At 73.2% G+C, this 55,047-nt stretch carries 54 protein-coding genes and 2 pseudogenes (1 of these 56 only partly in view); 25 read left to right on the forward strand and 31 right to left on the reverse strand.

Features of this window, described 5'->3' with window-relative positions; translation table 11 throughout:
* Together ABTX62_RS16915 and ABTX62_RS16920 are read right to left on the reverse strand one after the other, a co-directional pair.
* Window positions 1–581, reverse strand: a 581-nt coding sequence (locus ABTX62_RS16915) for a maltotransferase domain-containing protein (RefSeq protein WP_352116882.1), incomplete at its 3' end; no start/stop codon positions are given.
* A gap of 72 nt (window positions 582–653) precedes the next feature.
* Entirely contained in the window at window positions 654–1,022 is a 369-nt protein-coding gene (locus tag ABTX62_RS16920; RefSeq protein WP_352116883.1) for a DUF5133 domain-containing protein, read from the reverse strand.
* 363 nt (window positions 1,023–1,385) lie between these two features.
* Between ABTX62_RS16920 and ABTX62_RS16925 the strand changes: the two genes are divergently transcribed.
* Entirely contained in the window at window positions 1,386–1,898 is a 513-nt protein-coding gene (locus ABTX62_RS16925; protein WP_352116884.1) for a pep a2, read from the forward strand.
* Window positions 1,895–4,048, forward strand: coding sequence for a glycogen debranching protein GlgX (glgX, locus tag ABTX62_RS16930; protein WP_352116885.1), 2,154 nt, complete (start codon window positions 1,895–1,897; stop codon window positions 4,046–4,048). Before ABTX62_RS16925 ends, glgX begins: the two co-directional genes overlap by 4 nt.
* A 28-nt stretch (window positions 4,049–4,076) precedes the next feature.
* Here glgX and ABTX62_RS16935 read toward each other — a convergent pair whose 3' ends face one another.
* On the reverse strand, window positions 4,077–4,880 hold the full coding sequence (locus tag ABTX62_RS16935) for a VOC family protein (protein WP_352116886.1): 804 nt from the start codon (window positions 4,878–4,880) through the stop codon (window positions 4,077–4,079).
* A 247-nt stretch (window positions 4,881–5,127) separates the two neighbouring features.
* On the opposite strand from ABTX62_RS16935, the gene ABTX62_RS16940 reads away from it, so the two are divergent.
* Window positions 5,128–5,448 (forward strand): ANTAR domain-containing protein, encoded by a 321-nt coding sequence (locus ABTX62_RS16940; protein WP_352116887.1) that lies wholly within the window; start codon window positions 5,128–5,130, stop codon window positions 5,446–5,448.
* Between the two features lie 26 nt (window positions 5,449–5,474).
* Here ABTX62_RS16940 and ABTX62_RS16945 read toward each other — a convergent pair whose 3' ends face one another.
* Window positions 5,475–6,266, reverse strand: coding sequence for an RNA polymerase sigma factor SigF (locus ABTX62_RS16945; protein WP_352116888.1), 792 nt, complete (start codon window positions 6,264–6,266; stop codon window positions 5,475–5,477).
* A gap of 557 nt (window positions 6,267–6,823) precedes the next feature.
* Between ABTX62_RS16945 and ABTX62_RS16950 the strand changes: the two genes are divergently transcribed.
* Window positions 6,824–7,345 carry a hypothetical protein gene (locus ABTX62_RS16950; RefSeq protein WP_352116889.1) on the forward strand — a complete coding sequence of 174 codons (522 nt, stop codon included), beginning with the start codon at window positions 6,824–6,826 and terminating at the stop codon, window positions 7,343–7,345.
* A gap of 25 nt (window positions 7,346–7,370) precedes the next feature.
* On the opposite strand, the gene hemC is transcribed toward ABTX62_RS16950, so the two are convergent.
* The 3 genes from hemC to ligD form a co-directional block, all read right to left on the reverse strand.
* Window positions 7,371–8,306, reverse strand: a complete 936-nt coding sequence (hemC, locus tag ABTX62_RS16955; protein ID WP_352116890.1) for a hydroxymethylbilane synthase — start codon at window positions 8,304–8,306, stop codon at window positions 7,371–7,373.
* Between the two features lie 148 nt (window positions 8,307–8,454).
* Entirely contained in the window at window positions 8,455–9,228 is a 774-nt protein-coding gene (locus ABTX62_RS16960) for an NPP1 family protein (RefSeq protein WP_352116891.1), read from the reverse strand.
* 141 nt (window positions 9,229–9,369) lie between these two features.
* Window positions 9,370–10,350 carry a non-homologous end-joining DNA ligase gene (gene ligD, locus ABTX62_RS16965; RefSeq protein WP_352117000.1) on the reverse strand — a complete coding sequence of 327 codons (981 nt, stop codon included), beginning with the start codon at window positions 10,348–10,350 and terminating at the stop codon, window positions 9,370–9,372.
* 115 nt (window positions 10,351–10,465) lie between these two features.
* Here ligD and ABTX62_RS16970 point away from each other — a divergent pair.
* Window positions 10,466–10,757 (forward strand): annotated as a pseudogene (locus ABTX62_RS16970) (MarR family transcriptional regulator); the annotation flags it as partial.
* Between the two features lie 388 nt (window positions 10,758–11,145).
* Here the strand turns inward: ABTX62_RS16970 and ABTX62_RS16975 are convergent.
* Entirely contained in the window at window positions 11,146–11,277 is a 132-nt protein-coding gene (locus ABTX62_RS16975) for a hypothetical protein (RefSeq protein WP_352117008.1), read from the reverse strand.
* Window positions 11,278–11,542: 265 nt separating this feature from the next.
* Between ABTX62_RS16975 and ABTX62_RS16980 the strand changes: the two genes are divergently transcribed.
* The 3 genes from ABTX62_RS16980 (at window position 11,543) to ABTX62_RS16990 (ending at window position 14,791) form a co-directional block, all read left to right on the forward strand.
* Window positions 11,543–11,923, forward strand: coding sequence for a DoxX-related protein (locus ABTX62_RS16980; protein WP_352116892.1), 381 nt, complete (start codon window positions 11,543–11,545; stop codon window positions 11,921–11,923).
* Window positions 11,920–12,387, forward strand: coding sequence for a peroxiredoxin (locus tag ABTX62_RS16985; RefSeq protein ID WP_352116893.1), 468 nt, complete (start codon window positions 11,920–11,922; stop codon window positions 12,385–12,387). Before ABTX62_RS16980 ends, ABTX62_RS16985 begins: the two co-directional genes overlap by 4 nt.
* 61 nt (window positions 12,388–12,448) lie before the next feature.
* A complete protein-coding gene (locus ABTX62_RS16990; RefSeq protein WP_352116894.1) occupies window positions 12,449–14,791 on the forward strand; it encodes an ATP-binding SpoIIE family protein phosphatase in 2,343 nt (780 codons plus the stop codon).
* Between the two features lie 251 nt (window positions 14,792–15,042).
* Here the strand turns inward: ABTX62_RS16990 and ABTX62_RS16995 are convergent, their stop codons facing one another.
* Entirely contained in the window at window positions 15,043–15,873 is an 831-nt protein-coding gene (locus ABTX62_RS16995) for an aldo/keto reductase (RefSeq protein WP_352116895.1), read from the reverse strand.
* Window positions 15,874–16,266: 393 nt separating this feature from the next.
* Between ABTX62_RS16995 and ABTX62_RS17000 the strand changes: the two genes are divergently transcribed.
* The gene (locus tag ABTX62_RS17000) at window positions 16,267–17,241 is read left to right on the forward strand and encodes a TauD/TfdA dioxygenase family protein (RefSeq protein ID WP_352116896.1); all 975 of its coding nucleotides are present in this window, start codon (window positions 16,267–16,269) and stop codon (window positions 17,239–17,241) included.
* Between the two features lie 69 nt (window positions 17,242–17,310).
* Here the strand turns inward: ABTX62_RS17000 and ABTX62_RS17005 are convergent, their stop codons facing one another.
* The 5 genes from ABTX62_RS17005 to ABTX62_RS17025 all read right to left on the reverse strand — a co-directional run bounded on the left by ABTX62_RS17005 (window position 17,311) and on the right by ABTX62_RS17025 (window position 21,845).
* Window positions 17,311–17,466, reverse strand: coding sequence for a hypothetical protein (locus ABTX62_RS17005; protein ID WP_352116897.1), 156 nt, complete (start codon window positions 17,464–17,466; stop codon window positions 17,311–17,313).
* Between the two features lie 346 nt (window positions 17,467–17,812).
* Entirely contained in the window at window positions 17,813–19,318 is a 1,506-nt protein-coding gene (locus tag ABTX62_RS17010) for a metallophosphoesterase family protein (protein ID WP_352116898.1), read from the reverse strand.
* A 47-nt stretch (window positions 19,319–19,365) separates the two neighbouring features.
* Window positions 19,366–20,196 carry an MHYT domain-containing protein gene (locus ABTX62_RS17015; RefSeq protein WP_352116899.1) on the reverse strand — a complete coding sequence of 277 codons (831 nt, stop codon included), beginning with the start codon at window positions 20,194–20,196 and terminating at the stop codon, window positions 19,366–19,368.
* 120 nt (window positions 20,197–20,316) lie between these two features.
* Entirely contained in the window at window positions 20,317–21,072 is a 756-nt protein-coding gene (locus tag ABTX62_RS17020) for a dienelactone hydrolase family protein (protein ID WP_352116900.1), read from the reverse strand.
* A gap of 152 nt (window positions 21,073–21,224) precedes the next feature.
* Window positions 21,225–21,845 carry an L-threonylcarbamoyladenylate synthase gene (locus ABTX62_RS17025; RefSeq protein ID WP_283973810.1) on the reverse strand — a complete coding sequence of 207 codons (621 nt, stop codon included), beginning with the start codon at window positions 21,843–21,845 and terminating at the stop codon, window positions 21,225–21,227.
* A gap of 166 nt (window positions 21,846–22,011) precedes the next feature.
* Between ABTX62_RS17025 and ABTX62_RS17030 the strand changes: the two genes are divergently transcribed.
* Window positions 22,012–23,505, forward strand: a complete 1,494-nt coding sequence (locus ABTX62_RS17030; protein WP_352116901.1) for a helix-turn-helix domain-containing protein — start codon at window positions 22,012–22,014, stop codon at window positions 23,503–23,505.
* Between the two features lie 234 nt (window positions 23,506–23,739).
* Here the strand turns inward: ABTX62_RS17030 and ABTX62_RS17035 are convergent, their stop codons facing one another.
* Genes ABTX62_RS17035 through ABTX62_RS17060 form a run of 6 tightly spaced genes read right to left on the reverse strand, consistent with a single transcriptional unit; the run spans window position 23,740 to window position 29,319 of the window.
* Window positions 23,740–24,966: a cytochrome P450 family protein gene (locus ABTX62_RS17035; RefSeq protein WP_352116902.1), complete on the reverse strand. Its 1,227-nt coding sequence runs from the start codon at window positions 24,964–24,966 to the stop codon at window positions 23,740–23,742.
* Complete coding sequence (locus tag ABTX62_RS17040) at window positions 24,963–26,201, reverse strand: cytochrome P450 family protein (RefSeq protein WP_352116903.1); 1,239 nt, start codon at window positions 26,199–26,201, stop codon at window positions 24,963–24,965. The genes ABTX62_RS17035 and ABTX62_RS17040 overlap by 4 nt, the downstream gene beginning before the upstream one ends.
* Window positions 26,198–26,824 (reverse strand): GTP-binding protein, encoded by a 627-nt coding sequence (locus ABTX62_RS17045; protein WP_352116904.1) that lies wholly within the window; start codon window positions 26,822–26,824, stop codon window positions 26,198–26,200. Before ABTX62_RS17045 ends, ABTX62_RS17040 begins: the two co-directional genes overlap by 4 nt.
* Window positions 26,796–27,158 (reverse strand): DUF742 domain-containing protein, encoded by a 363-nt coding sequence (locus ABTX62_RS17050; protein ID WP_352116905.1) that lies wholly within the window; start codon window positions 27,156–27,158, stop codon window positions 26,796–26,798. The genes ABTX62_RS17045 and ABTX62_RS17050 overlap by 29 nt, the downstream gene beginning before the upstream one ends.
* Window positions 27,155–27,577 carry a roadblock/LC7 domain-containing protein gene (locus ABTX62_RS17055; protein ID WP_283973804.1) on the reverse strand — a complete coding sequence of 141 codons (423 nt, stop codon included), beginning with the start codon at window positions 27,575–27,577 and terminating at the stop codon, window positions 27,155–27,157. The genes ABTX62_RS17050 and ABTX62_RS17055 overlap by 4 nt, the downstream gene beginning before the upstream one ends.
* Window positions 27,574–29,319 (reverse strand): ATP-binding protein, encoded by a 1,746-nt coding sequence (locus ABTX62_RS17060; protein WP_352116906.1) that lies wholly within the window; start codon window positions 29,317–29,319, stop codon window positions 27,574–27,576. Before ABTX62_RS17060 ends, ABTX62_RS17055 begins: the two co-directional genes overlap by 4 nt.
* Before the next feature lie 330 nt (window positions 29,320–29,649).
* On the opposite strand from ABTX62_RS17060, the gene ABTX62_RS17065 reads away from it, so the two are divergent.
* Together ABTX62_RS17065 and ABTX62_RS17070 are read left to right on the forward strand one after the other, a co-directional pair.
* A complete protein-coding gene (locus ABTX62_RS17065; protein WP_283973802.1) occupies window positions 29,650–29,886 on the forward strand; it encodes a hypothetical protein in 237 nt (78 codons plus the stop codon).
* Window positions 29,887–30,344: 458 nt separating this feature from the next.
* Entirely contained in the window at window positions 30,345–32,003 is a 1,659-nt protein-coding gene (locus ABTX62_RS17070; RefSeq protein ID WP_352116907.1) for a catalase, read from the forward strand.
* Window positions 32,004–32,007: 4 nt separating this feature from the next.
* Here ABTX62_RS17070 and ABTX62_RS17075 read toward each other — a convergent pair whose 3' ends face one another.
* Window positions 32,008–32,862, reverse strand: a complete 855-nt coding sequence (locus ABTX62_RS17075; RefSeq protein WP_352116908.1) for a fructosamine kinase family protein — start codon at window positions 32,860–32,862, stop codon at window positions 32,008–32,010.
* Window positions 32,863–33,135: 273 nt separating this feature from the next.
* Between ABTX62_RS17075 and ABTX62_RS17080 the strand changes: the two genes are divergently transcribed.
* Window positions 33,136–33,459 carry a hypothetical protein gene (locus ABTX62_RS17080; protein WP_352116909.1) on the forward strand — a complete coding sequence of 108 codons (324 nt, stop codon included), beginning with the start codon at window positions 33,136–33,138 and terminating at the stop codon, window positions 33,457–33,459.
* A gap of 13 nt (window positions 33,460–33,472) precedes the next feature.
* Here ABTX62_RS17080 and ABTX62_RS17085 read toward each other — a convergent pair whose 3' ends face one another.
* Both ABTX62_RS17085 and ABTX62_RS17090 read right to left on the reverse strand, forming a co-directional pair.
* On the reverse strand, window positions 33,473–34,006 hold the full coding sequence (locus ABTX62_RS17085) for a hypothetical protein (RefSeq protein ID WP_352116910.1): 534 nt from the start codon (window positions 34,004–34,006) through the stop codon (window positions 33,473–33,475).
* Window positions 34,003–34,635 (reverse strand): hypothetical protein, encoded by a 633-nt coding sequence (locus tag ABTX62_RS17090; RefSeq protein WP_352116911.1) that lies wholly within the window; start codon window positions 34,633–34,635, stop codon window positions 34,003–34,005. The genes ABTX62_RS17085 and ABTX62_RS17090 overlap by 4 nt, the downstream gene beginning before the upstream one ends.
* Window positions 34,636–34,928: 293 nt before the next feature.
* Between ABTX62_RS17090 and ABTX62_RS17095 the strand changes: the two genes are divergently transcribed.
* The 10 genes from ABTX62_RS17095 (at window position 34,929) to rfaE2 (ending at window position 45,479) form a co-directional block, all read left to right on the forward strand.
* Window positions 34,929–35,456 carry a hypothetical protein gene (locus tag ABTX62_RS17095; RefSeq protein ID WP_352116912.1) on the forward strand — a complete coding sequence of 176 codons (528 nt, stop codon included), beginning with the start codon at window positions 34,929–34,931 and terminating at the stop codon, window positions 35,454–35,456.
* 212 nt (window positions 35,457–35,668) lie between these two features.
* Window positions 35,669–36,634, forward strand: coding sequence for an NAD-dependent epimerase/dehydratase family protein (locus ABTX62_RS17100; RefSeq protein ID WP_352116913.1), 966 nt, complete (start codon window positions 35,669–35,671; stop codon window positions 36,632–36,634).
* 61 nt (window positions 36,635–36,695) lie between these two features.
* Window positions 36,696–38,372: a carbamoyltransferase family protein gene (locus ABTX62_RS17105; protein ID WP_352116914.1), complete on the forward strand. Its 1,677-nt coding sequence runs from the start codon at window positions 36,696–36,698 to the stop codon at window positions 38,370–38,372.
* Window positions 38,369–39,442 (forward strand): glycosyltransferase family 2 protein, encoded by a 1,074-nt coding sequence (locus ABTX62_RS17110; protein WP_352116915.1) that lies wholly within the window; start codon window positions 38,369–38,371, stop codon window positions 39,440–39,442. Before ABTX62_RS17105 ends, ABTX62_RS17110 begins: the two co-directional genes overlap by 4 nt.
* The gene (locus tag ABTX62_RS17115) at window positions 39,439–40,041 is read left to right on the forward strand and encodes an HAD-IIIA family hydrolase (RefSeq protein WP_352116916.1); all 603 of its coding nucleotides are present in this window, start codon (window positions 39,439–39,441) and stop codon (window positions 40,039–40,041) included. The genes ABTX62_RS17110 and ABTX62_RS17115 overlap by 4 nt, the downstream gene beginning before the upstream one ends.
* Window positions 40,038–41,111: a glycosyltransferase family 9 protein gene (locus ABTX62_RS17120; RefSeq protein WP_352116917.1), complete on the forward strand. Its 1,074-nt coding sequence runs from the start codon at window positions 40,038–40,040 to the stop codon at window positions 41,109–41,111. The genes ABTX62_RS17115 and ABTX62_RS17120 overlap by 4 nt, the downstream gene beginning before the upstream one ends.
* Window positions 41,108–42,073 (forward strand): glycosyltransferase, encoded by a 966-nt coding sequence (locus ABTX62_RS17125; protein WP_352116918.1) that lies wholly within the window; start codon window positions 41,108–41,110, stop codon window positions 42,071–42,073. The genes ABTX62_RS17120 and ABTX62_RS17125 overlap by 4 nt, the downstream gene beginning before the upstream one ends.
* Window positions 42,070–43,347: a glycosyltransferase gene (locus tag ABTX62_RS17130; RefSeq protein ID WP_352116919.1), complete on the forward strand. Its 1,278-nt coding sequence runs from the start codon at window positions 42,070–42,072 to the stop codon at window positions 43,345–43,347. Before ABTX62_RS17125 ends, ABTX62_RS17130 begins: the two co-directional genes overlap by 4 nt.
* 102 nt (window positions 43,348–43,449) lie before the next feature.
* Window positions 43,450–44,085, forward strand: a complete 636-nt coding sequence (locus ABTX62_RS17135) for a D-sedoheptulose-7-phosphate isomerase (protein WP_352116920.1) — start codon at window positions 43,450–43,452, stop codon at window positions 44,083–44,085.
* Complete coding sequence (gene rfaE2 / locus ABTX62_RS17140; RefSeq protein ID WP_352116921.1) at window positions 44,082–45,479, forward strand: D-glycero-beta-D-manno-heptose 1-phosphate adenylyltransferase; 1,398 nt, start codon at window positions 44,082–44,084, stop codon at window positions 45,477–45,479. Before ABTX62_RS17135 ends, rfaE2 begins: the two co-directional genes overlap by 4 nt.
* A gap of 140 nt (window positions 45,480–45,619) precedes the next feature.
* Here rfaE2 and ABTX62_RS17145 read toward each other — a convergent pair whose 3' ends face one another.
* The 3 genes from ABTX62_RS17145 to ABTX62_RS17155 all read right to left on the reverse strand — a co-directional run bounded on the left by ABTX62_RS17145 (window position 45,620) and on the right by ABTX62_RS17155 (window position 48,391).
* Window positions 45,620–46,906, reverse strand: coding sequence for an MFS transporter (locus ABTX62_RS17145; protein WP_502997969.1), 1,287 nt, complete (start codon window positions 46,904–46,906; stop codon window positions 45,620–45,622).
* Window positions 46,907–47,219: 313 nt separating this feature from the next.
* Complete coding sequence (locus ABTX62_RS17150; protein WP_352116923.1) at window positions 47,220–47,783, reverse strand: hemerythrin domain-containing protein; 564 nt, start codon at window positions 47,781–47,783, stop codon at window positions 47,220–47,222.
* A gap of 74 nt (window positions 47,784–47,857) precedes the next feature.
* Window positions 47,858–48,391: a DoxX family protein gene (locus ABTX62_RS17155; protein WP_352116924.1), complete on the reverse strand. Its 534-nt coding sequence runs from the start codon at window positions 48,389–48,391 to the stop codon at window positions 47,858–47,860.
* A gap of 144 nt (window positions 48,392–48,535) precedes the next feature.
* Here ABTX62_RS17155 and ABTX62_RS37920 point away from each other — a divergent pair.
* Window positions 48,536–49,320: pseudogene (locus ABTX62_RS37920) on the forward strand (DUF6895 family protein); the annotation flags it as partial.
* Here the strand turns inward: ABTX62_RS37920 and ABTX62_RS17170 are convergent.
* From ABTX62_RS17170 to ABTX62_RS17190, 5 genes are all read right to left on the reverse strand, one after another.
* Window positions 49,217–50,584, reverse strand: a complete 1,368-nt coding sequence (locus ABTX62_RS17170) for an alpha-lytic protease prodomain-containing protein (protein WP_352116925.1) — start codon at window positions 50,582–50,584, stop codon at window positions 49,217–49,219. The pseudogene ABTX62_RS37920 and the gene ABTX62_RS17170 overlap by 104 nt on opposite strands.
* 197 nt (window positions 50,585–50,781) lie before the next feature.
* Window positions 50,782–52,446, reverse strand: coding sequence for an alkaline phosphatase D family protein (locus ABTX62_RS17175; RefSeq protein ID WP_352116926.1), 1,665 nt, complete (start codon window positions 52,444–52,446; stop codon window positions 50,782–50,784).
* Window positions 52,447–52,672: 226 nt separating this feature from the next.
* A complete protein-coding gene (locus ABTX62_RS17180) occupies window positions 52,673–53,437 on the reverse strand; it encodes a metallophosphoesterase family protein (RefSeq protein WP_352116927.1) in 765 nt (254 codons plus the stop codon).
* Complete coding sequence (locus ABTX62_RS17185) at window positions 53,434–53,721, reverse strand: hypothetical protein (protein ID WP_352116928.1); 288 nt, start codon at window positions 53,719–53,721, stop codon at window positions 53,434–53,436. The genes ABTX62_RS17180 and ABTX62_RS17185 overlap by 4 nt, the downstream gene beginning before the upstream one ends.
* A 10-nt stretch (window positions 53,722–53,731) precedes the next feature.
* Entirely contained in the window at window positions 53,732–54,409 is a 678-nt protein-coding gene (locus ABTX62_RS17190; RefSeq protein ID WP_283973779.1) for a nucleotidyltransferase family protein, read from the reverse strand.
* Between the two features lie 480 nt (window positions 54,410–54,889).
* On the opposite strand from ABTX62_RS17190, the gene ABTX62_RS17195 reads away from it, so the two are divergent.
* Window positions 54,890–55,047 carry the 5' end (the start) of a hypothetical protein gene (locus tag ABTX62_RS17195; protein WP_352116929.1) on the forward strand. It continues 409 nt past the right edge of the window, so only the first 158 of its 567 coding nucleotides appear in the window; its start codon is at window positions 54,890–54,892; the stop codon falls past the right edge of the window.

Here is a 55,047-nt window from a genome sequence, read left to right on the forward strand (position 1 = left end):
TCCACCAGCAGCGGCAACGGCTCACTGCTGGTGACCAGCTCCCGCAGCGGATGCCGGGCCAGGACCTCGTCCACCTCCGGCGTCAACGCCGCCGCGAAGCGGGCCGCCGTGGGCAGCGCGTCGTCGCGCAGGGTCGTGGCCGCGGCGAGCAGCACGGTTCGGCCGGCTTCCTTCGGTACGCCGGCCGCAGCCCGCTCGTAGAGCTCCGCGCCCTCTTCCAGGACCAGACCCGGGTCGATGCCCGCCGGGATCTTTATGCCCGCGGTGTGACGCCAGGTGGCCACCGGATCGCTCCAGGCCTCCACCCGGTACGACCAGTGGCCGACGGCGTTCGCGGTGACCTCGGCGCCCCAGCGGTCGCTGCCGGGGGTGAGCTCGCGCATCGGCGTCCACGGACCGGGGCGGCCCTCGGGGTCCTTCAGGACGACATTGGCGGCCACCGCGTCATGCCCCTCCCGGAACACGGTGGCGGTGACCTCGAACGTCTCACCCACGACCGCCTTCGCCGGCCGGTTGCCGTTCTCCACGGCCGGGCGGACGTCCCGTACCGGGATGCGACCGATGGCCCGGGTCCTCCTCATGGTCCTCACCTCCACCGTGCTCGGGAGCCGGGCCGCCGGGCCCGGTTCGGGGACAGATGCGCGGGAAGGCGGCTACCTTCCCGCCGGGGATCTCCGCTCGGCGGCCGGGGTTCTCCGCTCCGCCGCCGGTGTTCTTCGTCTGACCGCGGTGGCCGGACGGGGCCGTTCGTTCGGTTCCTGAAGACAGGTGACGTGCTGCTCCTGCAGGCACGTGATCTGCTGTTCCTCCAGGTAGGCGACCTGGTTGGTGCGCAGGTACCGCTCGGCCGCGTCCGCCGCTTCCCGCGCGCAGCGTTTGCCCATCAGCACGCAGAGGGTGTAGCCGGAGTCCTCGAACATGGTCCGCACCGTGCGGTCGTTCGGTGCCGCGAGCATCACGCGTTCCCAGGCCCGGTAACGCCGCAACTGCCGGGCGACTTCGGCTTTGGCGGGTAGCAGCATGGCACCGATCACCTTTCGGGGCTCGAGGGACACGGTCTCCCGACGGTCGGACGGCGGCCGTACGCACAGCGGCACGGACCCGTAACGGCGATCGAGTTCTTCACACATGGTGCACGTGTGACGACACAGCGTCTTGTTGGATCTTCAACCAATGGCGGCTCGCTGGGGCCGCTCGGGCCACCGCGGCCCGCTCACTTGTGTCCACTGTTGCCTCAGGTGTGCGCTCGTGTTGCACGAACGGGCTAGCACCCTCAGGCTGAGGGTGACTCAGAAGCGATAGGCGCTCACGTTCCGTGCTCGGGGCTCGTCCCGCAGGACCGCGGGAGCGAGAAGGAGCTGAGCTTCGCGGTGAGGAGCCGACCGATGAAGACCGCAGTGCCCTGCTACTACCACCTCGATGTGGAAGTCAGCCCGGACCGGGTGGGACAGGTCAGCCGCATTCTGGCCGCTCACCTGAAGTTCTGGGACCTGGACAACCTGGTCCAGCCCGTCTGCGGCGGTGCCGAGATGCTGCTGAAGGCCATCGACGAACACGCCACGGACAAGAACACGTCGATCGAGATGTGGTGGAACGGGCAGCACCTGATCACCGCCATCGGGGACAACGACCGCGCCCTGCGCCCGGACCAGGAACTGCGAGGCTGCCTGGAGCACCTCGCCGCGATGAGCGACGGCTGGGGATGCTGCGCCACCGAGACCGGCAGCAAGGTCATCTGGTTCTCGCAGCGCGCCCGCGCGGGGGAACGCGTACCGCTGGTGCCGACCGCTCCCGCCCCGCGGGAGAGCGAGGGCCTCGATGTGCCCCGCGAGGAGCGGGTCGCGCGCCTGGCCGGACCGGCCGGCACCCCGGGCGACCTCCTGGAGGAGGCCCGGTGACCCGCCGGCAGCCACGGAAAGGGGCGTCCGCCTGGGGCGGGCGCCCCTATCCCCTGGGAGCGGACTACGACGGTGAGGGCACCAACTTCGCGCTCTTCAGCGAGGTCGCCGAACGCGTCGAGCTGATCCTCGTCGACGACGACGGCACCCACACCCGGGTGCCGCTGAACGAGGTCGACGGCTTCGTCTGGCACGGCTACGTGCCCGGTGTGGGCCCCGGCCAGCGCTACGGCTACCGGGTGCACGGGCCGTGGGCCCCCGCCGCCGGCCACCGCTGCAACCCGGCGAAACTGCTGCTCGACCCGTACGCCCGTGCGGTGGACGGGCAGATCGACAACCACCCCTCGCTCTACGAGCGCAACCCGGACGGCCCCGACCCGGCCGACAGCGCCGGGCACACCATGCTCGGCGTGGTGACCGACCCGGCCTTCGACTGGGGCGACGACGCCCGGCCCGGCCGGCCCTACGCGGACACGGTGATCTACGAGGCCCACGTCAAGGGCATGACCCGCACCCATCCCGAGGTGCCCGAGGAACTCAGGGGCACCTACGCCGGGCTGGCCCACCCCGCGGTCGTCGAGCACCTGACCTCCCTGGGCGTCACGGCCGTCGAACTGATGCCCGTCCACCAGTTCGTCCACGACGGGGTGCTGCACGACCGCGGCCTGGCCAACTACTGGGGCTACAACACCATCGGCTTCTTCGCGCCCCACAACGGTTACGCCGCCCACGGCTCTCGCGGCGGGCAGGTCGCCGAGTTCAAGCAGATGGTGAAGACCCTGCACGCGGCCGGGCTCGAGGTCATCCTCGACGTGGTCTACAACCACACCGCCGAGGGCAACGAGATGGGCCCCACCCTGTCCTTCCGCGGGATCGACAACTCCTCGTACTACCGCCTGGTCGACGGCGACTGGGAGCACTACTACGACACCACCGGCACCGGCAACAGCCTGCTGATGCGGCACCCCTACGTACTTCAGCTGATCATGGACTCGCTGCGGTACTGGGTCACCGAGATGCACGTCGACGGCTTTCGCTTCGACCTCGCGGCGACCCTCGCCCGGCAGTTCCACGAGGTGGACCGGCTGTCGGCGTTCTTCGACCTCATCCAGCAGGACCCGGTGATCAGCCGCGTCAAGCTGATCGCCGAGCCGTGGGACGTCGGCGAGGGCGGCTACCAGGTGGGCAACTTCCCGCCGCTGTGGTCCGAGTGGAACGGCATGTACCGCGACGCGGTGCGGGACTTCTGGCGCGGTGAGGACCACACGCTCGGCGAGTTCGCCTCCCGGCTCACGGGCTCCTCCGACCTGTACCAGCACAGCAGGCGCCGCCCGCGCGCCAGCGTCAACTTCGTCACCGCGCACGACGGCTTCACCCTGCGCGACCTCGTCTCGTACAACGACAAGCACAACGAGGACAACGGCGAGGACAACCAGGACGGCGAGAGCACCAACCGCTCCTGGAACTGCGGCGCCGAGGGCCCGACCCGCGACGCCTCCGTGCGGGAGCTGCGCACACGTCAGCAGCGCAACTTCCTCGCCACGCTGCTGCTCTCCCAGGGCATCCCGATGCTCTCCCACGGCGACGAGCTCGGGCGCACCCAGGGCGGCAACAACAACGCCTACTGCCAGGATAACGAGATCTCCTGGATCGACTGGCGGCTCACCGAGGAGCAGCGCGACCTGCTGGAGTTCACCCGGTACCTCATCAGGCTGCGCACGGGGCACCCCGTCCTGCGGCGGCGGCGCTTCTTCCGCGGCGAGACCCTGACCCGGGCGGACCAGCCGCTGCCCGACCTGGTGTGGCTGGCGCCGGACACCCGTGAGATGACCGACGACGACTGGCAGCGCGGCGACGCGCACTCCGTCGGCGTCTTCCTCAACGGCGACGCCATCGCCGAACCCGACCCGCGCGGCCGTCCGGTGGTCGACGACTCCTTCCTGGTGCTGTTCAACAGCCACTGGGAGCCGGTCGACTTCCGCCTCCCGAACGCCTCCTACGGCGATCGGTGGACGACCCTCATCGACACGGCCGACCCACAGGGCACGCCCGACGAGTCGGAGCACAAGGCGGGGGCGCGTCTCACCGTCGGGGCCCGCAGCCTGGTCCTGCTGTCCCGGCCGTCCCGGGCGTCGCGCGAGAAGGAGTGAGCCGTCGTGCGAGAAGGAGTGAGCCGGGTCAGCGGTCGCGGCGCGCGGTCACCGTGAACTGCGCGCCGTCGTGGTCCCGCAGCACCGTCTCGTCGCCGCCCTTGGACAGGACGCTGCCGCCGTGCAGTTCGGCCGCCCGGGCGCAGGCCTCGACGTCGTCGACGAAGAAGTGGATCTGCCAGTGCGGCCGGATCGTGGGGTCGGGGGCCGCCTCCAGGGCGCCCGACTCGATCCGGGCCACCACGTCCCCACGGCTGCGCAGCACGACCTCGCCGCCCTCGTAGTGGACCTCGCAGCAGCCCGGGTGCGGGGACGCCCAGTCGAGGACCTCGCCGTAGAAGATCGCCGCGTCGAAGGCGTCACGGGTGTGGAGCGTGATGAAGGCCGGCTGTGCGTTGCGCCAGGTCTCCCAGTCGGTGAAGAGGTCGCCCTCCCAGATGCCGAAGGTCGCTCCGTCCCGGTCGGCCAGCAGCGCCGCCCGGCCCGGGGGCAGTGAGATCGGCCCGACGGCGACGGTGCCCATACGTTCCTGCACCCGCGCCACCGCGTCGTCCGCGCTGCGCACCGCGAAGTACGGAGTCCACGCCACGGCCATCTGCCACATGCTCGCCACTCCCGCGATCCCGGCCACGGGCGAGCCGTCCACCAGCGCGATCCGGAACCGGTCGCCGAGCTTGGCCGGTCGCCACTGCCAGCCCAGCACGGCACCGTAGAACTCCTCGGTCGCCTTGACGTCCCGGCTCGTCAGGCTCACCCAACAGGGAGCGCCGAACACGGAGTGTGATGAGACGACGTCCTTGGTGCCGGAGGGGGTGGGCGTGTTGTGGTTCATGGCAGTCGCGTCCTGATCTCGTCGGCCTGGCAGCCACCGGAGGATGTGACACCAGTGTCCAACCGGAACCGGTGTGGGCGCCTGCCGAGTACCCCGGCGGCGGCACCGAAACGGCATCCGGCCTGGTCCGCCCCGGTGGCACCGGGCGGCCCGACTGGCGACGATGGAGGGGTCGGACACTGCGTCAAGGTACTCAAGCACCCGAGGGGACCTCGGGGGCAGCGGCACACCGGACCCGGAGGTGACCATGCCCACGGACGGGGGCTCGGATCGGATCTTCGAGTTGCAGGAAGAGGTCCAGCAGCTGAAGGAGGCCGTCGTCTCCCACGCTGTCGTGGACCAGGCCATCGGAATGGTCGTCGTGCTCGGCCGGATCTCCCCCGACCAGGGGTGGTCCGTGCTGAAGGAGGTCTCCCAGCACACCAACATCAAGCTGCGCAACGTCGCCGAACTGATCCTCGTCTGGGGGTGCACAGGCATGATGCCCGAGGAGATCCGGGCCGCCCTGGAGGACGCCCTCGACCGTGCCGGACCGACGCAGATCCCCGGCTCGCCGCCGGAGGCTTGACCCCGGCGGCACGAGAGGCCCTCGTGTCACGGGGCCTCGGTCAGCAGTTCCTCACGCAGATGGGCGAAGCAGCTGCTGAGCAACCGGGAGACGTGCATCTGTGAGATGCCGAGCTGCTCCGCGATGCGGCTCTGGGTCATGCCCTTGAAGAAGCGCAGGTAGAGAATGATCCGCTCGCGCTCCGGCAGCGCCTCCAGGCAGGGCCTGACGGCCACGCGGTTGACGACGATGTCGAAGGCCGGGTCGGGCCCGCCGATCGCGTCCCCGAGGGCGTAGCCGTCGGTCCCGGGCATCTCCGCCTCCAGCGAGAGCGCGGAGAAGCAGTCCAGGGCCTCCATGCCGGTGCGGACCTCACCCTCGGTGAGCTGGGAGTACTCCGCGATCTCGGCGACAGTGGGGGAGCGGCCGGGGGTGGTCTGCGACAGCTCCTTGGCGGCGTGCCGCACACGGTTGCGCAGGTCCTGTACCCGGCGGGGCACGTGCAGCGTCCACATGTGGTCGCGGAAGTGGCGCTTGATCTCGCCGGTGATCGTCGGCACCGCGTACGCCTCGAAGGCGTTGCCGCGGGCCGGATCGTAGTGGTCGACGGCCTTCACGAGGCCGAGAGCCGCCACCTGGTACAGGTCCTCCAGGGCCTCGCCACGGCCCCGGAAGCGGACGGCGATCCGCTCCGCCATGGGGAGCCAGGCCTCGACCAGTTCGTCCCGCAGGGCCTTACGCTCGGGCCCCTCCGGCAGCCGCACGAGTCGCGCGAACGCCTCCGCGGTGTCGGGGGCGTCGTCGTGGGGGTGCGTTCGGGTGCTTCCGGCGATACGCATGGTGCGCACCTCCCTGAGCAGGTGCTGAAGGGACAGACACCGTGGGAGTGCGGACTCGGGCCTAGGAACAGCACTGGGGCCCGGCCTGCCGGCTCCCACGCGCGTGCCTCCTGTCCGAAGCACTTCCCTGCCCATTCCCGGACAGGGGCATAGTGAAACAATTAAGACAATACGGTAATCGAGGGCCCCGGGCGCCCTCGGATCCGCCTGTCCGTCGACAGCGTCCCCAGCCCTCGGCAAGGTGATCACCGTGCCGCCTCCCCGGAACGGCCCCGGCGTCCGGCGTCCGACTGCGCGGTGCTGTTCCTCGCCGCCGCGCTCGGCGGCACCGCGGTCTCGGCCCCGCTGGGGCGGCCGGCCCGGTGATCTTCACTCGTGGAAGTGATGTGCGGCACGCCGGGGCAAGCGCTTTCTCCGGCCGTTTCCGGATAACCGCTGGGCACGGCTTGATCACCGATCAAAACGGATGAACTGCCTGGCCACAGCGCATTCTGCTCATTTGACAGTGCGCTCAGAGCACAGATAGGAAGCAGCTTCCAGAGGTCGAGAGGTGCAGCGTGTACGAGCCGAACGTGGTCGGGGACTGGCAGGAGTACGACGAGCATGCCGGTCTGCGCGTCCGCGTCCACCGTCTGGAACTGGCCGAGCCGCCCCGCGGCCGGGACGACGCCGCCGAGGGGCTGACCTACTTCTGCCTTCGCGTGACGGTCGAGAACCGCGGCAGCCGCCATCTCGGCATCCACCTCGAGGACGGCCAGATCGATGTCCGGCTCGGCCCGGACGGGGAGAGCGCCTTCATCGACTGGCGGAACTCGCAGTTCATCGAGGGCTTCGACGTCTACCCGCTGCGCCGGGCCACCGCCGTGCTGTACGCGGCCGGGGGCGAGGCGTCCCTGGGCCTCGTGGACGTCCAGGTGCAGTTGCGTGTCGAGGAGGAGTGGACCGACCGCCGGCTGTGGGCGGGCGGCATCGGGGCGCACGAGGGCCCTGCCGGGGCTCCGCAGGGCGCGGTGCGGGACAGCCTCGCGCACCAGGTGAGCGTCTTCCTGCGGGACCAGGCGGAGGAAGGCACCGCTTGATCCCGTGTCAGGGGTGTCGCGGGGGTCAGTGCGGGATGCCGTCGATGATCTCACGGGCGCCCTGACGGAGCAGGGCCACGGCGACCGAGGTGCCGAGCGTCGCCGGGTCGAGCCTGCCCGCCCACTCGTGGGCATTGAGCCGGGTCTTGCCGTCCGGGGTGAACACGCAAGCCCGCAGGGACAGTTCACCACCGCGGTCCACCCGCGCGAACCCGGCGATGGGACTGTTGCAGTGCCCCTGCAGCACATGCAGGAACATGCGTTCGGCCGTGGTCTCCCGGTGGGTGCCCGGGTCGCCGAGACCGCTCACCGCGTCGATCAGCGCGGAGTCGTCCTCGCGGCACTGGAGGGCCAGTACGCCCGCGCCGATGGGCGGCATCATCGTCTCGGTCGAGAGGATCTCGCTGATCACGTCCTCGCGGCCGATGCGCTCCAGGCCGGAGACCGCGAGCAGCAGGGCGTCCGCCTCCCCGGCGGCCAGCTTCGCCAGACGCCGGTTGGCGTTGCCGCGGAACGGCACGCACTCCAGGTGGGGATGCGTGGCGGCCAGTTGAGCGGTGCGGCGCACCGAGGAGGTGCCGATCCGCGTGCCGGCCGGCAGCTCGTCCAGGGTGAGTCCGCCCGGGTGGATCAGGGCGTCGCGGATGTCGTCCCGCTTGAGGAACGCGGCGAACACCGTGCCCGCGGGGAGCGGCCGGTCGGCGGGCACGTCCTTCACGCAGTGCACGGCGAGGTCGGCCTCGCCGGCCAGCAGCGCCGCGTCGACCTCCTTGGTGAACGCGCCCTTGCCCTCGACCTTGGACAGATCGCCCATCCACCTGTCGCCGGTGGTCTTCACCGGCACGACCTCGGTGCGCACTCCAGGGTGGACGGCGGCCAACTCGGTCCGAACGCGCTCCACCTGGGCCAGGGCCATGGGGGAGTCGCGGGAGACGATGCGGATCAGTTCGGGGACGGACATGCGGACACGATAGACCCTCCCGAGGGAGCGTTCGTGCCGAACCTCCACCGACGGCCTTGCTTCGCGCGCCAGTTCGGGACGGGCTCCCCGGTACGGCCCGGACCGCTTCGGTGGTACGAGGTCCGGGCCGAGCCGGGGGCCGGTGCCGTCAGGCGTACGGGTCGAAGGCGATGCCGGAGGGCTTGGCCGATGCCAGGTGGTTGGCGAAGCGGGCGTCCTTCAGGCCGAAGTTGGCGCTGCCGAAGTCGTAGGAGGTGAGCTTGTCGCGCACCCCGGCCGGGTAGCCGTTCCAGCCGACCAGTGCCGGGTACTGCCAGGTGCGCTCGTGGTTCTCCGGCGGCTCGTCGTTCGCGTTCGCGGCGCGGAAGCAGTGGGTGCTGATGCCGTCCTTGTGGTAGACGATCTTCGCGTGGGTGCCGTCGAAGCGGATGGCGGACGCCGCGCGCACGGTGAACGAGCCGTGGTTGGACGTCGAGACGTACTTGACCTGGTTGTCCTGCACGAACACCGCGACATGCTCGAAGTCGTGCCGGTGGCCGCCGATGCCGCTGCCGGCCACGGCCTGGTCCTTCTCGAAGTAGAGGGCGTAGAGGATCGCGCACCAGCCGTTGTTGCACTTGGAGCGCGCATAGCCGTTGGTGTTGTCGAGGTCCGAGGCGTCCCGGCAGTTGCCGTTCAGTGCGCCGGTCGGTTTCAGCCCGCCGTTCACGGTGCCGTCGGGGCCGATCGCGGGTGAGGAGTAGCACCCGTCGGTGTCGTAGTCGTAGGCGGGCTGGTACGTCTGCTCCAACGCGTCCGCGTTGGCGGGCAGCGCCGACGGCGGTGCCGCGAAGGCCATGGCGGGGAACGCCAGGACGAGAGCGGCGGCACCGGCCGCTCCGGTGAGCCATCTCCTGCGGTGGGCGAACGGGCGTGACGACACTGCGTCCTCCTTGGTCCGGGCGCAGCCCAACGGCTGTGGGGGAAAGGGAGGTTCAGCTTCCAGCCTGAACGCGTCCATGCCAAGAGGGGGGGAGGGTCCAGGGGTGAATCACGGTCCGACAGTCGGGGGGCAGGCGTCGTTTCAGACCAGGTCGTCCGGGATGTCGGCCGCCGCCTCCTCGGGCGCGAGATCCGGCCGCAGCCGCAGCCAGGACGGCTGGCGCAGCATCCCCTCCCGGGTGCGGGTGCTGTAGCGCACCTCGCCGACCAGGCGGGGCACGACCCAGTGGGCGCCCGGAGCGCGCGGGGCGGGGTCGAAGGGGCAGGCGTCGGTCGCGGCGGCCCGCAACAGCCCGGCGAGTTCCGTGCGTTCGGCCTCGCTCCAGCCGGTGCCCACGCTCCCGACGTAGCGCAGCCGCCCGGCGGCACGCTGCCCGACCAGCACCGCGCCGGGCAGGCCGGTGAGCCGCCCCTTGCCGGGCTGCCAGCCGCCGACCAGGACGTCCTCGGTGCGCATGTTGCGGATCTTGATCCAGGCCCGCGAGCGCACCCCCGGTTCGTACGGCGAGTCCAGCCGCTTGCAGACCAGTCCCTCCAGGCCGTGTTCCTGGGTGGCGCGCAGGGCCTCCGCGCCGTGGCCCACGAGTGCGCGGGGCGTCGACCAGGAGGATCCGGCCAGGCCGAGGTCCTCCAGTGTCGCGCGGCGTCGCGTGTAGGGGAGCCGGAGGAGGGAGCGGTCCGTCAGGTGCATCAGGTCGAACAGCACGAGATGGACCGGGACCTCCGCCGCCCGTCGCGCGGCCCTGGCGGGCGCGTGCGCCAGACCCATGCGGGACTGCAGCAACTGGAAGCTGGCGCGGCCCTGTTCGTCCAGGGCCATGATCTCGCCGTCCAGTACGGCGGGTGTGGCGCCGAGGGCGGTGCCCAGTGGCCGCAGTTCGGGGTAGGCGGCCGTGATGTCGTCCCCGGAGCGGGCGCGCAGCAGCACGCTGCCGTCACCGGGCAGATAGACCACCACGCGCTGGCCGTCCTGTTTGGTCTCGTAGGCCCAGCGTGTGTCCTGCGCGGCGGGCGGCAGGGCGCCGGGCGTGGCGAGCATGGGCGGGATCAGCGGCAGGTCCACGGGTGAGGTGTCGACGAACCGGCGGGCCCTCACGCGCGTTCCGGGCCCAGTTCCCCTGAACGGCTGTTACCCGGTCGATTTACTTGGCAATGCAAATAGAAGCTGGCGCGAATTCATGTCCACGCCGCCGCTGCCCGGCGCTTCCGCCCCGGAAGTGATCGAGAGCGAGCGCGCGCTCACCCGCATCTCGTACCTGAGCACGCGGGCCGTCGGCACGACCGGCCCGCGGCCATGGTGGGCGTGCCGCCCTCGACCAGGGCCGCCGTAGCGCTGCTGCGGCAGGTCACCGACTCCGAGCCACTGCGCCGGGGGAGCTCGCCGCCCGGCTGGATGGGGAGGCGCCGCAGGTCACGCGTACCGTGCAGCAGTCGCAGACGTCCGCATACGCCACCGGCGTTCTCGGCCCGGCAGGCCCGGCAGGCCCGGCAGGCCCGGCAGGCCCAGCGGTCCCCGCGGTCCCAGCGGACCAGAGGCCCCGGCGGTCCCAGGGATCCCAGCGGACCCAGTCGCAGACGTCCGCATACGCCACCAGCGTTCTCGGCCCGGCAGGCCGTGGGCCCGGCAGGCCCGGCAGGCCCGGCGGGCCCGGCAGGCCGCGGCAGGCCCAGCGGTCCCCGCGGTCCCAGCGGACCAGAGGCCCCGGCGGTCCCAGGGATCCCAGCGGACCCAGAGGCCCCAGCGGGTCAGTGCGTCCCGGCCCCAGCGGCGCACCGCGGCCAGCTCACCGGTTTCAGCCGACCCAGAGGCCCCAGCGGATCCAGTGCGTCCCGGCCCCAGCGGCGCACTGCGGCGAGCTCACCGGTCCCAGCCGACCCAGAGGCCCCAGCGGACCCGGTACGCCCTGCGTGCCCAGTGGCCCAGCGCGGCCAGCTCACCGAGGCGGGGCGAGGCCGTTGCCGGGGTCCGCGTCGCCGGGATCCGCTCCATGCGGGCGGCCCTCTCGGACTGATCCCGGGGACTGCGGCAGTTCGCGACGCTCTTCCACCGCGTAGTCGATCACTTCCTCGCCCACGCCCTCGACGAGGAGGGCGGACCACGGTCGGCTCCGGTCGGCGAGGGCCTGAACCGTCGACGTCTTCCGGCGCTCCTTCGGCTACACGCCGGGCAGCGTCCACGGGCGCTCCCGGGACCCGGTGAACCGACCTGTCTACCGACTGGTAATAATGCGCTGCAGGCCTTCAGAGGAGGAACCGTGTCCCGGTCCGAACGCTCGCCCCTGCTGCTCGCCGGCCTGCTGGCCACCGCGGGTGCCGCCCACTTCGCCGCCCCACGCCCCTTCGACGCGACCATCCCGCGCGGGCTGCCCGGCACGCCCAGAGCCTGGACCTACGCGAGCGGCGCCGCCGAGCTCGCGCTGGCCGCCGGACTGGCCCTGCCGCGCACTCGCAGGACAGCCGCGCTGGCCACAGCCGCCTTCTTCGTCGGGGTGTTCCCCGCCAACGTCAAGATGGCCGCCGACTGGCGCCACCGCCCCACCCCGCAGAAGGCCGCCGCCTTCGGGCGCCTGCCCCTGCAGGTTCCCCTCGTGCTCTGGGCCCGCGGTGTCGCACGGAACGCGGAGGGCAGGTCGTGACCGCGCGCGTGGAGACCGGCGACACGGTCGAGGACTTCGCCCTGCCCGACGAGACCGGCGCCGTCCGCACTCTGTCCGGGCTGCTCGCCGAGGGCCCGGTCGTGCTGTTCTTCTATCCGGCCGCCCTGACTCCCGGCTGCACGGCCCAGGCCTGTCACTTCCGCGACCTCGCCACCGAGTTCGCCGCCGTCGGGGCACGCCCCGTCGGCATCAGCGGTGACACCGTCGAGCGGCAGCAGGAGTTCGCCGGACGGCACGGCCTCGGCATGCCGCTGCTGTCCGACGCCGACGGCGCCGTCCGTGAGCGGTTCGGAGTGACCCGGGGCTTCTCCCTGGCGCCCACCAAGCGCACCACGTTCGTCATAGGGCAGGACCACACCGTCCTCGACGTCGTGCGCAGCGAACTGCGCATGAACGCGCACGCCGACCGGGCTCTCGCCGCGCTGCGCGCCCACCGGGCCTGACGCCGTCACGCAAGGAGCCTCGCGGTTGATAGCGGGCCGCAGAGGGATGATCCTGGACGCTATGGAGGACGCCTCCGCCGCAGCGATCATCGACGTCCGCGGCATTCTGACGGGGTGGAGCCGGGGTGCCCGGCAGCTGACCGGCTATCCGGCCGACGAAGTCGTGGGCCGGGCCGCACGGGAACTGCTCGCGGAGGACGTGCCGCCCGAGGCGGTGTCCGCGCTGTCGGGCACCGTCATGGTCCGCCACCGCGACGGCTACCTCGTCGGGGTCCGCGTCAGTGCCTGCGCCGTGTCGGGCCCGGACGGCGAAACGGACGTCTATGTGATCACCGCCGCGCCCCCCGGCCGCGAGGAGACGTCCCTCGCGGGCCGCGCCTTCCAGCAGGCGTCCATGTCGATGTCCGTCTTCGACACCGGCCAGCGCTATCTGCGGCTCAACGAAGCCGCCTGCCACGTGATGGGCGTGTCCGAGGAGACCTTGCTCGGCCGGCACTTCCCGGAGACCGTGGAGGAGGCCGCGCACGTGCACGGCTTCGACTGGCATCTCCGGCACGTCGTGGAGACCGGCCGGCCGGTGCGCTACGAGAGCTACACCGGCGCGCCGGCCCTGAACCGGGAGCACGCCTGGGTCACCGAGATGTGGCCGGTCCGGGATGCTGCCGGCGCGCTCGTGGGGACCGCCCTGGCCGCGTTCGACAGCACCGAGCAGTACTGGGCCCGCCAGCGGCTGGCCCTGCTCAACGAGGCCGCGGCCGCCATCGGCACCACACTGGACGTGGTCCGCACGGCCGAGGAACTGATCGAGGTCGTGGTGCCCCGGTTCGCGGACTTCGCGAGCGTGGACCTGTTCGACTGGGTGCTCGGCGCGGACGAGCAGCCCGCGGTGCCGGCCGAGGAGATCACCCTCAGGCGGGTCGCGCACGGCTCCGTCACCGAGGGCACCCCCGAAGCGGCCGTGCATCTGGGAGAAGTCGACGTCTACACCGCGTTCTCACCGATCGCCCGGGCCCTGCGGGAAGGCGGAGCCGTCCTCAGCCAGGCAGGGGAGCCCGCCTTCATGCGCTGGGTCGCCGACCGAAACTCCCGCGCCCCGCAAGGACGCCCTTACCGCACGGGCGCCCACTCGATGCTGGCCGTGCCGCTGCGGGCCCGCGGCACCACACTGGGTGTCGCCGTGGCCGTCCGGGTGGCGCAACCCGACGACTACGGCGCCGACGACGCCGTGTTCGCCGAGGAACTCGCCAGCCGTGCCGCGGTCTGCGTCGACAACGCCCGCCGTTTCGCCCGGGAACGCACCACCGCCCTCGCCCTCCAGCACAGCCTGCTGCCGAGAGGGCTGCCCGGGCAGGCCGCCGTCCAGGTCGCCCACCGCTATCTGCCCTCCGGCTCGGCGGCCGGTATCGGCGGCGACTGGTTCGACGTGATCCCGCTGTCCGGCAGCCGCGTCGCGCTGGTCGTCGGGGACGTCGTGGGGCACGGCATCCCCTCCACGGCGACCATGGGCCGGCTGGTCACGGCCGTCCGCACCCTCGCCGACGTGGACCTCCCGCCGGACGAGCTCCTCACCCACCTGGACGACCTGGTCACCCACCTGGCGGCGGAGGACGAGGGGGAGGAGGTCGCCGAGCTCGGCGCGACCTGCCTGTACGCGGTCTACGATCCCGTCGCACGCCGCCTGAACGTGGCCGCCGCCGGGCATCCCGCCCCCGCGCTGGTGCTGCCCGACGGCTCGGCCCGGCTCATTCCCATGAGCGCGGGGCCGCCGCTCGGGGTGGGAGGGCTGCCGTTCGAGGCGACGGAGCTCCAGCTGCCCGAGGACTCCGTCGTCGCCCTCTACACCAACGGACTCGTCGAGGACCGCGACCGCGACGTCGACCGCGTCACCGAGGAGCTGTGCCGCGCCCTGACCGTGCCCGCGGACTCCCTGGACGCCCTGTGCGACTCGGTGCTGAAGGCCGTCCTGCCGGACGAACCCGGTGACGACGTGGCGCTGTTGCTGGCCCGAACCCGGGCGCTCGGTGCCGATCAGGTCGCCACCTGGGACATCACCCCGGACCCCGCGGAGGTGGCCACCGCCCGGCAGGCCGCGACCGACCAGCTCACCGCGTGGGGCATGGACGAGACGGCCTTCGTCACCGAACTCGTCGTCAGCGAACTGGTCACCAACGCCATCCGGTACGGCGCTCCGCCCATCCGGCTCCGCCTGATCCGCGATCAGACCCTCATCTGCGAGGTGTCCGACGGCAGTTCCACCTCCCCGCACCTGCGGCGGGCGCACCAGGACGACGAGGGCGGCCGCGGTCTGCTGCTGGTCGCCCAGCTCACCCAGCGCTGGGGCAGCAGGCAGACCACCCGGGGCAAGACCATCTGGTGCGAGCAGTCCCTCACGCCGCTGTTCTGAGCGGCCGGGCTCACTTCCCGGCCGCCTCCGACGCGACCTGGGCGAGCGTGCGCCCGGAGGTGACCGAGCGGGCCCGGCGAGGATCGGGAGCCCCGCCCCCGCGGCTGGTGTCACCGGCCCGTTTCACGAGCAGCCACGCCTCCTCGCCGTCGCCGCTCCGACCGCTGCGCAACCGGGTACAGAGCCGACGCGCCGCACAGCCTGGACCCCCCCCCGCGTCTCCTTCCCGCCGCGCGCGCCCCGGGTACCCCTCAGAACTCCTCGTGCACCTCGGGGTCCCCGCCCACCCGCCGATGTGCCCGGTCCGCGACGGCCCGCATCTCCTCCTCGTCCAGCTCGAAGCCGAAGACGTCGAGGTTGGCGCGCTGCCGCTCCGGGTTGGCCGACTTCGGGATGGGCACCGCCCCGAGCTGGGTGTGCCAGCGCAGCACGACCTGCCCGGCCATCACCCCGTGCGCCTCGGCGATCCGCGCCACGGCGGGGTCGTCCAGCAGGGGCGTGCCCCGGCCCAGCGGGCTCCAGCTCTCGGTCACGATCCCCCTGCTCGCGTGGAAGGCGCGCAGGTTGTCCTGCGGCAGGAAGGGGTGCAGCTCGACCTGGTTGACGGAGGGCAGCACGCCGGTCTCCTTCTCCAGCCGTTCGATGTGCCCGGCCGTGAAATTCGAGACACCGATCGACCGGACGAGCCCCTCCTCGCGCAGCTTGATCATGGCCTTCCAGGAGTCGACGTACCGGTCCACGCGCGGCAGCGGCCAGTGGATCAGGTACAGGTCGACGTACTCCAGGCCGAGGCGGGCCCGGGACTCCTCGAAGGAGGCGAGGGTCTCTTCGTAGCCGTGGTGCCGGCCCGGGAGCTTCGTCGTCACGACGATCTCCTCGCGCGGCACCACCCCGGAGGCCACAGCGCGGCCCACCCCCGTCTCGTTGCGGTAGTTCGTCGCCGTGTCGATCAGACGGTAACCCGCCTCCAGGGCCGTGAGCACCGCCTGCTGCGCCTGGTCGTCACCGAGCGGCCAGGTGCCCAGCCCCAGGGCGGGGAGCGTCGTACCGTCGTTGAGCCTGTGTGTCGGGATGCTGATCACCGTCGGACCTTCCCGTTGACCGTGTCGTCCCTCCAGCGTCACCGATACCGGCACCGATGATCAACCGGACGGGCGGGGACGAGGACGGCGGACGACATCGGCGGTGCCGGGGAGAGGCGGCGGCCTTCCGCTGCCCGGTCGACGCCGGGCGGTGGTGCGGGACGCCGTGATCCGGGGTCTCCACGTGCGGGGCGGCCGGCACCGCCCGGCCACGTCTCGGCCTCCTCGAAACCGCGGTCACGGACGACGGGCCGGGAAGCCTCCACCGCGTCGGCCCAGTCGTCGATCGCCTCGGCAGCCCCGACCGGCTCGTCCGGCATGGTCGCCCACGGCGGAGATCGCTGTCACGATCTTCGGGAAGACCGGACCACGCCCACGACCAGCGGAGCGCTCATGACGACGGACAGCGGGATGGCGGACGAGGCGGCCCGGAGGGCCGGGGTGGAGGTGAAACCCGTCGCGGGGTACATCGGGGCCGAGATCAGCGGGGTCGACCTGGCCGGGGACCTCGATGACACCGTGGTCGCCGTGATCAGGGCGGCGGTGCTGCGGTGGAAGGTGGTGTTCTTCCGGGAGCAGCGGTTGGACCACGCCGGGCAGGTGCGGTTCGCCCGGCGGTTCGGCGAGATCGTGGTGCTGCCCCGGCGGGGCAAGGCCTCGCCCGCCGGCTTCCCCGAGATCGAGACGACCGCCGACCGGCTGGAGCTGGGCGGGCGGTTCGGGATGGAGCACGACGAGTGGCTGCGGCGCCGCCGCCACACGCTGCTGCGCGGCTGGCACTGCGATCACGGGGCCCGCGTCGACCCACCCGCGGCGACGATCCTGCGCGCCGAGACGGTACCCCCCTACGGGGGCGACACCACCTGGGCGAACCTGGCGGCGGCGTACGCCGGACTCTCCGCGCCGCTGCGGCAGTTCGTCGACGGGCTGCGCGCCGAGCACCGGCTCGGGGTCGGCTACCAGCCCCGGCCCGGCGACGACGCGTACGTCCGTCATCTGCTCGACCGTCAGGTCGCCTCCCTGCACCCGCTGGTGCGGGTCCACCCCGAGACGGGCGAGCGGATCCTGTACGTCAACGGCTACTACGTCGAGCAGATCGCCGGCCTCTCCCGGCCCGAGAGCGGCGCCGTCCTGGAGATGCTGCTGGAGCAGGCGGTCCGGCCCGAGTACACCGTCCGGTTCCGCTGGGAGCCGGGCAGCGTGGCCTTCTGGGACAACCGAGCCACCATGCATCTGGCCCCCGGCGACACCGCCCGCCTCGACCACCCTCGGATCATGCATCGCGTGATGCTCGCCGGGGAGGTGCCCGTCGGGGTGGACGGCAGGCCGTCGGAACCGATCACCGGGACCGCCCCCGGCCGCTGGTGACCCCCGACGGGCGGAAGGACCTGGCCGCGGGTCGCCTACGCCGGTAGCCGCGCCTGAAAGGTATGAGTCTCAGGCGCCTCTGCTGCCGGAGTCCCCGCCCGCCCTGAGCATCTGGCTCGCGGTCGGCTCGCGACCGAGGGCACTGCTGACCAGCAGCTCCTCGTGACGTCCGCCGGTGGCCGTGCGGCCGTCCTGGAATACCACGATGTGGTCGGCGTGCTGCACGGTGGACAGACGGTGTGCGATGACCGGCAGGGCGCACTCCTGGGCGACAGAGCCCTTGCGAAGTTCGGATGTTATACAAAATCCGGATCCATCGGTCCGTGCGCCTGCTCTCTTCGGCCGGCGCACCGGCGCGGACCGATGGTGCGACCGGGGCCTGCGCAGGTTCGCATGAACGTTTTGGCCTTGGCCTCCGGCAGTTGTTCCCGGCACCTGCCAGGATGGGTCCGGTGACGCCCCGGCTGGGCGCCGCCGGGGCGCACTCCGCGTCCACGACGTGCTCCCTTCGCCTGGAAGACCCCGTGTCCTCCCCGGTGGCCGGCGTGACCCGGGGCCGCGTTCCGCCCCGTCAGCGCAGCGGGATCGTCACCTCGTCCTCGACCGGTGGGGCGAGCTCCTGGGCCCGGTTGCCGGTGGCCGCGTAGCACCGCAGCCGGATCGACTCCGGGGAGACGTCCAGGCGCAGGAAGCACTTGAAGAACGGCGGGCTGTACGTCGCGGAGCCGGGCGAGAACAACGACGTGTAGATCTTCCGCACGGGCAGCCGGAACCGCTTGGCCCGGTCGGGGCGGCGGCCGGTGCCGAGCAGCCCGGCGACCAGGCGGACGCGCCGGGTGACCCGGGTGGAGGCGTGCGGAGTGCGGGTGGGCCGGATGCCGAGGCGTTCGACGATCACGGCCGTCGCCTCGGCCTCGGTGAGCGTGAAGAACCGGCGCATCCGCAGCCGGTGGCCGTAGAGCCTGCTGTAGAAGGCGAGGGAGTCGCCGCGCAGCGGATAGCAGCGGAAGTCCTGCTCGGTGACGCCCGCGACGTTGACGCGGGGAATCGTGTGGGTGGCGTGCGTGAACGCTCCGCCCCCGCCGGCGACGACGTACTGGAGGATGCGTCCGTCGTCCAGCCGGACCGGATAGCGCTGGTAGTTGTGGATGTCGCCGCCGATCGCCGCCACGTAGTGGTGCGCCGGGTCGCGGACGACGGCGTCGACGGTGCCGCCCCCCTCGATGGCGCACGGGCGGTGCCGGCCGTCCACGTACAGAGGGGAGCCGGTGACCAGGATCTTCGGGCGCGGCCCCCGGGAGACCTCGCGCAGCCAGGCACCCTGTTCCGCGTCGAGGGTGCCGAGCAGGCCCGTGTCGATGCCGATGACGCGCACCGGGCCGGCGTCGATCGCCCAGTACGGGCCCGGCTGGACGGCCTGCTGTGCGGCGGCGGAGCGCAGGGTGCGTGCCTCGGGCAGGTGGCGGCCGTCGTCCGGGTGCGGCCGGTGCCACAGCAGCGATCGCAGCCAGGCCCGGGTCAGGGGGCGCGGCCGGGGCTCGGGCGGCAGGGGCGGGGGGTCGTCGCAGAAGACGCGCATGAAGCCGCCGAGATCCTCGTACCAGTCGTGGTTGCCCGGTATGGCGTAGATCGGCGCCTGATAGTCCCGGTAGGGACGGAAGAACTTGGTGGCGTAGTCGTCCGCGCTGCCGACGGGGTAGATCACGTCACTGGCCAGCACGGCGAAGCGGGTGTCCTGACCGGTCCTCAACAGGCCCGGCACGACGGCGTACTGGGGGTCGTCGCCCTCGCCGGTGTCGCCGATGACCAGGAACGAGAACCGGTCCGGGTCGTCGCGCCGGATCACCTTGTCGGCCGGTGCGCCGGTGGCCGCCCGCTGCGCCACCCACCGGCTGCGCGTCCGGCCGACGGGGTCCCCGAACCAGGAGGCCAGCACGCCGTTGCGGGCGGCCCACAGCATCCGGGGGTCCAGCCAGGAGATCTTCTCGGTCTTCGGCGGCATCAACCGCTGGTACGCGCCCCGTTCGGTGGAACCCCAGCCGGCGCCTTCGGCGGTATCGCGTGAGGAGTCAGACACCGGTGCACCGTAACAATCGAGCCAGGTCCCGCCCGCGGGCGGGTTCCTCACCGCTCGCGCGTGGGCGCGACCGGTTCGGGCCCCGAAGGGCGGTGCGACGCAACCGAGTTGGCGGCCCGGCCCGGCCGCGCGGCGGAGGAGCGTTCGCCCAGCACCAGCAGGGGATCGAACATCACCACGACCCCGGCCAGCAGCAGGAAGACGACCGGCCCCGCCAGCATCGGCAGCAGCAGGGACAGGGGCGAGTCGCCCGCCCACGTCCCGCCGGTCGTGTCGTGCACGTGGACGCTGACGGCGGCCATGCCCGTGTAGTGCATCCCGGACACCGCCACGCCCATCACCAGGCTCGCGCCGAGGCTCGTCAGGAAGCCGCGGATGGTGACGGCCGACCACAACGCCGCGGTCGCCGCGCCGATGGCGATCAGCACGGACAGCCCGACACCGACCGGGTCGTAGTGGACGTCGCCGTCCAGCCGCAGAGCGGCCATGCCGAGGTAGTGCATGCCCGCCACGCCCAGGCCGGTGACCGTACCCGCGATCGCCAGTGTGGCGCCGCTCGTGCCGCGGTGGCCGACGAGGAACACGCCGACACCCACCACGGCGACGGCCACGACGAGACTGAGCACCGTCGTGGCCGCGTCGTACCGGACCCGGGTCTCCTCCACATGGAAGCCGATCATGGCGATGAAATGCATCGTCCAGATGCCGCAGCCGATGGAGGCCGCGCCTAACGCCAGCCAACCCGCGCTGCGGGAACGCGTGTCCAGCAGCGAGCGCACGATGCACCGCAGCCCGAGGGCACCCCCCAGGCAGGCCATCAGATAGGCCGCCACCGGAGTCACCGCACCGTAGCGAAACCCGTCGACCGTGCCGTCCATGAGCCAACTCCCCCCGAGTCATGGCTGGTTCTCAGCAAGGTCTACGCGCAGGGATCGCCTGGGGGCAAGCCCTTACCGTCGGTAGGCCGGCAACTCGCCTTCAGCGGATCCCGATTGGGGTCAGAATGTGCGCTTCAGCAGGTCGAGCAGTGCCGACCAGTGCCGCGCGTCGCCCTCTTGGTGGTACGAGGCGGTGTCGGCCTGCGTGAAACCGTGGGGCGCGCCCGCGTACACCTCGCACCGGTGGCGCACGCCCGCCGCCGTGAGGGCCTGCTCCAGACGCTCGATCTGCTCCTCGGGCAGTGAGGGGTCCTGGTCGGCGTGGCCGAAGTAGAGCTCGGCGGTGACCTTGCCGGCCACCAGGTGGGGGCTGTCCGGGGCGTCCGTGGCGAGCCGTCCGCCGTGGAAACCGGCCGCGGCCGCGACCCGCTCCGGGAAGGTGCCGGCGGTGAGGAGCGAGAGACGGGCGCCCATGCAGTAGCCGGTCAGCGCCACCGGGCCGTCGGCCACGACCGGAGATTGGTCCAGCCAGCTCAGATACGCACCGGCGTCCCGCATCGCCAGGTCGGCGGTCAGGGCCTGCATGACCGGGCCGATCCGCTCGAATATCTCCGGACGCGCCCCCGGGTCGATGAACTCGGGCAGGTCGAACAGCGGGGCCCGACCGTGCCGGTGGAACAGGTTCGGCACCAGTACGGTGTAGCCCTCCGCCGCCAGCCGGTCGGCCATGGACCGCAGCTGCGGCCGCAGACCGAAGGCGTCCATGAGGAACAGGACCGCCGGGTGGGCGGCCCCGTCGGCGGGGCGGGCCAGATACGCGTCGGCGGTGCCGTCCTCGGTCTGGACGTCGACAGCGGTTCCCTGTACGGCAGTCATGGCTGTGCTGCCTCTCTGTGGGGTGGGGGCCAGGAACCCGTCCGCGTGACCGGCCGGATCACGGTCATCGTGACACGCCCGTTCCCGGGGCATTTCGCCCACCCCAGGCACCCGGTTGAACCGTGAACGGCCCTTGGCCGCCGTTTTACCGGCTACTCGAACCGGGAGGGGTCGCCCGCGCCGTGCCGCACGATCTCCGCCTCCCCGCCGGAGAAGTCGATGACCGTCGTCGGTTCGGTCCCGCAGTCCCCGGAGTCGACCACCCCGTCCAGCACGTGGTCGAGCAGGTCCTTGATCTCCCAGCCCTGCGTCATGGGCTCGTCCTCGCCGGGCAGCAGCAGGGTGCTGGACAGCAGCGGCTCACCGAGCTCGGCGAGCAGGGCCTGGGTGACGACGTGGTCCGGGATGCGCACGCCGACCGTCTTCTTCTTGGGGTGCTGCAGCATCCGCGGCACCTCCTTCGTCGCCGGCAGGATGAACGTGTAGCTGCCGGGTGTCGACGCCTTGATCGCGCGGAACACGTCGTTGTCGATCCGCACGAACTGCCCGAGCTGCGCGAAGTCCTGGCACACGAGGGTGAAGTGGTGCCGGTCGTCCAGCTTGCGGATCGTACGGATCCGGTCGATGCCGTCACGGCTGCCCAGGCGGCAGCCCAGCGCGTAGCAGGAGTCCGTGGGGTAGGCGACAAGAGCGTCGGCGCGGATGCTGTCGGCGATCTGGCCGATGGTGCGGGGCTGGGGGTTGTCGGGGTGCACGTCGTAGTACTTCGCCATCCGCCGAGCTTATGCCGCCGGTACGGGTCGGCGGCGCAGGGGAGGGGTACCGGCCGGGGGGCGAGGTCCGCCGTCCGGCGGTCGGGCCGGGGCGAGCACCGGGACGTGAGGTAACGTCCCCGACCGGTGTGCCGGAGGCGGCACGGGCAACGAGGGGAAGACCGAGGTGGCTGGCCGAGCGGACGGGAACCGGCAGCGGGAAGCACAGACCGGTACGGGACCGGCGTGGGCGGAGCAACTGCTGGAGCACCTGCGCCCGGCCGGGCGGGACGTCCGCAGAGTCGTCGCCTGGCTCTCCGGCACCGTGGGCGCGACCGTGGCCCTGCTGGACGCCGCCGGGGACGTCGTCGCCGGTGATCGGCTTGCCCTGGACGCGGACCTGGTCACGGACATCATCGCCGGCCGGATCGCCTCCGCCGCCTGGGAGGGCCGGGGCAGCCACCAGCGTCTGGTCAGGGTGGAACATCCCTCCCACGCGTGCGTGCTGGCCGTCTCCCGGCAGGCCCCCTTCGACCGGCGGGCCTCCGACGTCGTCACGCACACCGCCCAGGTGCTCGGACTGCTGCTGACGGCGAACGAGTCGGCCGCGGCCGGGCACCGGCTGCGACGGGCCACCGCCGACCTGCGACTGGCGATCCTGCAACTGCTGATGGTCGAGGACACCATCGCCGCCCGCCGCGTCGCGGCCGGACTCTGGCCCGGACTGCTCGACGCGGAGACGGCCTGCGTGTACGTCGTCGAGTCCGACCCCGCCGTCCGCGACCGCGTCGCCGAGGAGTGCCTGGAGCGGACCCGGGAGGACGCCCTGGTCGTGCGTTGCCCGGCCATGGACGGTCATGTGATCGTCGTCAGCCCCCGCGACACCACGGGCGACGCCCTGCGGTCCCTGGTCGGAGAGCACGCGGACCTCTTCCTCGGCGGCAGCGTCCGGCAGAGCCTCGCGCGGACCGCCACCGCCTACGGACAGGCCGTCAGCGCCCTCGCCGTCGCGCACTTCCGCCCCGCCAAGACGGCCGTCTACGCGGAGCGCACCCACCCCGAACGCCTGATGGACCCGGTGGCGCTGCGCGGCTGGACGTCCCGGGTGCTGCGCCCACTCGACACCCTGTCGCACCACACCCGCGCCGAACTCCTGGCCACCAGCCGTCTCGGCCTGGAGTTCACCGCGGTCAACGCCGCCAAGGTCCTCGGCGTCAGCCGCAACACCGTCCGCGCCCGTATGGAACGCGTCGAGACCCTGCTCGGCACCGACTTCGCCGACCTCACGGTCCGGGCGGTCGTCCACCTGGCGCTCAACACCCAGATCGGCCTGCCCGACACCCGGCTCGCCGACGGCCCCGGTGACCCCGGGCTGCGGCTCGCCGAGCTGCTGTCAAGCCCTGCCGTACGCACCTGGGCGCGGGACCTGCTGGGCCGGCTGGACGCCGACGCCAGGAACCCGCGCCGGACGCTGCGCACCTGGATCGCCGCCGGGGGCAACGCCGAACGGGCCGCGCAGGCCCTGGGTGTGCACGCCCAGACCGTGCGCGAGCACGTTCGCAGTGCCGAACCCGTTCTGGAACGGCAGCTGCTCGCCGGAGGAACCGACCTGTACGAGGTCGTGCTGGCGCACCTGGCCGTCGGCGGCCTCGACGTGCCGGCTCTTCCGCGCCCCGCGTGAGGTCTTTTGCCTCTGAGGCAACCGGTTCGCCGGGCCGGGACGGGACGAACCCGGGCCATCCGGACGCGACTGTGCACGGGTGAGCCCTGCCGGGCGCGCAGCGGGCATCGGCACGGTTCACAAGGCGTCGGCCGTGGACGTAGGTTCAACTCACCGCGGGGGCTCGACCGGAACGGGGGACCGGTCGCGCTCCCGCGCGCTGCCCTGTGCGGCGTGTGCCTCGGATGGTGTGGCTCAGCCCCGCAGCCGTACCGGGATCTCCCGCCAGCCGAACGCGATGAACGACGGCACCTGCCGCAGTCCCTCGTCCCCGGCGGCCAGGCGCAGGTCGGGGAACCGGTCGAACAGGGCCGGCAGCGCGGTCAGGGCTTCGAGGCGGGCCAGCGGCGCCCCGATGCAGCGGTGGACGCCGATCCCGAACGCCAGATGGTCGTCGGCGGCGCGCGTGGCGTCGAAACGGTCGGCGTCCGGGCCGTAGTGCTCCGGATCCAGCCCGGCGGCGGCGTACGTGGTGATGATGGCGTCGCCGGCCGGGATCGTGACGTCGCCGACCGTGAGATCGGTGACGGCGAACCGCAGCGGCAGGGACGCGATCGACGGGTGCGCGCGCAGCGTCTCGTTGACGACGGCGTCCCAGCGGATCTCCCCGGACCGTACCGCCGCGAGTTGTTCGGGACGGCGGAGCAGGGCGACGACCGCGTTGCCTATCAGGTTCACAGTGGTCTCGAAACCGGCCCCGATCACCAGCAGCAGCGTGTACAGCAGCTCCTCGTCGCTCAGCCGGTCGCCGTCCTCGTCGCGGACCCGGATCAGCTCGGTGGTCATGTCGTCCCCGGGATGCGCCGCCCGGTACGCGATCAGCGCGGGCAGCACCGTGCCGATCTGCCGCTGCACGGACGCCGCTTGTTCCGGACTCGGGTCGGAGGTGTCCATGATGGCCGCGATGAGCCGGCCGGTGTCCTCCCGCAACTCGTCGGGCACACCCATCAGTTCGCAGATCATCCGCATCGGCAGCGGATGGGCGAGCCCTGCCTTGACGTCCACGACCTCGCCGTCGGCGGCCTCCAGCGCGTCCAGCAGTTCCTCCGTGATCGCCTCCACCCGGGGCCGCATCGCCTCGGTGCGCCGGTGCGTGAAGCTGGGCGCGACCAGCTTGCGCAGCCGGGTGTGGTCCGGGCCGTACGCGGAGAGCATGTTGACCACGCCGACCCAGCCCAGGATCCAGGCCCAGGACGGGTTCCCGCCGATCTCGGGCCACAGCCGCCAGTGCAGCCGCGGGTCCTTGCTGACCCGCGGGTCGAGGATGAGTTGCTTCAGCGTGTCGTAGCGGGTGGGCGCCCAGGCGGGGAGGGAACCGGGCAGCTCCACGGGCACGATCGGGCCGACGGCACGCAGCCGGGCGCTCTCGGCGGCGATGTCGGCGCCTAACGGGTCGAGAGCGATGCGGTCGGTCATGGTCATGGTCGTCCTCCTGGCTGGTCGGGAGAGCGGGGGCTGAATCGGACGGGCAGGGCGGTCAGCGAGCGGTGGAACGGACCGGGCCGCCAGGTGAGTCGCTCGCGGGGCAGTACGGGTTCGAGGTCGGGCAGCCACTGGGTGAGTCGTTCGATCGCCTCGGTGGCGATGAGCAGGGTGTGCTGCTTCACCGGACAGGCGTGCGGGCCCGCCGACCAGGACAGGTGGGAGGCGTCGGACGGGTGGCGGTCCTCGCCGCGCTCCCGCTCGGCGGCCTGGGCGAGCGCCCCGTACGAGATCACCACCGGCACGGCGGCCCTGATCCACACCCCGTGGAAGGTGAGGGGCGTGCGCGCGTAGTGGATGCCGTAGTTGGCGAGGGGCGTCTCGTGGTGCAGCACCTCCAGCACCGCGTCCGTCACGGGACGGGCGCCGCTGGTCAGCGTCGAGTAGTAGGCCGGGTTACCGAGGATCCTGGACAGCGCGTTGGACACCAGGTTGGCCGTCGGCTCGTGGCCCGCGCCGAGGGTGAGGAACACCTGCCAGGTGACCTCCTCGGGCGTCAGTCCCGCAGGATGGTCCAGCAGCCAGCTCGGCAGGTCGTCGCCGCGCCGTTCCCTCTTGGCGGAGATCAGCTCCAGCACGTACCCGCCGAACTCGGCCTCGCCCGCGGCCGCCTGGGCTCCGCCCTCGATCAGCTTGCCCAGGGCGGAGTCGAGACGCTCGCCCGCGCTGTCCGGCAGTCCGAACAGGCTGTTGAACACCAGCGCCATCAGCGGCCGGGTGAACTCGCCCACCAGGTCGGCCTCTCCGCGCGGCCCGATCCGGCTCACCAGCAGGTGCACCGCCCGGTGCACCCGGGCCCGCAGATCGTGCGGCTCCACCAGGTCGAAGGCGTCGAGCAGCGAGGTGCGGTAGCGCAGGTGGGCGCCGCCGTCGGCGAAAAGCGTGTTGGGACGCCAGCGCATCATGCCCAGCACCGGAGAGTCGTCGGGTACGGTCGCCTCCCACGGCCGCGGATCGTGCGAGAACGTCTCGGTGTCGCGCAGCAGGTCCAGCGCCGCCCGGCGGTCGGTGACGACGTACGCCGCGACACCGGGGGCGAGTTCCGCCCAGCCGACCGGGCCGTGGGCGCGCAGGGCGGCGTAATAGGAGTGGGGGTCGCGGGCGAAGCCGTCCTCCCACAGTCGGACGGGCGCCGCGAGGGAGAAGGCCTGCTCGGCGGGGGACGGTCGGGTCACCGGGGCTCCGGGGGGTGGTGGTCGATCAGGTGCTGCACCAGCGCGAGCAGGGCGTCGACCGAGGAGTTCGCCTCCCGCGCGTCGCAGGTCACCATCGGGGTCGTGGGCTCCAGGTCCAGGGCGGCGCGCAGTTGCTCGGGCGTGTGGTGGCGGGGCGCGTCCGGGAAGGCGTTGAAGGCGACGGCGTAGGGCAGTCCGCTCTCCTCCACCAGGCCCAGCACGTCGAACGAGGCGTCGATCCGGCGGGCGTCGACCAGGACGAGGGCGCCGAGCGCCCCGTAGGCGATGTCGTCCCACAGTGCCCGGAACCGCTCCTGTCCGGGGGTGCCGAACAGATACAGCACGACACCGCCCGGCAGGCTGATCCGGCCGAAGTCGATGGCGACCGTGGTGGTCGACTTGTCCCGCACCCCGGCGAGGTCGTCGACCTGTGCGGACGCCTCGGAGAGCCGCTCCTCCGTGTGCAGCGGGCGGATCTCGGACACCGAGCGGATCAGGGTGGTCTTGCCCACCCCGAAGGGCCCCGTGATCAGGATCTTCACCAAGTCCTGTGCGGTGTCGGGGAGGTGCAGGTCCGCGCCCCCCGTCTCGGCGTCAACGGTGCTTGAGGTCGCGCAGGCCATCGGCCACTCTCTTCAGCAGGTCGGGGTCGAAGCGCCGGGCGGGCGGGATCGGCGCGCGGGCCAGTATGAGGTCGCGGTCGAGGAGGTCGCCGGCCAGCACCAGTACCGCGGAGACCGGAAGGCGCAGCAGGGCCGCGGCCTCCAGTACCGTCAGCGACCCGTGCTCCAGCTCCTCCAGCAGGGCCGTCTGGGCGGCGGGCAGTTCGGCGGGGGCCGGCTCACCGCTGCCGGTGAGGACGGACAGCCGCTCGAGATGCGCACGGCTGGGCCTGGCGACCCCGCCGGTCGACAGGTACGCGGGAACCAGGGGACGGCCGCCTCGGCGGCCGGTCATGCCGGCGTGTCGCCGTCGGCACTCCGGGGCCCGGCGGCCATCGCCTTCTCGCCCAGGCGCGCCACCTGCGAGTGCACCCGGTGGGCCAGCAGGTCCAGCCGCACCTCGGGATCGCCGTACGCGGCGACGCAGGTGCCGTGGTCCGTCGGCACGATGAGCACGTAGCCGTGGTCCGACTCGATGACGACCTGCCGGATGTCGGCCCGGTCGGTGTCGGCGAACGCCGCCGCTGCGGTACGGCAGGCGCCCTGCACGGTGCTGGTGATGGCCGCGACCCGCTCGGCCGACGGCCGCGACAGCGCGTCGGTGTAGCCCGTGACGAGTCCGTCCCGAGTGAGCAGGACGGCTGCCACGACGTGCGGCACCTCCAGGACCGGTTCGAGCACCCATGCCGTGTCCCCCGCTGCGCGGCTGGTCATCGAGCCGTTCCCCCTTCGTGGTCGTTGCTGTCGGTGTCGTCGAGGGCCCCGTCGGCGGTTGTCGCGGCCGGGGCACCCTCAGATACGGCCGGGACGGCGCCTGCGTTCGACCCGGTGACGCCGCGCGCTGCCGCGGTCCCGGACTGGAGGGCGCGGAGGGCGGCGGCGGCGTCCTCGGGGCGGCGGGGACGCCGCGCGGGTGCGGGTTCGGCCCCCTGACCGGCCGAGGTCGCGGCGCGGTTGCGGCGACGTCGCTGGGGGAGACCGCCGCCGTCGCGGGGCCCGTGATGGCCGGGGACCGGGGCGGAGACGTCGGCGTCCTGCTCGGTGCCATAGCCGTGGTCGTGATCGTGGTCGTGTGGCGCGGTGGTGCGGAACGACCCGGGCCCCTCGGGCTCGGTGGTCGCGACGCGGTCGCCGGACCCGGTGGCCGGGGCGGGTTCGGGCTGGTGCGGTGGGTCGTCCGGGGCGGGCCGGGGTGTGCGGACCGGACCGGACCGGGCAGGGGCCGAAGCGGGGGGAGGGACGGAAGCGCCGGGCACCGTCCCACCGGACGGGACGGGCTCACCCGACTTCCGGGTGTCGGACGCGCCGCCGGACGCGCCGTGCCCGTCCGGTCCCGTACCGCGGGAAGCGCCGGCCGCGCTCCCCGCGTCCCGCGCCACCGTCCTGCGGGTCGACCGCGGGGCGCCGGCGGCCGGAGGCAGTTCCTCGGGGTCGATCCTCGTCAGCAGATGACTGTCGATCCGCAGGACCGCCCGCACACCGCCGTACGGGGACGGGGAGGACAGATCCACGCTCAGATCGAACTGCCGGGTCAGCTGCCCGATGGCCGCGAGTCCCATGCGCGGCGGGTCGCCGAGCTCGGTGAGCAGAATCGGATCGGAACCGGCGACCATCCGCTGGGCCCGCGCCCGTTCGTCCTGCGTCATGCCCAGCCCGGCATCGTCCACCGTCACACAGACACCGTGGTGGACCGCCTCCAGGTTGACCACGACGTCGGTGTCGGGCGCGGAGTGCCTCAGCGCGTTGTCGAGGAGCTCGGCGACGATGATGGCGACCGGCTCGACGGCGTGTGACACCAGGGCCGTACCGGGCGCCAGGTGATTGCCGACCCGGACGCGCCGGTAGCCCGCGAGCCGGGCCTGGCCGCCCGTCACCGCGTCCACCAGATGTGAGTCCTCCCGGGCGAGCCCCACCCAGGCCCCGCACACCACGGCGGCGACCTGGGCCCGCCGCAGCGACTGCTCGTTCTCGTGGTCCAGCTCGAACAGGGTCTGCGCCAACTCGGGATCGTCGTAGCGCTGTTGCAGTCCGCGCAGGGCGTCCTGGAGCCGGTACAGCGCCGCCTGGATCTCCCGGGTGGCCCCGCGCATCCCGGCCTGAGCGGCCGCGTCGATGCGGACGCGCTGCGCGGCCAGCTCGGTGTGCAGTCCTTTCAGCACCTGCTCCAGGGCGAGCCCCAGGGGCGACCCGGCCAGCTGCGGGTTCAGCGGTCCGGGCACGGTGACATGGGAATGCGCCGCCTGCCGGGCCGCGGCGGGCACCCGCCGCGTCGCCAGATGCTCCACCTCGGAGGCGAATGACCGTGAGGTGCCGTCGAGTTGGGCCCGCAGCGCGGACGTTTTCGCGCGCTGCGCCGCCAGTTGCCGCCGTGAGCGCAGCAGCCCGCCGCCGAGGGCGATCGCGGACAGTGTGCCGAGGGCGAGGGCACCGACGGCCAGGTCCGGTACTTCGATCATCGAGTCGATTCCAGGAGGGAGTCGGGCAGGGCTGGGTCCGGGGTGCTCGGGCGAGCCACCCGCAGCACAGTACACACCGTCATCGACCGGTCTCGCACGGTGGAGCGCGACTTCGTTCCGAAAGTGATCGCCGTCTGGCTACTTCCGTGTCAACTGTCTGAAATGCCGCAGAGAGTAGGGAGTTGGCGGTGCGTACGGGTCTGCCCGACCGGTTCCGTCCCACGTGACGCTGTGATCACTCCGCGTGACGCACGCGGGCTGTGTGCCCGAGCGGAGGGCGGGTACCCGTCCGGCGCCTGAATTGGTCCGCTCCGCGAGAAGGAGGCCCGCATGAGCAGTGAATCGGAGACCGGCGGTGTGACCGGTACGCAGGACAAGGACTACAACCTCATCTGGTACGTCGAGGCGTGCCTGAACAACGCCCTGCGCCTGGAGAGCTACATCCAGGACGCGGAGCGCGCCAAGGACACCGAGGTGGCGGACCTGTTCCGCAAGGCCCAGGCGGACAGCCGCAAGGGTGCCGAGCTGGGCAAGGGGCTGCTGCGCGCACGCCTCCAGGAAGGCTGAGACACACCGGCCTTCCAGGGCCCGGATCCCCACCGGGGTCCGGGCCCTCTCCGTGCCAGAGGCGGAGGACCTCGGCGACCCGTTCGACGAGTTCGTCCTCGGTCATCGTGCCGTCCACCGTGAAGACGGGCAGCCCCAGGCGTCCGGGGACCCCGTCCGGGACAGCGCCGCCGCCACGCACCGTCACCCGGGTCCGTACGGAGGGACCGGGTCTCCGAGACAAGGGCGGGCCGGTCCTCGCCGTGGGTGACGACGGCCGCGGACACCGCGTCCACGGCCGCCTGGCAAGCCGCCGCCCCGGCCGAACGCGCCGAGGCCGAACGCCGGGCGCGACAGACTGGCACGTGAGTGACCCCGCCCCGCCGGGTACTCGGCCCGTCCCGCCAGGACCGGCCGGGCGGCCGTTCACGGTGCCGCCCCGGCCGGCCGCCGGCCACGAGCCGAAGGAGCCCACCCATATGACGGACGTATCCGGCACCGGCCCCGCCCCGGGCGACGACCGCAAGGTACTCACCAACCGCCAGGGCCATCCGGTCTACGACAACCAGAACCAGCGCACGGTCGGCGCCCGCGGCCCGGCCACGCTGGAGAACTACCAGTTGCTGGAGAAGATCAGCCACTTCGACCGGGAACGCATCCCGGAGCGCGTCGTGCACGCCCGCGGCGTCACCGCCTACGGCCACTTCGAGGCCTACGGCACCTGGGGTGACGAGCCGATCGGCCGCTACACCCGGGCCAAGCTGTTCCAGGAGCGCGGCAAGCGCACGGACGTCGCCGTCCGCTTCTCCACCGTGATCGGCGGCCGTGACTCCTCCGAGGCCGCCCGCGACCCGCGTGGTTTCGCCGTCAAGTTCTACACAGAGGACGGCAACTGGGACCTGGTCGGCAACAACCTGGGTGTCTTCTTCATCCGGGACGCCATCAAGTTCCCGGACGTCATCCACGCCCTCAAGCCCGACCCGGTGACCTTCGAGCAGCAGCCGGGCCGCATCTTCGACTTCATGTCGCAGACGCCCGAGGCCATGCACATGCTGGTCAACCTGTTCAGCCCGCGGGGTATCCCCGCCGACTACCGCCACATGCAGGGCTTCGGCGTCAACACCTACAAGTGGGTCAACGCCGACGGCGAGACCAAGCTGGTCAAGTACCACTGGATGCCCAAGCAGGGCGTGCGCAGCATGACCGAGGAGGACGCGGCCAACGTCCAGGCCGAGAGCCTCGGCCACGCCACCAAGGACCTGTACGAGGCCGTCGCCGGCGGCGACCACCCGGAATGGGAGCTGCTCGTCCAGATGATGGACGACCACGACCACCCGGAGCTCGACTTCGACCCGCTGGACGACACCAAGACCTGGCCCGAGCAGGACTTCCCGCCGAAGCCGGTGGGCCGGATGGTGCTCGACCGCATGCCGGAGAACTTCTTCGCCGAGAACGAGCAGATCTCCTTCGGCACCGGCGTCCTCGTCGACGGCCTGGACTTCTCCGACGACAAGATGCTCATCGGCCGGACCTTCTCCTACAGCGACACCCAGCGCTACCGGGTCGGCCCGAACTACCTCCAGCTCCCCGTGAACCAGGCCAAGAACGCGGACGTGCACACCAACCAGCGCGACGGCCAGATGACCTACCACGTGGACGGCGGAGGAGAGAACCCGCAGGTCAACTATGAGCCGTCCATCACCGGGGGCCTGCGCGAGGCCCGCTACCCGGCCCATGACGAACAGGGCCCCGAGATCCGCGGCCGGCTCACCCGCAAGCGCATCCCGCGCACCAACGACTACCTTCAGGCGGGTCAGCGCTACCTGCTGCTGGAGGACTGGGAGCGCGACGACCTGGTGAAGAACTTCATCGGTCAACTGTCCCAGTGCGACCGGGCGATCCAGGAGCGCATGGTCTGGCACTTCCTGCTGGTCGAGAACGACCTCGGTCTGCGGGTCGGCGAGGGACTGGGCATCGGCCCGGAGGACGTGGCCGGTCTGGAGCCGCTGGCGAGCCAGGACCTCACGGACGACGACCGCGAACGCCTGGCCAACCTCGGCAAGAACAAGCCGCGTGACGTCGAGGGCCTCACCATGACCCACTGCGTCCCCGACGAACGGCATGTCGTGACCCGTTGACCGGTCACCCCGACAGGGCCGTACGGGCCACCGCGAACGCCTGTTTCGCGTAGCCCCTGCCGAACAGCACGGCGTGCACCAGCAGAGGGAACAGCTGGTGCACGCCGACCCGGTCGTCCCAGCCGTCGGCGAGCGGCGCGACCTCCTGGTAGCCGTCCAGGACGTGCTCCAGGTGAGGGCAGCCGAACAGCCGCAGCATCGCCAGGTCCGTCTCCCGGTGCCCGCCGTGCGCGGCCGGGTCGATCAGCCGGACCTCTCCGTCGGCGGCCCACAGCACGTTGCCGCTCCACAGGTCCCCGTGCAGGCGTGCGGGCGGCTCGGCCGGTCCCGACAGCTCCGGCAGCCGTTCGCACAGACGCTCCACGACGGTCGCCTCGCCGACCCGGACGGTGCCCTGATCGACCGCCTGCCGCAGATACGGCAGCACACGCTGCTCGGCGTACCAGCTCGGCCAGTCGGCGGCGGGCTCGTTGCGCATCCGCGCGAGCCCGATGTACGCGTCCGCCGCCCCGTGCGGCGGCGGCGCGCCGAACGCCGGTGCCCCGGCGGCGTGCAGCGCCGCCAGGTCCCGGCCGAAGCGCACCGCCGCCCGCCGGCCCGGCCGCCCTTCCGTCACCCGGTCGATGACCAGCCAGCCCTCTTCGTGTCCGTGCACCGCCGGCACGCGCACGCTCCCGGCGGCGGCCAGCCATCGCAGCCCCGCCGCCTCGGCCCGTGCCGCCCCCGGCGCGTCGGACCGTTTGACGACCACGACCCGCCCGTCGTCCAGGGTGGCCTCGGCGAGAGCTCCCGACCGGGGCCGCTCGCCCCTGACCGCACTGCCGGTGAGCCGGGCCACGACATCCGCTCGGGCGGTCATGCGTACTCCTCCTCGGCGCCGGTCGATCACCACTCAGCGTACGGCCGCGCCGCTCGGCCTTCCGATACCCCGTGTGGTCACTGCTGCGAGCTCTCCGGGGCCGTTCGCCCGGTGCCCCGATCGCGGAAGCAGACCTCTCGGCCCCGGCGGCCGTTGCCCCCCGGCCGAGGCCTGTTCGGGGTTCCGGGACATGCGCCACGCGAGGTCACGCGGGACGGTGAAAACCCGCCGCCGGCCGACAGAACCGGCCACCGGCGGGGGATCAGTCGGGTCATGACGAGTTCACCGTTCCAGCGCACCATCGCCCTGCCCGCCCCCGTGTGCGAACAGGCCGCACAGTACCTGGAGCAGGCCGCGCGCCGGGCCATCGACGGCGCGGCGATCCCCCTGAAGGCCTTCCGTACGGCCGCGGACAACGATTTCGTCCTGCCCGTCCCGGTCGTCGAACAGGCGGCGGCCTGCCTGCTCGTCCTCGCCACCGAGACCGCCCAGACGGTGCGTCCCTCCGTCCTGCGCGCCACCATCAGCGTCGCGCTGCGACTGCGCGACGCCGTGCAACTGACCCATCAGCCCGCCCTCAGCAGCCGGTTCTGGTGAGCCGCCCCGCCGCTCAGGCGCGGCGGAAGGCGACCTCGACCTGCCGGTGACGCAGCTCCTCCAGTGTGGCGTGCTGCAGCCGGGCCCGTTCGATGAGCTCGTCCAGCCGCCCGGCGTCGAGCCGCTCGTCCGTGGTCGCGAGATCGCGGAGGGTCTCCCAGCCCGCCAGCTTGCCTTCCACCCCGAGCGCCAGCACCTCCAGCTCCCACAGAGTGCTCAACGGAGAGCGCCGTACCAGGCTGCCGTTGCTCTTCAGCCGCCCCACCTGCTCGACCGCCCGGCCCGCGTAGACCTTGTAGCGGCGTACCGGCACGTCGAGGCGCCGCAAGATCCCGAGCAGGCTCGTCCGGTCGTCGGCCATCTCGGCGGCGACCGGGGCCAGCGCGTCGGCGAGCGGCGAGCCGGTGCACGAGCGCAGCAGGTAGCGCACGCGCGCGGTCGCCGCGGTGGCACCGGCGAGATGGTCGTTGAGGTAGATGCCCAGCAGGGACATGTCGGTGGCCGGGGCACGCCGGGCGTCCGGGGAATCCGCTCGCTGTTCCGTCATGACGCGACTCCTGTCGTACTCCGGTCCTGCCCCACGGCCACCCTCGTGGTGATCCGTACGAGACAGGGAGGGCGAGGCGTCGAGCCGGTCCCGAAACGCACGGGAGGCTTGACCGGGGCGAGGGCGCCGAGGCTCTCGCCCGCACGGGTGACGGTGGCCGAGGTGACCGGGTGCAGGTCCCGGGCCCCGTACCACTGGTGCCGGCCGGGGCGGGCACTGCCGTGGGTGCGCGCTCCCAGCAGCAGACGGGCGGGCCGGTTCCACAGCGCGATCCAGCCCGGGTGTGTGGCGAGCGGACCCGGCACCGCGCGCAGCGCGAGGCCCGGCAGGGTCCGGCGGCCGGTGCTGAAGCGCAGATCGAACGGCGGGGCCGTGACGGTCCAGTGCCGCCGGCCGGTGATCCGCACCTCGACCGGTACGACCCGGACCTCGTCGAAGACATACGTGCCGGCGACGAAGTCCGCAGTCCGGCGCGTGGGCGCCAGCAGCAGCCGGTGCCCGTCGGCTTCCTCCACCATCACGTCGCTGAACGGGCCGAACGGCGACCGCGGCCAGTGCCCGAGCACCACACGGACGCCGGAGGCCGTGCCGATCCCCGCTATCCAGCCGTCGAAGCGCAGCGTGCCCACCGGCGACCGGGCACCTGGGGACCGGGCCGGACCAGCGGATTCGGGTCCGTGAGACAACACGCGGGCCGGGTGCCCGGCCCCTGTGCGGCCGAAACGGAGGACGGCCGTCGCTGCGCGAGGCACGTCCGCGGCCCGCCCTCATGCCGGGTTCCCGCGGCCCCCGCGCGGCTCCGGGACGCCGACGGTGTGGCCGAGGCCACATCCCGGACGAGGTCCCGATCACGTCCGGGTGGGCGAAGCGACGGTTACCGTCTACGACCAGATCCCGCTCCCCTCCCTCGGACGGCCCGGCAGTGCTAGCAGATCTCTCCCCCGTCATCGCGGCGACCGCCCAGTGGCTGACCCGCGCCTTCCCCGCCGCCGGCGGCGCGCTGGCCTCCGCGCTGTGCGAGGTCCAGGCCCGGCAGGCCGTGACCGTAGCGGCCTGGTTGCGGTACCCGACGGCCATGGACGCCGCCCTGCTCGGCATGGCGGGACCCGGCGGCTCCGGGCGGCTCGACTGGGTCACCGGCGCCGACGCGGCCCTCGGCGACGAGACGGACGCGCACGCCTGGCGCACCTGGGTGGACGAGGTCCTGGCCAGCTGGGCGGCCTGCCTGCTCACCGATCCGGAGCTGGCCGCCCGGGCCGTGACCGCGCTCGCCGACGGCAGCCACAGCACCGGATCACGGGCCGAGTTCCGCCGGCTGACCGCCCCCGACGACAGCGACCGGAGAGCCGCCGCCCTGCTGCGCCACCCCGACCTGCTCGCTCCCGTCGCCGATCTGCACCAGGACCAGCTGCTCGACCGCCTGAACCCGGGCCGCACGCTGATCGCCTGACGCCTCCGCGCTCACCCCGCCGGCCTGCGCGGACACGCGTCGGCCGCACGTCCTCACCCTCCGTGACTCACCGGTTTGCCGTAAGCGACCGTGCCGCGCGCGCACGGTCGGCGGACGCTGATCGTGGGCTCGACGGCCCTCCGGTCCGCGATCGCCGGTCCGGGGCGCCCCCGTCGTCCCGCGCCGCACCGCCCGACGGAGGAGCAACCGACATGGCCACCGCACTCTCGCGCAACTGGGAACACGCCGTCGTCACCGGCGGCGCCGGGTTCGTCGGCTCCCATCTGTGCGCCGCACTGCTGGAGGCGGGCGCGGCCGTCACCTGCGTGGACGACTTCAGCACCGGCCGGCCCGAGAACATATCGCCGCTGCTCGAACAGCCCGGCTTCACGCTGGTGCAGGCGAATGTCACCGAGGGAATCCGGATCAAACGGCCGCCGGACCTCGTCCTGCACTTCGCCTCCCCGGCCTCCCCGGCCGACTACCTGCGCCTCCCGCTGCACACCATGGAGACCGGCAGCCTCGGCACCCGCAACGCCCTGGAGCTCGCCCGCTCCTCCCGCGCCCGCTTCGTCCTCGCCTCGACCTCCGAGGTCTACGGCGACCCGCTGCAGAACCCACAGGACGAGCGCTACTGGGGCAACGTCAATCCCGTCGGGCCGCGCAGCGTCTACGACGAGGCCAAGCGCTTCGGCGAGGCGCTGACCACCGCCCACGCCGACACCCACGGCACCGACACCTGCATCGTGCGGCTGTTCAACACCTACGGCCCCCGGATGCGCGGCCACGACGGACGCGCGGTGCCGACCTTCGTACGGCAGGCCCTGGCCGGCGAGCCCCTCACCGTGACCGGCGACGGCCGCCAGACCCGTTCCCTGTGCTACGTCGACGACACCGTGCGCGGCATCCTCGCCGCCGCCGCCCACGGCATGCGCGGACCCGTCAACATCGGCAACCCGACCGAGATCACCATGCTCGACCTCGCGCGCCTGGTCGTCGAACTCGCCGAGTCCTCCTCGGAGATCCGCTACATCGAACGTCCCGTGGACGACCCGGCCGTGCGCTGCCCGGACATCACGCTGGCCCGCGACAAGCTCGGCTGGGACCCCCAGGTGCGTGCAGAGGAGGGCCTGCGGCACACGATCGCCTGGTTCCGCGAGGCCGGCACCGAGGAGTGACCCCGCCCGGGCACCCAGCAGCGCCGCGTCCGGTTCTCGACCGCCGAAAGGCCCGCCCTCCATGCGCATTCTCGGAATCAACGCCCTCTTCCACGACCCCGCAGCCGCCCTGGTGATCGACGGACGGACCGTCGCAGCCGCCGAGGAGGAGCGGTTCTCCCGCCGCAAGCACGGCAAGAGACCCCTGCCGTTCTCCGCCTGGGAACTGCCCGAGCGGGCCGCCGCCTGGTGCCTGAAGCGGGCCGGGCTGCGCCCGCAGGACCTCGACGCGGTCACCTACTCCTTCGACCCGGCCCTCGCCCGGCCGGCCGAGGAGATGGGCCTGGACGATCCCTGGGACCACCTGCGGCTCACCTACGCCCGCGAGGCACCCGGCTTCCTGGGGACCGCCCTGCCGGGCCTCGACCCGGCCGTCGTCCGCTTCGTGCCGCACCACATGGCCCACGCCGCCTCCAGCGCCTTCGCCGCCCCGGACGCCGGGAACTCCTCCGTCCTCGTCCTCGACGGCCGCGGCGAACGCGCCTCCCACCTGGCCGCCCGCCGCGTCGGCGACCGCCTGGCGGCGCTGCACGCCCAGGATTTGCCGCACTCGCTCGGGCTGATCTACGAGGAACTCACCGAGCACCTCGGCTTCCTGCGCTCCTCCGACGAGTTCAAGGTGATGGCCCTCGCCTCGCACGGCAGGCCCCGCATGCTCGCCGAACTGCGCCGCCACGTGTACCCGACCGGCGACGGCGGCTTCCACGCCACCGGCGTGCCCTGGCACGAGCTGTGTGCGCCCCGCGGGCCGGACGAACCGTGGACGCAGGACCACGCCGACGTCGCCGCCGCCGCCCAGGCCGTGCTGGAGGAGACCCTGCTCGACCTGGTGCGCTGGCTGCACGGGCGGACCCATGACCGGGTGCTCACCCTCGCCGGCGGCGTCGCCCTCAACTGCGTCGCCAACTCCCGCATCGCCCGCGAGGGCCCCTTCTCCCGGGTCTGGGTGCAGCCCGCGGCGGGTGACGCCGGCACCGCCCTGGGCGGCGCCCTGCTGCTGTCCGCCGTGGAGGGCGACGAGCCGGAGGCCATGGCCGGTGCCGACCTAGGGCGGGAGTGGTCCGACGCCGAGCTCGCGGCCTGGCTGAAGACCGCGGCCGTACCCTTCGAGCGGCCCCCGGACATCGCCGCCACCGTCGCCCGCGCCCTGGCGGACAACGGGATCGTCGCCTGGTTCCAGGGCCGCTCAGAGTACGGTCCCCGGGCCTTGGGCCACCGCTCCCTGCTGGCCCACCCCGGACACGCGGGCAACCTGGAACGGCTCAACGACGTCAAGGGCCGCGAGCAGTTCCGGCCCGTCGCCCCGATGGTCCTCGCCGACCGCGCGGCCGACCTCTTCGACGGCCCGCTGCCCAGCCCGTACATGCTGTTCGTGCACGACGTGGCCCCCGCCTGGCGGGACCGCATCCCCGCCGTCGTGCACGTGGACGGCACCGCCCGCATCCAGACCGTCGACCCGGCGCGCGAACCGCTCGTGGCCCGGATGCTCGGCGAGTTCGAGCGGCTCACCGGGGTGCCCGTGGTCGTCAACACCAGCCTCAACACCGCCGGGCGGCCCATGGTCGACGACCCGCGCGACGCCCTGGAGTGCTTCGGCTCCTCGCCCGTCGACCTGCTGGCCATCGGCCCGTACGCCATCCGCCGCGGCGACCTCTTCCGCACCGACCCCCGCAGCGACGACGCCGGAGACCTCCGATGACCGCACCCGACGCCCCGGCGGGCGACGCCGAGTACGCCGTCGTGATCCCCACCCTCGGCCGGCCCAGCCTGGGCGCCTGCCTGCACGCCCTCGCCGAGGCGACCGGGCCGCACCCCGTCCGCGTGGTCCTCGTCGACGACCGGCCCGACCCGGCCGGCGTGCCGCTGACCGCCGACGTCCCGCCGTCCCTGCGCGCGCGCACCATCGTCGTGCCCGGCAGGGCGCGCGGACCCGCCGCCGCACGCAATCTGGGCTGGCGGGCGGCCGGTGACGCGCCCTGGATCGTCTTCCTGGACGACGACGTCGTCCCCGGGCCGACCTGGGGCGACGACCTGACCCTGGACCTGGCCGCGGCGACCGAGCGCACCGCCGGAATCACCGCCCGCATCGAGGTGCCCCTGCCCGCCGGGCGGCGCCCCACGGACTGGGAGCGCAACACGGCCGGACTCGCCGGCGCCCGCTGGATCACCGCCGACATGGCGTACCGCAGGGCCGCGCTGACGGCCGTGGGCGGGTTCGACGAACGGTTCCGGCGGGCCTTCCGGGAGGACGCCGACCTCGCCCTGCGCCTGCTCGACGCCGGATGGACGCTCTCCGGAGGCCGACGCACCACCACCCACCCCGTCCGGCCCGCCGGGCGCTGGGTCTCCGTCCGGCTCCAGGCGGGCAACGCCGACGACGTGCTGATGACCCGGCTGCACGGCCGTGGCTGGTGGCGTCGGGCGGAAGCGCCCCGCGGGCGTCTGCCCCTGCACCTGGCGGTGACCGGGGCAGGTGTGGCGGCGCTGGGCTGCGCGCTGCTCGGCCGGCCCCGGGCCGCCGCGGCCTGCGCCGTCACATGGCTGGCCGGCACCACCGAGTTCGCCCTCGCCCGGATCCTGCCCGGACCGGGCACCCGCGACGAGATCCTCACCATGACGGTGACCAGCGCCCTCGTCCCGCCCGCCGCCACCTGGCACTGGCTGCGCGGGCGGCTCGCGCACCGCAAGGCCCGGCCGCTCACCGCGTCCGGCAACGGCCGGCCGGCGACCGCGGCCCGCCCGGCGGTCCGGGAACGGCTGCGGTCATGACGCCGCCCCCCGGCCCCCGGCTGCTCCCCGGGGACGTGCGGCAGCACGCGCACGCCCCGGACAGTCCCTCGCCCGCGGCCGTCCTCTTCGACCGGGACGGCACGCTCGTCGCCCACGTGCCCCACAACGGCGACCCCTCGCGCGTCGCGCTCATGCCGGGCGCCCGCGAGGCCGTGGACACCGTGCGCGCCGCCGGGGTTCCCGTCGGGGTCGTGACGTCGGGCGTGGCCCGGGGCCTGCTGACCCGCCGTGAGGTGGAGGACGTGCGGCTGCGCGCGGCGGAACCGCTCGGACCGCTCGCCGTCTCGGCGGTGTGCCCGCACGGCCCCGGGCAGGGCTGCGGCTGCCGCACGCCGGCGCCCGGTCCGGTCCTGGCGGCGTGCCGCCGGCTCGCCGTTCCGCCCGGACGCACCGTGGTGATCGGCCACATCGCAGCGGACCCGGAAGCCGCGCGTGCGGCCGGTGCCCGCGGGGTGCCGGTGCCCACGGACGTCACCCGGGCCGAGGAGGTCGCGGCGGCCGACACCACGGCGGCGGACCTGCCGCGGGCCGTACGTCTCGTGCTGGACTCGGCCCTACCGACGGGGGAGGCGCGATGAGCCCCCCGCTGTCCCGCGCCCGCCTTCCCCGCACCCTCGTGGTCCGCCTCGACAGCTCCGGGGACGTGCTGCTGGCCGGGCCCGCCGTACGGGCCGTGGCCGCCGGATCCTCCTACACCGCGCTGCTCTGCGGGCCCCAGGGTGCCGCGGCCGGGCGGATGCTGCCCGGCGTCGACGACGTGCTGACCCACGACGCCCCCTGGGTCGGGCTGGACCCGCCGCCGGTCACGCGGTCGGCGACCCGGCAGCTGATGCGCACGCTCACCGCGGGCCGCTTCGACCGGGCGCTGGTCCTGGTGTCGTACCACCAGAGCCCGCTGCCGATCGCCCTGCTGCTGAAGCTCGCCGGGATCGGGTGGACCGCGGCCGACAGCGAGGACTACCCGGGCGCGCTCCTCGATCTCAGGCACCGCCGGCTGCCGAACCGGCACGAGGTACTGGCCGCCCTCGACCTGGCGACCGCCGCGGGTTTCGCCCTGCCGCCCGGCGACGACGGCCGGCCGCGCGTCCTGCCACCGCCGGCCACCACCCGCCTCACCGGCGCCGAGCCCTACGTCGTCCTCCACCCCGGCGCGGCCGTGCCCGCGCGGGCGTGGACCCCGGGGCGGGCGGCACGGGCCGTCGCCGCGCTGTCCGCGGCGGGCCACCGCGTGGTCGTCACGGGCGGGCGCGCCGAGCGCGAACTGACCGCACGGGTCGCCGGGCGGCACGCCCTGGACCTCGGCGGCGCCACCGACCTGCCCCAACTGGCCGGGGTCCTGGCCGGAGCCCGGGCCCTCATCGCCGGGAACACCGGCCCGGCGCACCTCGCCGCCGCTGTGGGGACACCCGTCGTCAGCCTCTTCGCACCGGTCGTGCCGGCCGAGCGGTGGACCCCCTACGGCGTACCGCACGTCCTGCTCGGCGACCCGCGGGCGGCGTGCGCGGGGACCAGGGCACGGCACTGCCCGGTGCCCGGACACCCCTGCCTCGACGGCATCGGCGACGCCGAGGTGCTCGACGCCGTGGCGGCCCTCACGGACCACTCGGCGCACCGGGGAGAACAGACCCAACGAGGAGCGGCCGTATGAACATCCTGCTGTGGCACGTGCACGGCTCCTGGACGACCGCCTTCGTCCAGGGCCCGCACACCTACCTCGTCCCCGTCACCCCCGACCGCGGCCCGGACGGCCTCGGGCGGGCCCGCACCTTCACCTGGCCCGCGCCGGTACGCGAGGTCACTCCCGAGGAACTCCCCGACACGCCCGTCGACCTGGTCCTTCTCCAGCGGCCGCACGAGGCGGCGCTGGCCGAACGCTGGCTCGGCGGGCGGCGCCCCGGCCGGGACGTGCCAGCGGTGTACCTGGAGCACAATGCCCCCGACGGGAACGTGCCCGACACCCGGCATCCGTGCGCCGACCGCGACGACCTGACGCTCGTGCACGTCACCCACTTCAACCGGCTGTTCTGGGACAGCGGAACCACCCGCACGGAGGTGATCGAGCACGGCATCGTCGACCCGGGCCACCGCTACAGCGGCCGGCTCGCCCGCGCCGCCGTCGTGGTCAACGAACCCGTGCGGCGCGCCCGCCACACCGGAACGGACCTCATGCCCGCCCTCGCCGAGGCCGTCCCGCTCGACGTGTTCGGCATGGGAACCGAGGGACTGGCCGAACACCTCGGCCTGCCCCCCGGCCGCTTGCGCACCGCCGACCTCCCGCAGAGCGAGCTGCACACCGCCCTGGCCGAACGCCGCATGTACCTGCACCCGGTGCGCTGGACCTCCCTCGGCCTGTCGCTGCTGGAGGCCATGCACCTGGGCATGCCCGTCCTGGCGCTCGCCACCACCGAAGCGGTGGAGGCCGTCCCGCCCGGCGCGGGCACCCTCTCCACCCGCCCCGACGTCCTGGCCCGCGCCGCCCGCCGCTACCTCCACGAACCCGAGGCGGCGGCCGCGGACGGAGCCCGCGCCCGCCAGGCGGCGCTCGAACGCTACGGGCTCAAGCGCTTCCTGGCCCACTGGGAACGCCTGATCACGGAGGTGTGCTCATGACGCCGTCCCTCAGCCCCTTCCCCGCCGGACCGCTCGGCGGCGACCCGCGCGATCCGGGCGTCCTCGCGATCGCGCTGGTCTCCGAGCACGCCAGCCCCCTCGCCACCCTCGGCGGCGTCGACGCCGGTGGACAGAACGTCCATGTGGCCTGCCTAGCCGGGGCACTCGCCGACCGGGGGCACCGCGTCACCGTCTACACCCGGCGCGACGCGCCCGACCTGCCCGTCCGGGTGGAGCTGCGCGACGGTGTGGAGGTCCACCACGTGCCCGCCGGGCCGGCCGAACCGCTCCCCAAGGACGCGCTCCTGCCGCACATGGACGAGTTCGGCCGTCACCTCGTCCGCAGCTGGCGCACCCGGGCCCCCGACCTCGTGCACTCCCACTACTGGATGTCGGGCCTGGCCGCACTGCGCGCCACCCGCGAACACGGCCTGCCCCTGCTGCACACGTACCACGCCCTCGGCACGGTGAAGCGGCGCCACCAGCGGCTCGCCGACACCAGCCCGCCGGAGCGCATCCCGGGGGAGCTCGAGGTCGGGCTGGGCTGCGACCGCGTCATCGCCACCTGCCGGGACGAAGCCCACGAACTGGCCCGCATGGGCATCCCCCCGCACCAGGTGGGCATCGTGCCGTGCGGCGTCGACCCCGACCGGTTCACGCCGAAGGGCCCGGCCGCGCCGCGCGGACCGCACCCGCACCGGATCCTCCAGCTGGGCCGGCTGGTACCGCGCAAGGGGGCCGCGGTGACCATCGCCGCGCTGGCCCGGCTGCCCGGGACCGAGCTGGTCGTGGTCGGCGGGCCGCCCGCCGACCGGCTCGACGGCGACCCGGAGGTGCGGCGGCTGCGCGGCATCGCCCGGGACGCGGGCGTCGCCGACCGGGTCCGCTTCACCGGTGCCCTGCCCAGCGAGGACGTGCCGGAGCTGCTGCGCTCCGCAGACGTGGTGGTGTGCCCCGCCGACTACGAACCCTTCGGCATCGTCCCGCTGGAGGCCATGGCCTGCGGCGTGCCCGTGGTGGCCAGCGCGGTCGGCGGGCAGCTCGACACCGTCGCCGACCCCGGCACCGGGCGGTTGGTGCCGCCCCGCGATCCGGCGGCCCTGGCCCGTGCCGTCGCCGGACTGCTCGCCGACCCGGAGGCCCGCGCGGCCTGCGGGGTGGCCGGCCGCCGCCGGGTCCTGAGCCGCTACGGCTGGGGGCAGGTCGCCGCGGCCACCGAGGCCGCCTACTGCGAGGTCCTCGACACCGAAACCGCCGCGACCGGCGCAGGCTGACCGCTCCGCCCCGCCCCGACGACAGCCGACAGCAGCCGACGTCCGACGTTCGAAGGAGGTGTGGGTTCGCCGCCGTCACCCACGGCGGTACGCCCGACCGACATGAGCGAACCCTCAGCACACGACGCCCTGGAAGCCGCGCGACTGCACTGCCGGTCCTTGGAGGAAACCCTCGCACGGTTCCGCGACGACGGCCTGGACCGGGTCGCGGACTGGGGCGGCCGGCTCGCCGACGTCCTCACCGGCGGCGGCCGACTGCTCGTCGCGGGCAACGGCGGCAGCGCCGCCCAGGCACAGCACCTCACCGCCGAACTGGTGGGCCGCTACCGCCGGGAACGCCGCGCGTACTCCGCGCTCGCCCTGCACGCCGAGACCTCCAGCATGACCGCCATCGGCAACGACTACGGCTTCGACCACGTCTATGCCCGCCAGGTCACCGCCCACGGCCGTCCCGGCGACATCCTGATGGTGCTCTCCACCTCCGGCCGCAGCCCCAACCTCATCGCCGCCGCCGTGACCGCCCGGCAGGCGGGACTGCGCGTGTGGGCCCTGACCGGGCGCGGCCCCAACCCCCTCGCGGAAGCCGCGCACGAAGCCCTGTGCGTCGACGCCGGAAGCACCGCGAACGTCCAGGAGACGCACCTCGTCGCCGTCCATCTGCTCTGCGAGTGCTTCGACACGGCCGTGGCCACGCCCCTGGCCCGGCGCGCCGTCCTCACCCACGGGAGCACGCCATGACCGGGCCGCACCCCCTGGCCGTCGTCGGGGACGTCCTCCTCGACGAGGACATCGAAGGCGTCTCCACCCGGCTCTCCCCGGACGCCCCCGCCCCCGTCGTGGACGTCACCGGCGACCGCCGTCACCCGGGCGGCGCCGGTCTGGCCGCCGCCCTCGCCGCCCGCGGCGGCCGGGACGTCGTCCTGGTGACCGCGCTCGGCGACGACGACGCCAGCGAGGCGGTACGGCACGACCTGCGCGGCCGGGTCCGGCTGCTGGAGCTCCCGCTGAACGGCACCCTGCCGGTCAAGACCCGCGTCCTCGCGGGAGGACGGCCCGTCGTCCGCATCGATCGGGGCGGCGGCACCCCCGGCGAACCCGGCGACGCGGTCCGTGAGGCGCTGGCCGGCGCGCACGCCGTCCTGGTCGCCGACTACGGCCGGCACACCGCGGGCGCCCTGCGGCCGCTCCTGGAGGAGGCCGCCCGGCGAACCCCGCTGGTGTGGGACCCGCACCCCAAGGGCGACCCGCCCGTGCCCGGAGCCCGCCTGGTCACCCCCAACGCGGCGGAGGCACAGGCCCTGCACCCCGGCTCGGGAGGGACCACCCTGGGCGCCTTCGCGGAGCGCGGGGCACGACTGGCCGAGCGCTGGCGGGCCGCCGGTGTCGCCGTCACCCTCGGTGAGCGGGGGGTGCTGCTGGCCCGGCCGGGTTCCGGCACCCCGATGCTCGTGCCCGTGCCCTACCGGGCCGTCGGGGATCCCTGCGGCGCGGGCGACTGCTTCGCCGCCACGGCGGCGGCGGCCCTCGCCGACGGACTGCTCCCCGAGGAGGCGCTGCAGCGCGCGGTCGCCGAGGCGGCCACGTTCGTCGCGGCGGGCGGCGCGGGCAACCCCGACCTGTGGCGGACCGAGCCGGTGCCCGGCCCCGAGGACGATCCCGCGACCGACGCGTTCGGCCTCGCCGAGAGGGTCCGGGCCCGCGGCGGCACCGTCGTCGCCACGGGCGGTTGCTTCGACCTGGTGCACGCCGGTCACGTCGGCCTGCTGGAGAGTGCCCGGCGCATCGGCGACTGCCTCATCGTGTGCCTGAACTCCGACGCGTCCGTCACCCGCCGCAAGGGCCCGGGCCGCCCGCTCACCCCGGCGGCGGACCGCGCCCGTGTCCTGGCCGCGCTCGGCAGCGTCGACGCCGTCGCGGTCTTCGAGGAGGACACCCCCGAGGCGGTACTGGCCCGGCTGCGGCCGGACGTCTGGGTCAAGGGCGGGGACTACTCCGTCCAGGACCTGCCCGAGGCGGAGGTGCTCCGCACCTGGGGCGGCCAGGCCGTGGTCCTGCCCTACCTCGACGGCCGTTCCACGACCCTGCTGGCCCGCAGGGCGGCCAAGGCGGCGCAGGAGGCGCTGCGGCCGTAGGGGAGGGCATCGGGCCGGAGGTGTGCGGACCGCCGTACGAGGGCCGCCCCTCGCCCGGCGGTCCCTCAGGCCGCGGGCTCCGCCCCGGTCGGCCCGGCACGTCGTGCTCGTATCGAGGGCTGCCCTCGTACGGAGTCCGCTCAGGCCGCGGGGCTCAGCGCCGGCCGACCCGCAACGTCGTGCTCGCCGGTGCGGAGCATCACCGGTGCCGCGGCCCGCCGCTGCCGCAGCAGGGCGCCCGCGCCGATCGCGCCGGCGATGAGCAGCCCGCCGGTGACGAGGGCGCCGCGTGGTCCGGCCACCTCCATGAGGAGGCCCAGCGCGGGCGGGCCGCCCAGACCCCACACCGTGCCGATGCTGCCCCACACACCCAGCACCCGTCCCCGCAGACGCGGCGGCGGGTCGGTCTGCAGGACGGACGCGCCGGCGGTGTCGGAGACGGACTCCACCACGGCCATCGGCAGCACCAGCACGATCAGCACTGCCAGCGACGGCGACAACCCCGCCACCGCCTGAAGCAGCGCCCCCGTGGCCGCCAGCGCGCCCACGAGCCGGACGGACGGCCGGCGCAGCCGGGCGCCGAGCACCGCGCCGAGGATCCCGCCGACGGCGAGCACCGTCGACACCGTGCCGAAGGAGCCGGCGCCTCCGGCGAGCGGCCCGGTGACGAGCACGGCCAGGGTGAGCCCGTAGTTGCGGCCGAACACGGAGCTGATCCCGGTCACACCCGCCAGCGCGACGAGGCGCGGGCGCCGCATGAAGTAGGCCAGCCCTTCGCGCACGGTCAGGTCCGGGCCGGTGGCCTTCGGGGCCGGGGCGTCCTGACGCACCGCTCCGGCCGCCGGGCGCAGGAACGGGATGACCGCGGCCACGAACAGGAACGACAGCCCGTTGCCGAAGTAGGCGGCCGACGTGCCGAGGAATCCGACCGCCACACCGGCCAGAGCCGCTCCCACCAGCCGGCCCGCCTGGTGCACCAGCGCCCCGACCCCGATGGCCGAGGGCACGTCCTCCGCCGGGACGAGGTCGTTGCCCAGCAGGGCGCACGCCGGGTTGTCGACGGTCGCGACGACGCCCGTGACGGCGGCGAGCACCATCAGCGAGGTCATGTCGATCCGGTCCAGCGCCACGAGAACGGCCGTGGTGAAGGCGATCGCGCCGAGCACCGCCTGGCTCACGGCGGCCGTGAGCTTGCGGGGCCACCGGTCGACGGCGGCCCCGCCCAGCACGCTGATCAGCAGCGCCGGAGCGGCCTGCACGGACATGGACAGTCCCGTCGCGGCGGCGGACCCGGTGATCTGCAGGACCAGCAGGTTCTGCACCGTGAGCTGCATCCAGGTACCGGCGTTCGACACGAAGTTCGCGACGGACCACCAGCGCATGCTGCGGTACCGCAGCGACCGCCACGGTGAGCGGGAGGCGGGCAGGGCAGGGGAGGGGAAGGAGGAGGCAGGCACAGTGCGGTACTCGGAGACGAGTCGGAGGACTCAGCAGAAGGAGGACGGGGGAGCGGTGGGCACCGGCGGCGCTGCGCGGTGGACTCCCTCGACGGGTACGGCGCGGACCATCGTGACAGAGGGGACCGCGGAAGCGGTTCCACCGCACCTTGATCCGCCGTCCCGCACCTCTCAAACGCCCTGCCCGGCAAGGGCCTTGAGGTCACAGTGGGGTTGATCACACGCGCACGGAAAGAGGGGCCCGTCGCCTCGGCGACGGGCCCCTCTTTCCGTGGTTGAGTGCCTACTCGGACTTGCCGCGGCCGCTCAGCGCGTCGCGCAGCCGGTCCACCATGCCGGTGCCCGGAGCCAGCAGCTTGTTCGCCGGAGGCTTGTCGGGTGCGGCCGGGTGCGGCCGGGTCGGGGCGGTCTTCTTCGCCTTGCGCACCTTGTCGCCCAGCTCGTTGAGCGCGTCCATCGGACAGGCCTGCCGCAGCCGCGGGAAGAGGTTGCCCTCCTCGTCGGCGATGTGCGAGCGGATCTCGCTCATCAGCATGCCCATCAGCCGGTCGAAGTCGGCGTCGCCCGCGTCGCAGCCTTCCAGATCCTTCATGATCTGCTCGGCCGTGGCGTGGTCCTCGAGTTCCCGGTCGGCGAGGGTGTCACCGCCGGCCACGTGCTCGCGTACGGCCGGGTAGAGGTAGGCCTCCTCGGCCACCGAGTGCCGTACGAGCTCCATCGTGACCTGGTCGGCATACCTCTTGCGGTCCTGGTGGCCGGAAGGCAGCGCCTCGATCCTGCCGAACAGCTCCTCGACCTCGCGGTGATCGGTCACCAGCTCGTCGATGACGTTTCCTCCATGTCCCATGTCCTTCACCTCCGGAACTCGGGTCCCCCCGGCCTCAGGGGGATAACGCGTGGTTCCGCCGCCGTGCCGACGGCTCAGGCGGGCAGCCTGCCCCGGACGCGTCCGGCCGCCGCGGCCGGGCGGGCGGTGGCGCGCACGGAGCGGCGCACCAGACCCGCGTCGCGCCGCAGACCGCGGGCGGCGTGGGTGCCGCGCCACACCACGGAGGGGCGGGCGCCGGTGTCATCGGCGGCGATCAGCAGTCCGCCCAGCATGGACAGGTTCTTGAGGAAGTGGATGCGCTGCTGCGCCCGCTCCTCGGGGTCATCCGCCTCCCAGAAACGGTGCCCCGCCAGCGTGGTGGGCACCAGGGTGGCCGCCATGGCGAGGGCGGCCGGACGCGGCATGCGCCCCGTGGCGAGCATCAGCCCCGCAGCGACCTGCACGGCGCCGCTCAGCCGCACGACCTGCTCGGTGCGGTCCGGCAGCTGGGGGATGCGCTCGGTGACCGGTTGGACGACAGGCTCGGCGGCATCGGCGACCTGTTTCGGGTCGCGGACGGAGTTCAAGCCGCCCGCGAGGAACATCGAGGCCAGCATGGGGCGGCCGAGCACACGCAACAGACTCATGGCCCTCTCCAGGGAGTAGGTGGGTACAGCGCTCGCCGGGTTCCCCAGCCGGAGCAGAACCACTCACCCCGCCCGTTGCCGCGTCCACGCGATCCCTCACGCCTGAGATGTTGAAGATGTTATTCAAGGGAGTTCACGGCCGACCTGCTGACCTTCGCCTGGCGGCAGACCCGCGACGGCGAGCTGTTCCTCCTGCTGCGACGGCTGGAACCCTTCGCCACCTACCCGCTGGAGGTCGACGCCGCCCTGGCCGCGGCCGGATTCCGGCACTCCGCCTACGAAGCCGCGACCGCCACGGTCGCCCGCACCCGCGGCCGGCAGCTCACCGAACAGGAACCGACCCGCCGCCTGGGCGTCCTCAAGGCCGAGGAACGGGGCGGCGTCCACCGGGAGGGGCCCGGCGAGCACGTGCGGCGCCGCACCTGGGTGGGCGGCCTGCCGGAACCCTGGACCTTCGTCACCTTCCTCGAAGCCCGCCTCTACCGGACGACGCGCCACCGGCCCTCGCCCCCGCGCTGCGCGCGGTGCGCCGCCCCGTGCTCCGCCGGGGCCTGACGCACCGCCACGTGCACACCATCGCCTGGTTCCGTCACCTCACCGACGGCGGACCGATGTACTTCCACAGCGGCGCGACCCGGGGCCAGCAGGCGTTCCCGGGCTTCCGCCCCGCCACCGGCACGGCACTGGCCGCCGTCTGCACCCGCCGCTTCCGCGCCCACGACCCGTTCGTCGCCACCGCGTACGAGGTGCTGGCGGGGGAGCAGCCGGGCCCGCCGGGCGCCGACGGCACGCACCGCGCCGGCGCCGGACAGCCCTGGCCCTTCGTCACACCCGCTGCCAGAGGGCAGGGGTGCCGGCGGGCGCCCAAGGGCCCTGGGCCTGGTGCGTCTGCAGACACTGGTAGCGCACACCGGCGTGCGTCACCGTGACCCCGGCCTCGTAGACGCGACCCGCGGCCCACGTCTGCGCGGCATCGCCCTGGGGTGCCGGGGACTCCGCCTCGGCGGTGGTGAGGGTGAGGCCGAAGTCGCTGAGCAGCGCGTTGATCGGCTGGTAGAACGTGGTGCCGCCGGTCGCGCAGTCGCCGAAGCCGCCGGACGTCACGCCCTGCGCCTGGACGCCCGAGACGTACGGCCCACCGGAGTCGCCCGGCTCGGCGCACACCGTCGTCCGCGTCAGGCCGTTCACCTTGCCCTCGGCGTAGCTGACACTCGTGTCGTGCTGCTCGACCGTGCCGCAGTGCCACCCCGTGGTGGAGTCCGAGCGGCAGACCGCCGCCCCGACCAGCGCTTGGACCGAGCCGGTGATCTGCACCGCCTGCCCGCCCTCGCCCTTCACGTTCGGCGTGACCCTCCACGAGTCGTTGACGGCCACCCACGACATGTCCTTGCCGGGGAAGGTGGAGGCCTGGAACGTGCCCTGCTCCGCATTGTTGTGCCCGGTCGTCTTGGCACCCGGCTTGCCGCAGTGGCCCGCCGAGGCGAAGCCCTCCTGCTCGCCCTTGGTGACGGAGAAACCGATGGAGCAGCGGGCCGTACCGTCGATGTAGTAGGGGTCGCCGCCGATGATGTCCTCCAAGAGCCGCGGCCGGTTCGCCGTGACCTTCACGCTCACGCTGTCGGCGTCGAGACCGGCGGCCTTGACGAACGCGGCCGCCGCGGCCCCGGTCCCGGCCTCCACCACGACCCGGTTGGCCGGGATGTCGACGTACCACAGGGGCGTCTGGCGGGTGCTGACCCGGGCGGACGCCGCGTCGAGCTTCTGCTTGACGGCCCGCAGGTCGCGCAGCGGCTTCTTCACGACGGTCGCCTTCGCGCCCTGCGCCTTGATGGCGGCCACGTCCGCGGCGTCCGTGGTGGCCACCACGAGCTTCTGCGACGTCGTACCGCGCAGCCAGGCCCCCGCGAAGCGCTCACCCAGGGCGATGCGCAGCCGCCCCGCCCGCGTGCCCGCCTCCGCCTCGTCGGCCAGTCGCCGGGACGCCTGGGCCGGCGTCAGTCCGAGGTCGCGCTCCATGGCGCGCAGCACCGGGGTGGAGGGCCGGTCGGCACCGAGGGTCTGGGCGGCCGAGGGCAGGGGGCCGGCCGATCGCGTCGGCTCGGCCGCCACGGCGGCGTGGACCCCGGTCGCGACGAGCGCGCCGAGCGCGGTCAGCGCCACCCGGCACCCGGTCACGGCATGTCTGTGGACCATGCGATGCGTCTCCTTCGATCACAGCGTCGGTGCGTGGTGCGTGGTGCGTGGTGCGTGGTGCGGTCGGTGTTGCGGTGTGGTGCTCGATGCGTTTTCCGGTGCAGGCCTTGCCGGAACGGCCCGGTCCGGTGTCCCGGGCCGCCCCGTTTTCGCGCTTGGGTGCGGGGAACGGCGCCAGGTGCAGTACGGCGGACGCCTCACGCGGACTTCAGGCCGGGCGAACCCGCCTCCGTGACGAAGGACGCGGTCGTCGAGATACCGCCCCCGGGCGTCGTGATGGCCGGGACGGTCCGGAAGTCGACCTGCGAGAGCTCGCGGTCCATGTCGACGCGGACGTATCCGCGCCGGCCGTCGAAGTACTTCATGTGGGGATTGGCCTTCATGTAGGTGTCCCACTCGGCGGGCTTGGCGACGCCGTTCCCGCCGCTGGCGACGGAGGTGCAGGTGAACTCCGTGCCGACCGTCCTGGAGGCCGGGTCGTCGAAGTTCTCCTTGATGTCGAAGGCGTACGCCACGTGGACGTCGCCGGTGAGGACCATGAGGTTGGAGACGCCCGCGGCCTTCGCGCCCGCCATGACGCGGTCGCGGGAGGCCCGGTATCCGTCCCAGGCGTCCATGCAGCCCCGGGCCGGTGTGGTCAGGTCGAACTTGCGCTGGGAGAAGCACACCTGCTGGGGCATCACGTGCCACAGCGCGTCGGAGTCCCGCCAGCCGTTCAGCAGCCACTGCTCCTGAGCGGCACCCGTGAGGGTACGGGCCGGATCGTCCGACTCCGGCCCAGGCGCGTGCGGTCGGTCGCCGTAGGCCTGGTCGGAGCGGTACTGGCGGGTGTCGAGGATGTCGAACTGGGCGAGCGAACCCCAGGCCAGCCGGCGGTACAACCGGGCGTCGGGCCCGTTCGGCAGCTGCTCGGCGCGCAGCGGCTGGTTCTCCCAGTACGCCCGGTAGGCGGCGGCCCGGCGGACCAGGAACTCCTCCGGAGAGCTGCCCTTCTCGTCGTAGGCGCCCGCGTAGTTGTTCTCCGTCTCGTGGTCGTCCCAGGTGACGACGAACGGGTGCTGGGCGTGCGCGGCCTGCAGGTCCGGGTCGCTCTTGTAGAGCGAGTAGCGCAGCCGGTAGTCCGCCAGCGTCGTCGTCTCGCGGTCGAACACGTCGGGCAGCTTGCGGTCGGTGTAGCGGCGGGCCCCGCCGGCGGAGTCCACGGCGTACTCGTACAGGTAGTCGCCGAGGAAGAAGACGACGTCGACGTCCTCCTGCGCCAGATGCCGGTGGGCGGTGTAGTACCCGTCCTGGTAGGCCTGGCAGGCGACGGCGGCGAGCCGCAGGCGGTCGGCGTCACTGCCCTGGGCCGGGGCGGTGCGGGTGCGGCCCACGGGGCTGATCCACGAGCCCACCCGGAACCGGTAGTAGTACACGCTGTCCGACCTCAGGCCCTTGACGTCGACGTGCACGCTGTGGGCGTACTCGGGGTGGGCCGTGGCCGTGCCCTCCTGCTCGACGACGACGAACCACTCGTCCCTGGCCACTTCCCAGGAGACGGCGACCCGCTCCTGGCCGAGGCCGCCGTCCTCCGCGAACGGCTGGGGCGCGAGCCGTGTCCAGAGCAGCACCGAGTCCGGCAGCGGGTCCCCGGAGGCCACGCCGAGGGTGAACGGGTCGTCGGTGATCCGTGCCGCGTCGAGCTCGCGAGCGGCGGTGGCGCCGCGCGCCGGCCGGTTGGTGCCGAAGGCGAGCATCGCGGCGGCCGCGGTGACGGTCAGGAGGCGACGGCGGGCGATGTGCGGCGCCGCACTGCGCAGTACGGCGTCATGCGGGGAGAAGGCATGGTTGAAGGGTGTTTTTTGACGACCCGTCAGTGCCATCTGATGTCCTGTCGTACGGGGCACGTGCGCCCCGGGCGGACGCGTGGGGGCATCGCCGATGTGCGGAGCGCGGAACTCGCATGCTAAGCAGACAAAATGCCTGAAACAGGCGCGACGTGCGGAGGGTTCACACCACAGGCCGTACACGAGCGGCTCGGCACGCCCAGGAGAGGACAACGTGAAGCGCCGCCGGCGTTCGCCGGCGGCGCGAGGGGAAAGGGGTGGCTCAGCGAGCCTGTTGTGCGGCGGCTCCGGTCGTGGCGCGCTCGCGGACCGGAAGGTGGTAGACGTGGAAGGCCCGTCCGATGACCGGCTGGGCGACGTTGCGCACCCGCACGCCGCCGCTCGTCATGCCGTGTTCCGTTCCGGCGTGCGCGTGCCCGTGCACCGCGAGGTCGGCACCGGCGGTGTCGATCGCCTCGGCCAGCAGATAGCTGCCCAGGAACGGGTGGATCTCCAGCGGCTCGCCCGCCAGCGTGTCCGCGACGGGGGAGTAGTGGGTCAGGGCGATCCGGGCGTCGCAGTCCTCTTCGCCCAGTTGCTCAAGGGCGGTCCGCAGCCCGTCGGCGCACCGGCGCGAGTGCCGCACGAACTCCTTCATGACCGGCTCGCCGAACTCGCCCGCGCAGCGGCCCACGAAGCCACCGCCGAACCCCTTGGTCCCGGCGACGCCGATCCGCGCCCCGCCGCTCTCGACGACCGTGCCCTGCCCTTCCAGGACGTGGACGCCCGCATCCCGGAGGATGGCCGTGACCTCGCCCGGGCGGTCGTCGTGGTGGTCGTGGTTGCCCAGGACGGCGACGACCGGAACGGCCAGGCCCTCGACCTCCCGGGCCACCACCCGCATCTCCTCGGGCGTGCCGTGCCGGGTGAGGTCCCCGGCCAGGAGCAGCAGGTCGGCGCAGTCGGGCAGGGTCTCGAAGGCGGGGCGGAGCACGCCCTGGCTGTCGGGTCCCATGTGGATGTCTCCGACGGCCGCGATGCGGATCATGAGAGTTCCTCCGCGTGGTCGGGGGAGGACGCCTCGGTGACCACGAGGTCGCTGTGCACGGGGAATCCGGCGAGCTCCTCGTGGACGGTGCGCACGATGTCGTCGCGGCAGGGCGTCGAGGGCACGGTGCCGGTCAGCAGGACCGTCCGGCCGCGGGCCTCGATGCGGACGCCCAGTTCACCGAGTTCGCCGGAGGCGAGGCGGTCCTGGAGATGGGCGATGCGGTAGTCCAGGTTCTCGGCCGGCGGCCCGCCGCCCGCGTCCTGTGAACCGTGGGTGCTCATGGGTGCTCCTTCAGATGACGTTCAGACGCTCCAGGAGGAAGAAGAACGCCGCGGGCATGGGCTCGTCCCCGCACTCGCGCCGTACCTTCTCCCAGTCGACCTTCTCCCGCAGGGCGCGCGCGATGGGCAGGGCCGCCCCGAAGTCGCAGTGGTGCTCGGAGAACGCGGCGGTCAGGCTCCACAGCAGATCGGTCGGGGCCAGCACGGGCATGCGCACCGAGTCGACCGACAGCTCCTGCGCCCGCTCCAGCATGTCCGCGCCGACCGGCCGGTGCGCCAGCTCGAAGATGATGTCCACCGGCTGGCCGAAGCACGTGGCTTTGATCAGCCAGTCCTCCGGCGGGGTGTACACCGTCAGCCCGGCTTCGTGGAGCGTGGCCGCCACCGCTTCCGCGTCCTCGGGGCGGATCGCGAAGTCGACGTCGTGCTGGAGGTTCTTCTCACCGCCGTGGGCGTACGCGGCCACACTGCCGGCCAGTGCGAACAGGTGCCCTTTGCGCTTCAGCAGGGCGCCGACCTGCTTGGCCGCCTCCAGAAGCGCCTGGTTGCGGTCCTGCGGGAGTTCCTGCAGCGGCTGGTCCGCCTGCGGGTCCTGTGGTGGCGCGGGCTCGTCCCCGTCCGGTGCCGTGCGGAGATCCGGGATCCCCGGTCGCCGGACGAGCGTCGCGTCATCACCGTTCTGCGTCATGACCACTCCTTCGCCGAACCGGACACGTCGCTCCCGTGCGGTGTCCGGACCCGAGACGGCTGTTTGCCTGCACTGAGTACCCGGCGCTCCCGCCCCGACACGGACGGCTTCCGAAGAGCGGCACGCCCTGCCCCTCACCGGCCCGGGCGGCGCACCACCATGGCATCTGCTCACCGCCCTGGCCGTGTCCCTGCTCGCCGCGCCCGCCCCCGCCGCCGCCCTGCCGGCGGGGGCGGGCGCGGCGAGCCAGTGCGTCGCAGGCGGCGCCATGATCGTCATCTCCGCCGTGGGCGACGGCACGCAGGGAGACACCAAGCGCTGCATGGGCGGGGTCCACGACGGCGAAACCGTCATCCGACCTCCCCGCCCCACCGGACCCGGCCGAACAAGACAAGCGCATACCCCAACAAAAGCGGAATATGAGTCGAAGAGGTGGGAAACCGGATGAAGCCGCTGGACCATGCGCTTGTGGAGGTCGACATGAACCAGGAGACATCACGTTCGTCGGATCTTCCGCAGCCGTTGCGGGCCGTGGCCTCTGGCCTCAGGCATCTCCCGGGTGCGGAGCAGGTCGGCAAGGTGGCCACCGACGCGCTCGACAGGATCGGCGCGGTCTCGCCGCGCGGTCGCCGCATGGC

Origin of the sequence: Streptomyces sp. NPDC096046 (genome assembly GCF_040303285.1) — a bacterium.
GTDB lineage: Bacteria > Actinomycetota > Actinomycetes > Streptomycetales > Streptomycetaceae > Streptomyces.

What these genes read in the sequence shown, in the direction of transcription:
- ABTX62_RS16920 (WP_352116883.1), bottom strand. Translation starts at nt 1,022, where the DNA reads ATGCTGCTACCCGCCAAAGCCGAAGTCGCCCGGCAGTTGCGGCGTTAC.
- ABTX62_RS16925 (WP_352116884.1), top strand. Translation starts at nt 1,386, where the DNA reads ATGAAGACCGCAGTGCCCTGCTACTACCACCTCGATGTGGAAGTCAGC.
- ABTX62_RS16935 (WP_352116886.1), bottom strand. Translation starts at nt 4,880, where the DNA reads ATGAACCACAACACGCCCACCCCCTCCGGCACCAAGGACGTCGTCTCA.
- ABTX62_RS16940 (WP_352116887.1), top strand. Translation starts at nt 5,128, where the DNA reads ATGCCCACGGACGGGGGCTCGGATCGGATCTTCGAGTTGCAGGAAGAG.
- ABTX62_RS16945 (WP_352116888.1), bottom strand. Translation starts at nt 6,266, where the DNA reads ATGCGTATCGCCGGAAGCACCCGAACGCACCCCCACGACGACGCCCCC.
- hemC (WP_352116890.1), bottom strand. Translation starts at nt 8,306, where the DNA reads ATGTCCGTCCCCGAACTGATCCGCATCGTCTCCCGCGACTCCCCCATG.
- ABTX62_RS16975 (WP_352117008.1), bottom strand. Translation starts at nt 11,277, where the DNA reads ATGGAGCGGATCCCGGCGACGCGGACCCCGGCAACGGCCTCGCCCCGC.
- ABTX62_RS16990 (WP_352116894.1), top strand. Translation starts at nt 12,449, where the DNA reads ATGGAGGACGCCTCCGCCGCAGCGATCATCGACGTCCGCGGCATTCTG.
- ABTX62_RS17000 (WP_352116896.1), top strand. Translation starts at nt 16,267, where the DNA reads ATGACGACGGACAGCGGGATGGCGGACGAGGCGGCCCGGAGGGCCGGG.
- ABTX62_RS17015 (WP_352116899.1), bottom strand. Translation starts at nt 20,196, where the DNA reads ATGGACGGCACGGTCGACGGGTTTCGCTACGGTGCGGTGACTCCGGTG.
- ABTX62_RS17020 (WP_352116900.1), bottom strand. Translation starts at nt 21,072, where the DNA reads ATGACTGCCGTACAGGGAACCGCTGTCGACGTCCAGACCGAGGACGGC.
- ABTX62_RS17025 (WP_283973810.1), bottom strand. Translation starts at nt 21,845, where the DNA reads ATGGCGAAGTACTACGACGTGCACCCCGACAACCCCCAGCCCCGCACC.
- ABTX62_RS17035 (WP_352116902.1), bottom strand. Translation starts at nt 24,966, where the DNA reads ATGACCATGACCGACCGCATCGCTCTCGACCCGTTAGGCGCCGACATC.
- ABTX62_RS17045 (WP_352116904.1), bottom strand. Translation starts at nt 26,824, where the DNA reads ATGGCCTGCGCGACCTCAAGCACCGTTGACGCCGAGACGGGGGGCGCG.
- ABTX62_RS17050 (WP_352116905.1), bottom strand. Translation starts at nt 27,158, where the DNA reads ATGACCGGCCGCCGAGGCGGCCGTCCCCTGGTTCCCGCGTACCTGTCG.
- ABTX62_RS17055 (WP_283973804.1), bottom strand. Translation starts at nt 27,577, where the DNA reads ATGACCAGCCGCGCAGCGGGGGACACGGCATGGGTGCTCGAACCGGTC.
- ABTX62_RS17060 (WP_352116906.1), bottom strand. Translation starts at nt 29,319, where the DNA reads ATGATCGAAGTACCGGACCTGGCCGTCGGTGCCCTCGCCCTCGGCACA.
- ABTX62_RS17065 (WP_283973802.1), top strand. Translation starts at nt 29,650, where the DNA reads ATGAGCAGTGAATCGGAGACCGGCGGTGTGACCGGTACGCAGGACAAG.
- ABTX62_RS17070 (WP_352116907.1), top strand. Translation starts at nt 30,345, where the DNA reads ATGACGGACGTATCCGGCACCGGCCCCGCCCCGGGCGACGACCGCAAG.
- ABTX62_RS17075 (WP_352116908.1), bottom strand. Translation starts at nt 32,862, where the DNA reads ATGACCGCCCGAGCGGATGTCGTGGCCCGGCTCACCGGCAGTGCGGTC.
- ABTX62_RS17080 (WP_352116909.1), top strand. Translation starts at nt 33,136, where the DNA reads ATGACGAGTTCACCGTTCCAGCGCACCATCGCCCTGCCCGCCCCCGTG.
- ABTX62_RS17085 (WP_352116910.1), bottom strand. Translation starts at nt 34,006, where the DNA reads ATGACGGAACAGCGAGCGGATTCCCCGGACGCCCGGCGTGCCCCGGCC.
- ABTX62_RS17100 (WP_352116913.1), top strand. Translation starts at nt 35,669, where the DNA reads ATGGCCACCGCACTCTCGCGCAACTGGGAACACGCCGTCGTCACCGGC.
- ABTX62_RS17105 (WP_352116914.1), top strand. Translation starts at nt 36,696, where the DNA reads ATGCGCATTCTCGGAATCAACGCCCTCTTCCACGACCCCGCAGCCGCC.
- ABTX62_RS17110 (WP_352116915.1), top strand. Translation starts at nt 38,369, where the DNA reads ATGACCGCACCCGACGCCCCGGCGGGCGACGCCGAGTACGCCGTCGTG.
- ABTX62_RS17115 (WP_352116916.1), top strand. Translation starts at nt 39,439, where the DNA reads ATGACGCCGCCCCCCGGCCCCCGGCTGCTCCCCGGGGACGTGCGGCAG.
- ABTX62_RS17120 (WP_352116917.1), top strand. Translation starts at nt 40,038, where the DNA reads ATGAGCCCCCCGCTGTCCCGCGCCCGCCTTCCCCGCACCCTCGTGGTC.
- ABTX62_RS17125 (WP_352116918.1), top strand. Translation starts at nt 41,108, where the DNA reads ATGAACATCCTGCTGTGGCACGTGCACGGCTCCTGGACGACCGCCTTC.
- ABTX62_RS17130 (WP_352116919.1), top strand. Translation starts at nt 42,070, where the DNA reads ATGACGCCGTCCCTCAGCCCCTTCCCCGCCGGACCGCTCGGCGGCGAC.
- ABTX62_RS17135 (WP_352116920.1), top strand. Translation starts at nt 43,450, where the DNA reads ATGAGCGAACCCTCAGCACACGACGCCCTGGAAGCCGCGCGACTGCAC.
- rfaE2 (WP_352116921.1), top strand. Translation starts at nt 44,082, where the DNA reads ATGACCGGGCCGCACCCCCTGGCCGTCGTCGGGGACGTCCTCCTCGAC.
- ABTX62_RS17150 (WP_352116923.1), bottom strand. Translation starts at nt 47,783, where the DNA reads ATGGGACATGGAGGAAACGTCATCGACGAGCTGGTGACCGATCACCGC.
- ABTX62_RS17155 (WP_352116924.1), bottom strand. Translation starts at nt 48,391, where the DNA reads ATGAGTCTGTTGCGTGTGCTCGGCCGCCCCATGCTGGCCTCGATGTTC.
- ABTX62_RS17170 (WP_352116925.1), bottom strand. Translation starts at nt 50,584, where the DNA reads ATGGTCCACAGACATGCCGTGACCGGGTGCCGGGTGGCGCTGACCGCG.
- ABTX62_RS17175 (WP_352116926.1), bottom strand. Translation starts at nt 52,446, where the DNA reads ATGGCACTGACGGGTCGTCAAAAAACACCCTTCAACCATGCCTTCTCC.
- ABTX62_RS17180 (WP_352116927.1), bottom strand. Translation starts at nt 53,437, where the DNA reads ATGATCCGCATCGCGGCCGTCGGAGACATCCACATGGGACCCGACAGC.
- ABTX62_RS17185 (WP_352116928.1), bottom strand. Translation starts at nt 53,721, where the DNA reads ATGAGCACCCACGGTTCACAGGACGCGGGCGGCGGGCCGCCGGCCGAG.
- ABTX62_RS17190 (WP_283973779.1), bottom strand. Translation starts at nt 54,409, where the DNA reads ATGACGCAGAACGGTGATGACGCGACGCTCGTCCGGCGACCGGGGATC.